General features: G+C 64.9%; 51 protein-coding genes (1 of these 51 cut by a window edge). 27 read left to right on the top strand and 24 right to left on the bottom strand.

Features of this window, described 5'->3' with window-relative positions; genetic code table 11:
• Positions 1-221 carry the 5' portion of a YhcB family protein gene (locus BVH06_RS20465; protein WP_075935312.1) on the bottom strand. Its footprint begins 220 nt before the window's first position, so only the first 221 of its 441 coding nucleotides appear in the window; it begins with the start codon at positions 219-221; its stop codon lies off the left edge, out of view.
• A gap of 173 nt (positions 222-394) precedes the next feature.
• On the opposite strand from BVH06_RS20465, the gene BVH06_RS20460 reads away from it, so the two are divergent.
• The 3 genes from BVH06_RS20460 to zapE all read left to right on the top strand — a co-directional run bounded on the left by BVH06_RS20460 (position 395) and on the right by zapE (position 3,791).
• Positions 395-1,024, top strand: coding sequence for an alpha/beta hydrolase (locus tag BVH06_RS20460; protein ID WP_075931633.1), 630 nt, complete (start codon positions 395-397; stop codon positions 1,022-1,024).
• 47 nt (positions 1,025-1,071) lie between these two features.
• Entirely contained in the window at positions 1,072-2,421 is a 1,350-nt protein-coding gene (locus BVH06_RS20455; protein ID WP_075935311.1) for a tryptophan--tRNA ligase, read from the top strand.
• Between the two features lie 275 nt (positions 2,422-2,696).
• The gene (gene zapE, locus BVH06_RS20450; protein ID WP_075931635.1) at positions 2,697-3,791 is read left to right on the top strand and encodes a cell division protein ZapE; all 1,095 of its coding nucleotides are present in this window, start codon (positions 2,697-2,699) and stop codon (positions 3,789-3,791) included.
• A 72-nt stretch (positions 3,792-3,863) separates the two neighbouring features.
• Here zapE and BVH06_RS20445 read toward each other — a convergent pair whose 3' ends face one another.
• Positions 3,864-4,775, bottom strand: a complete 912-nt coding sequence (locus BVH06_RS20445) for a GlxA family transcriptional regulator (RefSeq protein ID WP_168172939.1) — start codon at positions 4,773-4,775, stop codon at positions 3,864-3,866.
• 221 nt (positions 4,776-4,996) lie between these two features.
• Here BVH06_RS20445 and nfi point away from each other — a divergent pair, with 221 nt between their 5' ends.
• Positions 4,997-5,695: a deoxyribonuclease V gene (gene nfi, locus BVH06_RS20440; protein ID WP_075935309.1), complete on the top strand. Its 699-nt coding sequence runs from the start codon at positions 4,997-4,999 to the stop codon at positions 5,693-5,695.
• A 279-nt stretch (positions 5,696-5,974) separates the two neighbouring features.
• On the opposite strand, the gene BVH06_RS20435 is transcribed toward nfi, so the two are convergent.
• A complete protein-coding gene (locus BVH06_RS20435; protein ID WP_075935308.1) occupies positions 5,975-7,012 on the bottom strand; it encodes an NADP(H)-dependent aldo-keto reductase in 1,038 nt (345 codons plus the stop codon).
• 247 nt (positions 7,013-7,259) lie between these two features.
• Here BVH06_RS20435 and rplM point away from each other — a divergent pair, with 247 nt between their 5' ends.
• The 11 genes from rplM to BVH06_RS20385 all read left to right on the top strand — a co-directional run bounded on the left by rplM (position 7,260) and on the right by BVH06_RS20385 (position 14,438).
• Entirely contained in the window at positions 7,260-7,688 is a 429-nt protein-coding gene (rplM, locus tag BVH06_RS20430) for a 50S ribosomal protein L13 (protein WP_013789889.1), read from the top strand.
• Positions 7,689-7,702: 14 nt separating this feature from the next.
• Positions 7,703-8,095, top strand: coding sequence for a 30S ribosomal protein S9 (rpsI, locus tag BVH06_RS20425; protein ID WP_013789890.1), 393 nt, complete (start codon positions 7,703-7,705; stop codon positions 8,093-8,095).
• A 347-nt stretch (positions 8,096-8,442) separates the two neighbouring features.
• On the top strand, positions 8,443-8,571 hold the full coding sequence (locus tag BVH06_RS26090; RefSeq protein WP_256562800.1) for a hypothetical protein: 129 nt from the start codon (positions 8,443-8,445) through the stop codon (positions 8,569-8,571).
• 34 nt (positions 8,572-8,605) lie between these two features.
• On the top strand, positions 8,606-9,199 hold the full coding sequence (gene petA, locus BVH06_RS20420) for a ubiquinol-cytochrome c reductase iron-sulfur subunit (RefSeq protein ID WP_075931639.1): 594 nt from the start codon (positions 8,606-8,608) through the stop codon (positions 9,197-9,199).
• Positions 9,199-10,425: a cytochrome bc complex cytochrome b subunit gene (locus BVH06_RS20415; RefSeq protein WP_075931640.1), complete on the top strand. Its 1,227-nt coding sequence runs from the start codon at positions 9,199-9,201 to the stop codon at positions 10,423-10,425. The genes petA and BVH06_RS20415 overlap by 1 nt, the downstream gene beginning before the upstream one ends.
• On the top strand, positions 10,425-11,207 hold the full coding sequence (locus tag BVH06_RS20410; protein WP_075935307.1) for a cytochrome c1: 783 nt from the start codon (positions 10,425-10,427) through the stop codon (positions 11,205-11,207). The genes BVH06_RS20415 and BVH06_RS20410 overlap by 1 nt, the downstream gene beginning before the upstream one ends.
• Positions 11,208-11,398: 191 nt before the next feature.
• Positions 11,399-12,016 (top strand): glutathione S-transferase N-terminal domain-containing protein, encoded by a 618-nt coding sequence (locus tag BVH06_RS20405; protein ID WP_075935306.1) that lies wholly within the window; start codon positions 11,399-11,401, stop codon positions 12,014-12,016.
• A 49-nt stretch (positions 12,017-12,065) separates the two neighbouring features.
• Positions 12,066-12,479, top strand: coding sequence for a ClpXP protease specificity-enhancing factor (locus tag BVH06_RS20400; RefSeq protein ID WP_075931643.1), 414 nt, complete (start codon positions 12,066-12,068; stop codon positions 12,477-12,479).
• A 296-nt stretch (positions 12,480-12,775) separates the two neighbouring features.
• A complete protein-coding gene (locus BVH06_RS20395; RefSeq protein ID WP_075931644.1) occupies positions 12,776-13,141 on the top strand; it encodes a BON domain-containing protein in 366 nt (121 codons plus the stop codon).
• Positions 13,142-13,194: 53 nt separating this feature from the next.
• Positions 13,195-13,392, top strand: coding sequence for a CsbD family protein (locus BVH06_RS20390; RefSeq protein WP_075931645.1), 198 nt, complete (start codon positions 13,195-13,197; stop codon positions 13,390-13,392).
• 146 nt (positions 13,393-13,538) lie between these two features.
• On the top strand, positions 13,539-14,438 hold the full coding sequence (locus tag BVH06_RS20385; RefSeq protein WP_075935305.1) for a hypothetical protein: 900 nt from the start codon (positions 13,539-13,541) through the stop codon (positions 14,436-14,438).
• Positions 14,439-14,459: 21 nt separating this feature from the next.
• Here BVH06_RS20385 and BVH06_RS20380 read toward each other — a convergent pair whose 3' ends face one another.
• Positions 14,460-15,410: a threonine dehydratase gene (locus tag BVH06_RS20380; protein ID WP_075935304.1), complete on the bottom strand. Its 951-nt coding sequence runs from the start codon at positions 15,408-15,410 to the stop codon at positions 14,460-14,462.
• 82 nt (positions 15,411-15,492) lie between these two features.
• On the opposite strand from BVH06_RS20380, the gene BVH06_RS20375 reads away from it, so the two are divergent.
• Complete coding sequence (locus BVH06_RS20375; protein WP_075935303.1) at positions 15,493-16,833, top strand: PLP-dependent aminotransferase family protein; 1,341 nt, start codon at positions 15,493-15,495, stop codon at positions 16,831-16,833.
• Between the two features lie 70 nt (positions 16,834-16,903).
• On the top strand, positions 16,904-18,379 hold the full coding sequence (gene amn, locus BVH06_RS20370) for an AMP nucleosidase (protein ID WP_075935302.1): 1,476 nt from the start codon (positions 16,904-16,906) through the stop codon (positions 18,377-18,379).
• Positions 18,380-18,841: 462 nt separating this feature from the next.
• Here the strand turns inward: amn and BVH06_RS20365 are convergent, their stop codons facing one another.
• Positions 18,842-19,066: a hypothetical protein gene (locus BVH06_RS20365; RefSeq protein ID WP_075935301.1), complete on the bottom strand. Its 225-nt coding sequence runs from the start codon at positions 19,064-19,066 to the stop codon at positions 18,842-18,844.
• A gap of 147 nt (positions 19,067-19,213) precedes the next feature.
• Here BVH06_RS20365 and BVH06_RS20360 point away from each other — a divergent pair, with 147 nt between their 5' ends.
• Positions 19,214-20,419: an HD-GYP domain-containing protein gene (locus BVH06_RS20360; RefSeq protein WP_075935300.1), complete on the top strand. Its 1,206-nt coding sequence runs from the start codon at positions 19,214-19,216 to the stop codon at positions 20,417-20,419.
• Here BVH06_RS20360 and BVH06_RS20355 read toward each other — a convergent pair.
• A complete protein-coding gene (locus BVH06_RS20355) occupies positions 20,416-21,477 on the bottom strand; it encodes an ATP-binding protein (RefSeq protein ID WP_075935299.1) in 1,062 nt (353 codons plus the stop codon). The two genes, BVH06_RS20360 and BVH06_RS20355, sit on opposite strands and share 4 nt — an antisense overlap.
• Positions 21,474-22,208 carry a response regulator gene (locus BVH06_RS20350; RefSeq protein ID WP_075935386.1) on the bottom strand — a complete coding sequence of 245 codons (735 nt, stop codon included), beginning with the start codon at positions 22,206-22,208 and terminating at the stop codon, positions 21,474-21,476. Before BVH06_RS20350 ends, BVH06_RS20355 begins: the two co-directional genes overlap by 4 nt.
• A 137-nt stretch (positions 22,209-22,345) precedes the next feature.
• On the opposite strand from BVH06_RS20350, the gene BVH06_RS20345 reads away from it, so the two are divergent.
• The 4 genes from BVH06_RS20345 to BVH06_RS20330 are packed head-to-tail and all read left to right on the top strand — an operon-like array spanning position 22,346 to position 29,603.
• On the top strand, positions 22,346-23,482 hold the full coding sequence (locus tag BVH06_RS20345; RefSeq protein ID WP_075935298.1) for an efflux RND transporter periplasmic adaptor subunit: 1,137 nt from the start codon (positions 22,346-22,348) through the stop codon (positions 23,480-23,482).
• Positions 23,483-23,497: 15 nt separating this feature from the next.
• Positions 23,498-26,638 carry an efflux RND transporter permease subunit gene (locus tag BVH06_RS20340; protein WP_075935297.1) on the top strand — a complete coding sequence of 1,047 codons (3,141 nt, stop codon included), beginning with the start codon at positions 23,498-23,500 and terminating at the stop codon, positions 26,636-26,638.
• Positions 26,635-28,092 (top strand): efflux transporter outer membrane subunit, encoded by a 1,458-nt coding sequence (locus BVH06_RS20335; RefSeq protein WP_218189503.1) that lies wholly within the window; start codon positions 26,635-26,637, stop codon positions 28,090-28,092. Before BVH06_RS20340 ends, BVH06_RS20335 begins: the two co-directional genes overlap by 4 nt.
• Before the next feature lie 2 nt (positions 28,093-28,094).
• Positions 28,095-29,603 (top strand): MFS transporter, encoded by a 1,509-nt coding sequence (locus BVH06_RS20330; RefSeq protein WP_075931656.1) that lies wholly within the window; start codon positions 28,095-28,097, stop codon positions 29,601-29,603.
• Positions 29,604-30,042: 439 nt separating this feature from the next.
• Here BVH06_RS20330 and BVH06_RS20325 read toward each other — a convergent pair whose 3' ends face one another.
• From BVH06_RS20325 to BVH06_RS20285, 9 genes are all read right to left on the bottom strand, one after another.
• Entirely contained in the window at positions 30,043-31,653 is a 1,611-nt protein-coding gene (locus BVH06_RS20325; RefSeq protein ID WP_075935295.1) for a gamma-glutamyltransferase family protein, read from the bottom strand.
• Positions 31,647-32,444 (bottom strand): amino acid ABC transporter ATP-binding protein, encoded by a 798-nt coding sequence (locus BVH06_RS20320; protein ID WP_075935294.1) that lies wholly within the window; start codon positions 32,442-32,444, stop codon positions 31,647-31,649. The genes BVH06_RS20325 and BVH06_RS20320 overlap by 7 nt, the downstream gene beginning before the upstream one ends.
• 1 nt (position 32,445) lies before the next feature.
• Positions 32,446-33,216, bottom strand: coding sequence for an amino acid ABC transporter permease (locus BVH06_RS20315; RefSeq protein WP_075935293.1), 771 nt, complete (start codon positions 33,214-33,216; stop codon positions 32,446-32,448).
• An 11-nt stretch (positions 33,217-33,227) separates the two neighbouring features.
• Positions 33,228-34,034: an ABC transporter substrate-binding protein gene (locus BVH06_RS20310; RefSeq protein WP_075935292.1), complete on the bottom strand. Its 807-nt coding sequence runs from the start codon at positions 34,032-34,034 to the stop codon at positions 33,228-33,230.
• 78 nt (positions 34,035-34,112) lie between these two features.
• A complete protein-coding gene (locus tag BVH06_RS20305; RefSeq protein WP_075935291.1) occupies positions 34,113-34,781 on the bottom strand; it encodes a GntR family transcriptional regulator in 669 nt (222 codons plus the stop codon).
• Positions 34,782-35,060: 279 nt separating this feature from the next.
• Complete coding sequence (locus BVH06_RS20300) at positions 35,061-36,500, bottom strand: amidase (RefSeq protein WP_075935290.1); 1,440 nt, start codon at positions 36,498-36,500, stop codon at positions 35,061-35,063.
• A gap of 56 nt (positions 36,501-36,556) precedes the next feature.
• Positions 36,557-37,798 carry an MFS transporter gene (locus tag BVH06_RS20295; RefSeq protein WP_075935289.1) on the bottom strand — a complete coding sequence of 414 codons (1,242 nt, stop codon included), beginning with the start codon at positions 37,796-37,798 and terminating at the stop codon, positions 36,557-36,559.
• Positions 37,799-37,808: 10 nt separating this feature from the next.
• The gene (locus BVH06_RS20290; protein ID WP_075935288.1) at positions 37,809-38,738 is read right to left on the bottom strand and encodes a transporter; all 930 of its coding nucleotides are present in this window, start codon (positions 38,736-38,738) and stop codon (positions 37,809-37,811) included.
• A gap of 59 nt (positions 38,739-38,797) precedes the next feature.
• Positions 38,798-39,802, bottom strand: a complete 1,005-nt coding sequence (locus BVH06_RS20285) for a helix-turn-helix domain-containing protein (protein ID WP_075935287.1) — start codon at positions 39,800-39,802, stop codon at positions 38,798-38,800.
• Positions 39,803-40,066: 264 nt separating this feature from the next.
• On the opposite strand from BVH06_RS20285, the gene BVH06_RS20280 reads away from it, so the two are divergent.
• Entirely contained in the window at positions 40,067-41,248 is a 1,182-nt protein-coding gene (locus BVH06_RS20280) for an MFS transporter (protein WP_075931666.1), read from the top strand.
• 13 nt (positions 41,249-41,261) lie between these two features.
• Here the strand turns inward: BVH06_RS20280 and BVH06_RS20275 are convergent, their stop codons facing one another.
• Together BVH06_RS20275 and BVH06_RS20270 are read right to left on the bottom strand one after the other, a co-directional pair.
• Positions 41,262-42,602: a sensor histidine kinase KdpD gene (locus BVH06_RS20275; RefSeq protein ID WP_075935286.1), complete on the bottom strand. Its 1,341-nt coding sequence runs from the start codon at positions 42,600-42,602 to the stop codon at positions 41,262-41,264.
• Positions 42,599-43,273: a response regulator transcription factor gene (locus tag BVH06_RS20270; protein WP_075931668.1), complete on the bottom strand. Its 675-nt coding sequence runs from the start codon at positions 43,271-43,273 to the stop codon at positions 42,599-42,601. The genes BVH06_RS20275 and BVH06_RS20270 overlap by 4 nt, the downstream gene beginning before the upstream one ends.
• 191 nt (positions 43,274-43,464) lie before the next feature.
• On the opposite strand from BVH06_RS20270, the gene BVH06_RS20265 reads away from it, so the two are divergent.
• Together BVH06_RS20265 and BVH06_RS20260 are read left to right on the top strand one after the other, a co-directional pair.
• Positions 43,465-43,995: an SDR family NAD(P)-dependent oxidoreductase gene (locus BVH06_RS20265; protein ID WP_075935285.1), complete on the top strand. Its 531-nt coding sequence runs from the start codon at positions 43,465-43,467 to the stop codon at positions 43,993-43,995.
• Between the two features lie 101 nt (positions 43,996-44,096).
• A complete protein-coding gene (locus BVH06_RS20260) occupies positions 44,097-44,804 on the top strand; it encodes a tRNA (adenine(22)-N(1))-methyltransferase TrmK (RefSeq protein ID WP_075935284.1) in 708 nt (235 codons plus the stop codon).
• 24 nt (positions 44,805-44,828) lie between these two features.
• Here the strand turns inward: BVH06_RS20260 and BVH06_RS20255 are convergent, their stop codons facing one another.
• From BVH06_RS20255 to BVH06_RS20240, 4 genes are read right to left on the bottom strand one after another with little or no spacing between them, the layout of a single operon-like run.
• Complete coding sequence (locus BVH06_RS20255) at positions 44,829-46,226, bottom strand: ABC transporter ATP-binding protein (protein ID WP_075935283.1); 1,398 nt, start codon at positions 46,224-46,226, stop codon at positions 44,829-44,831.
• A complete protein-coding gene (locus BVH06_RS20250; protein ID WP_075931672.1) occupies positions 46,223-47,044 on the bottom strand; it encodes an ABC transporter permease in 822 nt (273 codons plus the stop codon). Before BVH06_RS20250 ends, BVH06_RS20255 begins: the two co-directional genes overlap by 4 nt.
• Complete coding sequence (locus BVH06_RS20245; RefSeq protein ID WP_075935282.1) at positions 47,041-47,976, bottom strand: ABC transporter permease; 936 nt, start codon at positions 47,974-47,976, stop codon at positions 47,041-47,043. Before BVH06_RS20245 ends, BVH06_RS20250 begins: the two co-directional genes overlap by 4 nt.
• A complete protein-coding gene (locus tag BVH06_RS20240; protein ID WP_075935281.1) occupies positions 47,973-49,514 on the bottom strand; it encodes an ABC transporter substrate-binding protein in 1,542 nt (513 codons plus the stop codon). Before BVH06_RS20240 ends, BVH06_RS20245 begins: the two co-directional genes overlap by 4 nt.
• Positions 49,515-49,868: 354 nt before the next feature.
• Between BVH06_RS20240 and BVH06_RS20235 the strand changes: the two genes are divergently transcribed.
• A complete protein-coding gene (locus tag BVH06_RS20235; RefSeq protein WP_256575220.1) occupies positions 49,869-51,011 on the top strand; it encodes an acyltransferase family protein in 1,143 nt (380 codons plus the stop codon).
• A gap of 171 nt (positions 51,012-51,182) precedes the next feature.
• Here the strand turns inward: BVH06_RS20235 and BVH06_RS20230 are convergent, their stop codons facing one another.
• The gene (locus BVH06_RS20230) at positions 51,183-52,271 is read right to left on the bottom strand and encodes an anhydro-N-acetylmuramic acid kinase (protein ID WP_075935280.1); all 1,089 of its coding nucleotides are present in this window, start codon (positions 52,269-52,271) and stop codon (positions 51,183-51,185) included.
• Between the two features lie 4 nt (positions 52,272-52,275).
• Positions 52,276-53,691, bottom strand: a complete 1,416-nt coding sequence (locus BVH06_RS20225; protein ID WP_075935279.1) for a peptidoglycan DD-metalloendopeptidase family protein — start codon at positions 53,689-53,691, stop codon at positions 52,276-52,278.
• Positions 53,692-53,903: 212 nt separating this feature from the next.
• On the opposite strand from BVH06_RS20225, the gene tyrS reads away from it, so the two are divergent.
• Positions 53,904-55,103, top strand: coding sequence for a tyrosine--tRNA ligase (tyrS, locus tag BVH06_RS20220; RefSeq protein ID WP_075931677.1), 1,200 nt, complete (start codon positions 53,904-53,906; stop codon positions 55,101-55,103).
• Positions 55,104-55,543 lie beyond the last annotated feature (440 nt).

Raw genomic sequence — 55,543 nt, 5'->3', positions numbered from 1 at the left:
TGATAGCTCTGGGTCAGTTTCTTGACCAGATTGGCGGTGGTATTGAAGTGGGTGACCACTTCGTTCTGGTAGGCCTCGAAACGTTCCTGCATCTCGTCCAGCTGGCGCTGCGTGCGGCTGGGGGCGGCATTGGGCGCAAGACGGGCGATCAGGAAACCGATGGCGATGCCAGCGACCAGGGTAAGTGCCGGTAGCAACCAGGCGGTGAGCGTCTGTTCCACGAGTCCTTCCTCTCTAAACGGCTTTGCTTTACGTTAACGGCTGGAACCTGCGCTGTACACCGCTAAGTGCGTGTAGGCGAAGGTGTTTTAAGGTGTTTACCCGGCAACGCGCAGGCGCGGTGCGGGTACATCGTTCGACGAGTCGACCCGATTGAAGGTCACGGAGTTCACTGTTGCTGATCCGCGAAACCCCCACGATGATCGACGGCCCGAGCGGCCAACTGGAAGCCCTTTGCCTGGAAGTCGCCGACGCGCGCGGCGTTGCGCTGATCTGCCACCCGAACCCGGTACAGGGCGGCACCATGCTCAACAAGGTGGTGTCGACCCTGCAGCGCACCGCCCGCGATGCCGGCTATCACACCCTGCGATTCAACTACCGCGGCGTGGGCGCCAGTGCCGGCAGCCATGACATGGGCAGCGGTGAAGTGGATGACGCCGAAGCCGTCGCCAAATGGCTGCATGAGCGCTACCCGGATCTGCCGATCACCCTGATGGGTTTTTCCTTCGGCGGCTTCGTCGCTGCCGCCCTGGGTGGCCGTCTGGAGGAGCAGGGCGTTGAGCCAGCCAAGCTGTTCATGATCGCCCCGGCCGTTACCCGCCTGACCGCTGAAACGCCCCCCGCCGAGCGCTGCCCGTTGGTGGTGATCCAGCCGGATGCTGACGAGGTGATCGAACCACAGCGCGTCTACGACTGGTCGACCAACCTCGGGCGTGCCCACGAACTGCTGAAAGTGGCAGAATGCGGCCACTTTTTTCACGGCAAGCTGACCGATCTCAAGGATCTGCTGCTGCCTCGCCTCTGATCTGCCGCGTGCCTGCCTGGCACGCGTCCACGTAAGCGAACCTGAACATGACCACGCGTATTCTCACCGGCATCACCACCACCGGCACGCCGCACCTGGGCAACTATGCCGGTGCGATTCGCCCGGCCATCGTCGCCAGCCGCCGCGCCGACATGGATTCCTTCTACTTTCTGGCCGACTACCACGCGCTGATCAAGTGCGATGACCCGGCACGGATCCAGCGCTCGCGCCTGGAGATCGCCGCCACCTGGCTGGCGCTGGGCCTGGACGCCGACAAGGCGACCTTCTATCGCCAGTCCGACATCCCGGAAATTCCCGAACTGTGCTGGCTGCTGACCTGCGTGGCCGGCAAGGGTCTGCTCAACCGCGCCCATGCCTACAAGGCCTCGGTGGACAAGAACGTGGAAGCCGGTGAAGACCCGGACGCCGGCGTGACCATGGGCCTGTTCAGCTATCCGGTGCTGATGGCCGCGGACATCCTGATGTTCAACGCCCAGAAGGTGCCGGTCGGCCGCGACCAGATCCAGCACGTGGAAATGGCCCGCGACATCGGCCAGCGCTTCAACCACCTGTTCGGTCAGGGCAAGGATCTGTTCAAGCTGCCCGAAGTGGTGATCGAGGAAGACGTCGCCACCTTGCCGGGCCTCGACGGCCGCAAGATGTCGAAGAGCTACGACAACACCATCCCGCTGTTCGGCAGCTCCAAGCAGCTCAAGGACGCCGTGGCGCGCATCGTCACCGACTCCCGCCAGCCAGGCGAGGCGAAGGATCCGGACAACTCGCACCTGTTCACCATCTATCAGGCCTTTGCCGCACCGACCCAGCAGGCGGATTTCCGTGCTGCGCTGCTCGGCGGTCTGGCCTGGGGCGAAGCCAAGCAGGCGCTCTATGAGCTGCTGGAAGCCGAGCTGGGCGAGGCCCGCGAGCGTTATCACGCCCTGATTGCCCGCCCGGCGGACCTTGAAGACATCCTGCTGGCCGGCGCCGCCAAGGCGCGCAAGATCGCCACGCCGTTCCTCGGCGAGCTGCGCGAAGCGGTGGGCCTGCGCTCGTTCCGCGAGCAGGTGCAGGTAGCCGCCGATACCAGGAAGAAGGCCGCCAAGCGCGCCCGCTTCGTCAGCTTCCGTGACGAAGACGGCAGCTTCCGCTTCCGCCTGCTCGATGCCGACGGCGAGCAACTGCTGCTGTCGCCATCCTTCGCCGACGGCAAGGCAGCCGGGCAGGCGAGCAAGCGCCTGCAAAGCGGCGAGCCGCTGGACATCCGCGTCCAGGGCGAGGCCTTTGGCGTGTGGCTGGACGACCAATTGGTCGGCGAAAGCCCGGCCTTCGCCGACACCGCGGCTCTCGAGGCTGCCATCGCCCGCCTGCGTGACGCCCTGGCGCCGGAAGAAGCCTGACCACTTGCAGCCTCCGGGCTCTTGTAGCCTGGCTTTGAGCAGAGCGATACCTAGGGTGATCGAATGCCGGGCGCATGTCTCGAGAGCGCTCCCCGGGTTTCGCTCTGCTCTACCACGGGCTACGAACCTGTGGTCGTGTAGGGTGGACAACGCGAAGCTTGTCCACCATTGGCGTGCGATGCGCTTTTAGGCGCGGTAAAACCTGGGCCTATTTGCCAATCCCCGGGGGCGTCGTTAAAGTGTCGCCCCCGCTTCATTTGCCCGGTTTTCGCACTATGACTCCGCTCGAACGCTACCAGGCCGACCTCAAACGTCCGGACTTCTTTCATGATGCCGCCCAGGAAAAGGCCGTGCGCCACCTGCAGCGCCTGTACGACGAGCTGATCGCCGACGAGCGCAACAAGCCCGGCGTGCTCGGCAAGCTGTTCGGCAAGAAATCCGTCACCCCGGTCAAGGGCCTGTATTTCTGGGGCGGCGTCGGCCGTGGCAAGACCTACCTGGTCGACACCTTTTTCGATGCCCTGCCGTTCAAGGAAAAGGAGCGCACCCACTTCCACCGCTTCATGAAGCGCGTGCACGAGGAAATGCGTTCGCTCAAGGACGTCAAGAACCCGCTGACGGTGATCGGCAAGCGCTTCTCCGAGCAGTTCCGGGTGATCTGCTTCGACGAGTTCTTCGTCTCCGACATCACCGACGCGATGATCCTGGCGACCCTGCTCGAAGAGCTGTTCAAGAACGGCGTGACCCTGGTGGCCACCTCCAATATCGTGCCCGACGGTCTCTACAAGGACGGCCTGCAGCGCGCGCGCTTCCTGCCAGCGATCGAGTTGCTCAAGGTGCACACCGAGATCGTCAACGTCGACAGCGGCATCGACTACCGCCTGCGCGCGCTGGAGCAGGCCGAGCTGTTCCACTTCCCGCTTGGCGACGCGGCCGAGCAGAGCCTGGAAAAGAGCTTCAAGAGCCTGTTGCACGAGCAGACCACCGTGCAGGAAAACGAGTCGCTGATGATCGAGAACCGTGCCATCGTCGCGCGCAAGGTCGGCGGTGACGTGGGCTGGTTCGATTTCCGCGAGCTGTGCGACGGCCCGCGCAGCCAGAACGACTACATCGAGCTGGGCAAGATCTTCCACTCGGTGATTCTCGCCAACGTCGAGCAGATGAGCGTGGCCAAGGAAGACATGGCGCGGCGCTTCATCAACCTGGTGGACGAGTTCTACGACCGCAACGTCAAGCTGATCATCTCCGCCGAAGTTGAGCTCAAGGATCTGTACACCGGCGGGCGCCTGAGCTTCGAGTTTCAGCGAACCCTGAGCCGCTTGCTGGAGATGCAGTCCCACGAGTTCCTGTCGCGCCCGCACAAGCCCTGATCGGCACGCCGCGACGGCAAAGGCCGCACGCCCGCTTCCAGACCGGAAGCACGGCGTGCGGCCTTTTTCATTTCAGCCGGCGGGCTGCACCTGCTGCTGGAACTGCTGACGGTAGTGGTTGGGCGACAGCCCCGTGTGCTGGCGGAACAGGCGGGCGAAGAAGCTGGCATCGTCATAGCCGATTTCATAGCTGACCGCCTTGATGCTTTTCGCCGATGACGACAGCAAGCCCTTGGCGGTTTCGATGCGCAGGCGCTGCAGATAGTACAGCGGCTTGTCGCCCGTGGCGGCGTGGAAGCGGCGCATGAAGTTGCGGATGCTCATGCCGTGGTCGCGGGCCACGTCCTCGAAGCGGAAGCGTTCGGCGAAGTGCTCCTCGAGCCACTGCTGGATCTGCAGGATCTTGGTGTCCTGATGCTGCTTCTGGCCGCCGAAGCCAATACGCCCCGGCGTGTAGCTGCGGCGCACTTCGTAGAGGATGTCGCGGGCCACGCTCTGCGCCACGCTGGTGCCGCAGAAGCGCTCGATCAGGTAGATGTACAGATCGCACGCCGAGGTCGGGCCGGCCACGCAGTAGAGGTTGTCGGCGTCGGTCAGGTGCTTGTCCTGATTCAGCGCCACGGCGGGAAAACGCGTGGCGAACTCGCCGAAGAAACGCCAGCAGGTGGTCGCCTCCTTGCCGTCCAGCAAGCCGCTGGCGGCCATCCAGTACACCCCGTTGGCTTCGCCGCACAGGCTGGCGCCGGCGGCGTGCCGCGCCCGCAGCCAGTCGAACACCTGCGGGTAGCGGCTGCACAGGGCGTCGTAGTCGTCCCAGAAGGCCGGCAGAATGATCAGCTGGGCCTCGTTGTCGAGCGGGCCGTCGACCGGTAACTGCACGCCGCTGAAACTGGTGACGGGCAGGCCGTCCGGGCTGACCAGGCGTACCTCGAAGGTTGGTACCAGGCCGAGGCCCTGCTGCTTGCCATGGCGCAAGCCGGCCATATGGAAGAAATCTCTGGCCTGCATGAGGGTCGAAGCGAATACACCGGGCGTGGCGAGGATGCTCACGCGCGTGAGCGGGGACGGGCTGGACATGGCTGTTGTTCTTGTTCGAGTGATTATCGGCCTGATGGTAAAGCCGTCAGGTTCCGGCTGAATCGTCTTCTTTTATCCGGGCTGAGTCCAGCCCGGTCTTGCAACGCCGTGATGGGGGATAGGTTGTCATGCTGAGTTTTGCCGAGTTGGCCGCATCGCCATTCGCCGAGTGGGACGGCACACCCGCCGCCGCGAGAATCCTGCAAAAGGAACTGGCCGAACAGGTGCGGCTGGAGGATGACTTTGCGCCGTTGCGTCTGCTGGCCGGCGTGGATGTGGGCTTCGAGGAGGGCGGCGAAATCACCCGCGCCGCCGCCATTCTGCTGGATGCCGAAACCCTGCAGCCGGTCGCCGAATGCGTGGCGCGCATCCCCACCAGCATGCCGTACGTGCCGGGGTTGTTGTCGTTTCGCGAATTGCCTGCCCTGTTGTCTGCACTGGCGGGATTGCCCCAGGAGCCGGACCTGATCGTCGTCGATGGTCACGGCATTGCCCACCCGCGTGGCCTGGGTATCGCCGCGCACCTGGGCGTGGTCACGGGGCGGCCGACCATCGGCGTGGCGAAGAAAATCCTCACTGGCCATCACTGCGAGCTTGGCGAGGAGCGCGGTGACAAGGTGGAGTTGCTCGACCGTCAGAACCGGCAGATCGGCTGGGTGCTGCGCAGCAAACGCAAGGTACGGCCGCTGATCGTCTCGCCGGGGAACCGCGTGAGCATGCACAAGGCGGCGGAGTTGGTCCTGAATTGGGATCGGGGCTATCGGCTGCCGGAGCCGACTCGGCTGGCGGATCGGCTGGCTTCGCGGCGCGACATGAAGGCCCCCTAGCTCCTCTAGGCCGCTTGGTGCAGGGATGTGATGGGCTTTCGACCATCCTGCGACTACCGCCTGGGCCGCTTGTGTGGTTTGAGGACGGGGCCGGGCTAGCCCCAGCCTACCGGCTGAAAGAACTCACGCAACGTAGCCCGGCGTTGAGCGCAGCGATACCCGGGGCAATGCCGGGATTACCATCGCCGGCAAGACCGACCTGGGTATCGCTTCGCTCAACCGCAGGCTACGAATGCGGGGCGATATTCCTGAAGGCACATCGCCCCGCAAGGGACTGATTTATGGCGCCGGATTTGGCTGCGCCTTGTGGATCGCCTCGATGCCCTTGAGCACCTCATCGCTGAGCTTCAACTCGCTGCTGGTCAGGTTTGCCTCCAACTGCTGCAGTGAAGTGGCGCCGATGATGTTGCTGGTCACGAACGGCCGGCTGGTCACGAAGGCCAGGGCCATTTGCGCCGGGTCGAGGCCATTTTCGCGGGCCAGGGCCACGTAGCGCGAGCAGGCCGCCACGGTTTCCGGGGCGTTGTAGCGCTGGAAGCGCTCGAACAGGCTCAGGCGCGCATTGGCCGGGCGGGCGCCGTTCTCGTACTTGCCCGAGAGCATGCCGAAGGCCATCGGCGAGTAGGCCAGCAGGCCGCACTGCTCACGAATCGACACTTCGGCCATACCCACTTCGTAGCTGCGGTTGAGCAGGTTGTAGGGGTTCTGCACCGACACCACGCGGGACATGCCGCGGGCTTCGGCCAGTTGCAGGAACTTCATGGTGCCCCACGGCGTTTCGTTGGACAGGCCGATGTGGCGGATCTTGCCGGCCTTGACCTGCTCGTCCAGCGCTTCGAGGATTTCCTCGATGGGCGTGGAGTCGCTGTCCTGATGCTGGTAGCCGAGCTGGCCGAAGAAGTTGGTTGGGCGCTCCGGCCAGTGCAGCTGGTAGAGGTCGATCCAGTCGGTCTGCAGGCGCTTGAGGCTGGCATCCAGGGCGGCGACGATGTGCTGGCGGTTGTGTTTGAGCTGGCCGTCGCGGATGTGGGTGATGCCGTTGCCGGGGCCGGCGACCTTGCTGGCCAGGATCCAGTCGGCGCGATCACCGCGCTGCTTGAAGTATTCGCCGATGATCTGTTCGGTCTTGCTGTAGGTCTCGGCGCGTGGCGGCACCGGGTACATCTCGGCGGTGTCGATGAAGTTGATGCCATAGGCCTTGGCGCGCTCGATCTGGGCGAACGCCTCGGTGGCATCGTTCTGTTCGCCCCAGGTCATGGTGCCCAGGCACAGGGCGCTGACATTGAGATCGGTTCGGCCGAGCTGGCGGTATTCCATTGGAGCGTCCTCTGACAAAAGGGCCATACAAGCAGGTTGAAATTTTTTTCGCAATCAGGATAATCCGCCTCCTCTTTCTGCGGTGGAAGTGATGCGCCGCCTGCCGAAGAATCTTGCCGTACGCGGACGCGCTGACCCGAGCCCCCGAATAGCGCCCGCATCCGGCTGCCTTTGACTTGTCAAAGTACGCACTATTCAGTAAGATCCGCCGTCTATTTTTGCTGGGCGGCCCCTGAGGCTATAAAGAATGAAAACTTTTACCGCTAAACCGGAAACAGTAAAACGCGACTGGTTCGTCGTTGACGCTGCTGGTCAGACCCTGGGTCGTCTGGCTACAGAAATCGCGAGCCGTCTGCGTGGCAAGCACAAGCCTGAGTACACCCCTCACGTTGACACCGGCGACTACATCGTCGTCATCAACGCCGAGCAGGTACGTGTAACTGGCGCTAAAACCAGCGACAAAATGTACTACTCCCACTCCGGTTTCCCGGGCGGCATCAAGTCGATCAACTTCGAGAAGCTGATCGCCAAAGCCCCTGAGCGCGTGATCGAGACCGCGGTTAAAGGCATGCTGCCGAAAAACCCGCTGGGCCGCGACATGTACCGTAAGCTGAAAGTGTATGCGGGCGCTGCTCACCCTCACACTGCTCAGCAGCCTCAAGAACTGAAGATTTAACGGAATAGTTCATTATGTCGGCGACTCAAAATTACGGCACTGGCCGTCGCAAGACTGCAACCGCACGCGTTTTCCTGCGTCCGGGCACTGGCAAGATCTCCATCAACAACCGCACTCTGGACACCTTCTTCGGTCGTGAAACTGCCCGCATGGTAGTTCGCCAGCCGCTGGAGCTGACCGAGACTGTCGAGAAGTTCGACATCTACGTTACCGTCATCGGCGGTGGTGTAAGCGGTCAAGCTGGTGCGATCCGTCACGGTATCACCCGCGCTCTGATGGACTACGACGAGACTCTGCGTCCGGCTCTGCGTAAAGCAGGCTACGTGACCCGCGATGCTCGTGAAGTCGAGCGTAAGAAGGTCGGTCTGCGTAAAGCACGTAAGCGTCCTCAGTACTCCAAGCGTTAATTCGCGACGGTACTCGAAAACGCCCAGTTTCCTCACGGAGCTGGGCGTTTTTCATTTGCGCTCGTAAAAGCCTGGCGCATTTTCCAGGTACGGCTCCCTGTCGTCCTGTCGTCTTTTCGGCCACGCCATTTCCTGCCTGCTCTGCCCGAGCGCGGGCGTATACGGCCTACTCACCGCTTCGTTGATGCGCGTCATGAGTCGCCCCATCGGCCTGTGCGAATCTCGCGCCGGATTGCAGCAGAGCTGATCTGGACGCACGACCACTACGACTTTCCACCTTCTTCATGCCCAGGCCGCAGCCAGATCTGCACGAGCCGTCCGGCTGGGGCCGTGGATTAAAGTCCTTGATGAGCGTCGAATGGATGCGCCTGGGCGCGAGGCCTCTGCAAGGGTTGGTCGAGCGCTGTGCGCTCGATGCCAGGATGATCATCCGGCCGCTGCTGCGCGCGACCAACACTTACTTATTAGAGGCCTGAACAACAGGCCGGAAAGCCGATGGGAGACGACTGAATGAGCAATGACGGCGTGAATGCGGGCCGGCGTCGCTTTCTGGTGGCAGCCACTTCGGTGGTTGGGGCCGCTGGGGCGGTGGGGGCTGCAATTCCGTTTGTGGGGTCGTGGTACCCGAGTGCCAAGGCCAAGGCCGCTGGCGCTCCGGTCAAGGTGAACGTCGCCAAGATCGAGCCAGGTCAGCAGATGGTGGCCGAGTGGCGGGGCCAGCCGGTATTCATCATGCGGCGCACCGAGGCGATCCTCAGCAACCTCACCAGAATCGAAGGGCAACTGGCCGACGCCGATTCCCAGCATTCGGTGCAGCCGGGTTACGTCGACCCGAAGACGCGCTCGATCAAGCCGGAAATCCTCCTGCTGGTCGGGCTGTGCACGCACCTGGGCTGCGCGCCGTCGTTCCGCCCCGAAGTGGCCCCGGCGGACCTGGGCGAAAACTGGGTGGGCGGTTACTTCTGCCCCTGCCACGGTTCGCGTTACGACCTGGCTGGTCGCGTCTACAAGTCGCAACCGGCGCCGCTGAACCTGCCGGTGCCGCCGCACCGCTACGAATCGGCTGACGTGATCATCATCGGCGTTGATCAGGAGCAAGCATGATGAGCAAATTCATGGACTGGGTGGATGCGCGCTTCCCCGCCACCAAGATGTGGAACGACCACCTCGCCAAGTACTACGCGCCGAAGAACTTCAACTTCCTGTACTTTTTCGGCTCCCTGGCTCTGCTGGTGCTGGTCAACCAACTGCTCACCGGCGTATGGCTGACCATGAGCTACAACCCGACTGCCGAGGGCGCCTTCGCCTCGGTAGAAGGGCTGATGCGCGACGTGCGCACCGGCGATACGCCCCACGGCGCGATCCTGCGCTACATGCACTCGACCGGCGCTTCGGCGTTCTTCATCGTGGTCTACCTGCACATGTTCCGCGGCCTGCTCTACGGCTCGTACCAGAAGCCCCGCGAGCTGGTGTGGATCTTCGGCATGCTGATCTACCTCATGCTGATGGCCGAAGCCTTCATGGGCTATCTGCTGCCGTGGGGGCAGATGTCCTACTGGGGCGCCCAGGTGATCATCTCGCTGTTCGGCGCCATCCCCTACGTCGGCGATGCGCTGACCGAGTGGATCCGTGGCGACTACCTGATCTCCGGCATCACCCTCAACCGCTTCTTCGCTCTGCACGTGGTGGCCCTGCCGATCGTCATCCTCGGCCTGGTGGTGCTGCACATCCTGGCGCTGCACGAGGTCGGCTCGAACAACCCGGACGGCATCGACATCAAGAAATACAAGGACGAAAACGGCATCCCCCTCGACGGCATTCCCTTCCACCCGTACTACACGGTCAAGGATATCGTCGGCGTGGTGGTGTTCCTGTTCGTGTTCTGCTTCGTGGTGTTCTTCTTCCCGGAGATGGGCGGCTATTTCCTCGAGAAGCCCAACTTCGAGCAGGCCAACCCGTTCAAGACCCCCGAGCACATCGCCCCGGTGTGGTACTTCACGCCGTTCTACGCGATCTTGCGCGCGATCCCCGACAAGCTGATGGGCGTGATCGCCATGGGCGCCGCCATCGCCGTGCTGTTCGTGCTGCCCTGGCTGGACCGCAGCCCGGTGCGCTCGATGCGCTACAAGGGCTGGCTGAGCAAGCTCTGGCTGCTGGTGTTCTGCGTGTCCTTCGTCATCCTCGGCGTGCTCGGCGTACTGCCGCCCACGCCGGGCCGTACGCTGCTGTCGCAACTGTGCACGGCGCTGTATTTCGCGTACTTCATCCTGATGCCCTTCTACACCAGGATGGAAAAGACCAAACCCGTTCCTGAAAGGGTGACAGGCTGATGAGAAAGCTATTTGCTGCATGTGTGGTCGCGCTACTGCCTGCCTTCGCCCTGGCCGCCGGTGGCCACGGCGTGGCCCTGGACAACGCCGATATCGACCTGACCGACAAGGCCGCGCTGCAGGACGGCGCGCGTACCTTCGCCAACTATTGCATGGGCTGCCACAGCGCCAAGTTCCAGCGCTATGAGCGCGTCGCCGCGGACATCGGCGTGTCCGCAGAGCAGATGATGGCGAACCTGGTGTTCACCGACGCCAAGATCGGCGATCACATGAACATCGGCATGAAACCCGAGGATGCCAAGCGCTGGTTCGGCGCGGCGCCACCGGACCTGACCCTGGTCGCCCGGGTGCGCGGCAACGACTGGCTGTACACCTACCTGCGCACCTTCTACGACGACCCGGCGCGGCCCCTGGGGGCCAACAACCTGGTGTTTCCCAACGTCGGCATGCCCAATGTGCTCGGTCGCCTGCAGGGCCGCCAGTACATGGGTTGCAAGCAGGTGCAGGTGGTCGAGGATGGCAAGAAGCGGTACGACCCGCTGACCGGCACGCCGCTGACCCACGAAGCCTGCGACCAACTGGTGCTCGAGCCCAACAGCGGCCAGCTCAGCCCACAGGCGTTCGATGACAAGGTCCGCAACCTGGTGACCTTCCTGGCCTATTCGGCGGACCCGAACAAGCTGCACATGCAGCGCATCGGTACCTACGTGCTGATCTACCTGGCGTTCTTCTTCGTATTCGCCTATCTGCTCAAGCGCGAATACTGGAAGGATGTGCACTAGAACGATCCGAGCCTGCAGCTTCGCCAGCGTTTTTCAACGGCCAGCGAAGGCCGGTTCCGGTATCATGCTCAGCCCGCGTATCCCGCGGGCTTTTTTATGCCCTGAACATTCATCCTCAGGGACTGCCGGGAACCGTCGCTAACAATAGTGCTTCCCGGTGCGTTCACGTTTCACGAATCTGGAGGATCGCCTTGGCTGCGACCAACCGGTTGGCCTGTTATTCCGACGCTGCCGACCACTACTCTCACCGTGTACGCATCGTGCTCGCCGAGAAGAGCGTCGTTGTGGAAATCATCGACGTCGAACAGGGCCGCTTCCCCAACAAGCTGCTGGAAGCCAACCCCTACGGGACTTTGCCGACCCTGGTCGACCGTGACCTGGCGCTCTACGAGCCGACGGTGATCATGGAGTATCTGGAGGAGCGCTACCCCCATCCGCCGCTAATGCCGGTGTACCCGGTGGCGCGCGGCAACACCCGCCTGCTGATGCACCGTATCCAGCGCGACTGGTGCTCGCTGGTCGACCTGATTCTCGACCCGCGCAGCAAGGAGCCAGCCCGCGTGCAGGCGCGCAAGGAGTTGCGCGAAAGCCTCACCGGGGTGTCACCGTTGTTTGCTGAAAAAGCATTTTTTCTCAGCGACGAGCTGAGCTTGGTAGACTGCTGCCTGTTGCCGATCCTGTGGCGCCTGCCGCTACTGGGGATCGAACTGCCAAGGCCGGCTAAACCGCTGCTCGATTACATGGACCGGCAGTTCGCGCGCGAAAATTTTCGCCAGAGCCTGTCGTCCGTCGAACGAGCCATGCGCTGACCCATTTTTCCGGCGCGTCGCATTCGGCGTGCCACGTTCAGGAGGTTTGATGAACTCCAGTCGTCCTTATCTGATCCGCGCGCTGTACCAGTGGATCGTCGACAACGATTGCACACCCCATCTGCTGGTAAACGCCGAATATCCTGGCGTTCAAGTGCCGAGCAAGTTCGTCAGCGATGGGCAGATCGTGCTCAACGTATCGCCCACTGCGGTGCGTGAATTGTCCCTCGATAACGATGCGGTCAGTTTCGAAGGCCGCTTTGGCGGCGTCGCCCACAGCCTGTTCGTACCGTCGCCCGCTGTACTGGCGATCTATGCCCGGGAAAATGGCCAGGGCATGGTGTTCGATCAGGAGCCGCCCCCCGTGCAGAACGACGTCGAAGAGGTCGAGGATGAGCAGACGCCGCCCGACGACGAACCGCCGCGGCCGAGTGGGCGCCCCAGCCTGAAGGTCGTCAAATAGGCGGCCGGTTCGCCTGTGGCCCCGAAATGCCGGTCTCGTGACCGGCATTTTTCGTTTCTAGAGTTTGGATGCGCTGCTTGCATGATGGCATTAAGTCACTTCGTGCAATCTGCCTGAGCCGTTACGCTTGAACTTGCAGTTTGCACGGCAATCATTATCTTTTTATCTGTATAAGTTGTTGTTTTGTAAGGATTATTTATCATTTTAAAACCTGGCACAGCGCTTGCGATATTCAAGGGGAAGCCACAGCCCTGAAGTTGGATGTGGCGAACTTGAATGAAACAGGAGTGTTGCCCATGAAACAGCCAATCAATAAGTTCGCTTTTGCCGCTATCACTGCGACCGCCCTGAGCTTGTCCGTGGCGGGTACCGCTTTCGCCGATACCTACAACAGCACCCAGCCGACCATGCTGGCTGCCAACACCATGGACAAGGCTGAAGAAGCCGTTTCCGACACCTGGATCACCAGCAAGGTCAAATCGTCCTTCCTGGCTGACGACGGCCTCAGCGCTCTGGACATCAAGGTCGAGACCAACAAAGGCGTGGTTTCCCTGTCCGGCGTAGTGAAAACCGAAGCCGAGCGTGACCTGGCTGTTGCCAAAGCCAAGGAAATCAAAGGCGTTCAAGCGGTTTCCGCTGACGGCCTGAAAGCTGCCGACTGATCATGGGCCAGGGCAGGCCACCGCGGCCTGCCTCCTTCCTTGGAGAATGCATCATGAATTCCGACATCATCAAAGGTAAGTGGAAGCAACTCAGTGGCGATATGAAGGCGCGCTGGGGCAAGCTCACCAACGACGACGTGGATGTCGCCGAAGGCCATAGCGAATACCTGGCGGGTAAACTGCAGGAGCGCTACGGTTGGACCAAGGAAAAGGCCGAGGAAGAACTGCGCGATTTCAGCAGCAAGTACTGACTCGTTCTCGGCGTGATTGGAGAGCCCTGGCCTGTGCCGGGGCTTTCTGCTTTTCAGGGATGAAGTCGGAAGTGCTGCCCCGCCGTTTCAAGTTCGCAGGGGCCAGGCCGATACCCTGAGCACACTCGCCAGGCACAGGACGTCGCATGTCGACCATCACTTCCTCGGGCGCCAACTCGGCGCTACCGGCCAAGGCCGCGGCTACACGCACCATGGATGACGCCAGCGCGTCCGCCGCCAAAGCCGGCAGCGAGCCGCAGCAGCAGCCCTCGGTAACCGTCACCCTCAGCGAGTATGCCCAGAAGCGTGCGAAAAGCATGCGCGATGCCTTGGGCAAGCTGCGCGAAATGCAGGCCAGGCAGGACGAATCGCGCAAGGACGCCGCGCGCCAGCGCCTGGAAGACATCAAGAAACGTATCGAGATGCTCAAGCAACTGGTCATGGCACTTGGGCCGGCGGGCGCGAAAGGTGCGCTGCGCCAGCTCAAGCAATTGGCCCAGGAGCTCGGACAGGTCGCCTCCGTGCTCAAGGAGCCGTCCGGTGGTGGCACGTCCTCGGTCGACGTAGCGCAGGTGTCGACTGCCGAAAGCCAGAGTGGAGGCGCGGGCGCTGCCGTTCAGGAGATGGCCGCGGTGGATGCGGTGAGCGAGGCGGCGCCTATTGCCGAGGTCGAAGCCCCCGAGGTGACTGCCGAGGCTGCCGAACTGGCGGCCGGCGAAGAGGCCGAGCAGGGCGATAAGTCCGTGGCCAACGAGGAAGAGGCCGAGCAACAGGCACAAGACGCCCTCGGCCAGGCGCGCAACGAGCGCAACGAGCGACAGCAGCGTGCCGATGCCGAAGAGCTGAAGAAGGTCGCTGCCCAGCTCAAGCAGCTACTGGCCATGGTGCGCTCGCAGATCAGCGGCAAGCCGGATGAAGAGAGCAAGAAACTCGTCGACGGCATCGACAAGCAACTGGCCGAGGTCGAAAAGGCCGCTGGCGAAATGGGCGGCGGCGGGTTGTCCCTGAGCTTTTCGATTGGCGCGACGCTGTCGATCAGCGTCTAGCCGGCTCGGGTCGATGGCGGCTCAGGCGAGGATCGCCGCCAGCGCCGCGCGGTCGACGTTGGCACCGCTGAGTACCACGGCGGTGCGCTCGCCACGATTGATCTCCCGTTCCTGAATCAATGCCGCCAGGGCTGCCGCGCCGGCGCCTTCGGCCAGGTTGTGGGTGTCTTCGTGGTAGATGCGCATGGCCTGGCGGATCTCGTCGTCGTCGACCCGCACGATGCGCGCTGCGCCCGCGCGGATGATCTCCAGCGCTTCGGGCTGCGGCATGCGGCAGGCCATGCCATCGGCGATGGTGTCGGCGCTGTCGGTGCAGATGATCCGGCCGGCGGCGAAACTCTGCGCATAACCGTCGGCGGCAGCGCTGACCACGCCGATCACCTCGGTGTCCAGGCCCAGCAGGTCGCGGGTACGAATTACCCCGCAGATGCCCGAGCCCAGGCCGATCGGCACGTAGATGCGTTTGAGCGGCGGTGCGGCCTCGAACAGCTCCAGGGCGTAGGTGGCCACGCCGCGGATCAGGTCCGGGTGCAGCGACGGCACGAAATGCAGGCCATGCTGCACCGCCAGCTCGGCCGCATGGGCGCGGGCTGCGTCGAAGTCACAACCGTGCTCGACCACCTCGGCACCCAGCGCCGCCATGGCCGCGTTCTTTTCCCGGGCATTGCCCTTGGGCACCACGATGATGATCGGCAGCCCGGCCTTGCGGGCGGCCAGCGCCATGCTTTGCCCATGATTGCCACGGGTCGCCGAGATCAGCCCGCTAATGGCCGGATCGCAACGCAGCAGCTCGTCCACGTAGACCAGCCCGCCGCGCACCTTGAAGGCGCCGGTCGGCGTGTGGTTCTCGTGCTTGACCCACACTTCGCAACCCAGGCGCTCGGCCAGCAGCGGCCAGGCGAACTGCGGCGTTGCCGGAATGCTCGGGCGAATCAGGTTGACGGCTTGGCGCAGGGCGGCGAGGTCGAACATCGGGTGGTGCTCCGGGTGGGCTTTGACCAGATGCTACGGTTCGGGCATTGTATGGGTAAATATTTATATTGCATGGCAAGCAATGTGGTTACCTGACCTTCAGGGCAGTACGCTGCCCACCTATCTGGCATTGGTCGAGGCGATTTCCGTCGCCATCGGCAAGGGCGAACTCAAGCCTGGCGAACGGCTGCCGCCGCAGCGGCGCCTGGCCTGGACGCTGGGCATCAACCCGAGCACGGTGATGCAGGCGTATCGCGAGGCAGCACGCCGGCATCTGGTGTCCGGCGAGGTTGGCCGCGGCACCTACGTGTTGGCCGATAGCCACGAAGCCAGCCTGTTCCACCTCAAGCAACCGCGGCTACCGGCTGACGGCATCGACCTGTCGACCAACGTGCCGGTACACGACGGCGGCAGCGCTGACCTGTCGCATACCCTGCAGCGGCTGATCGCCGAGGGCCGCCTCGATGCCCTGCAGGCTTACGCGCCGGCCGAGCTCGAACAGCGCGGGCGGGTGGCCGTCAGCCAGTGGCTGCAACAGCGTGGCCTGCATACGCCGCCGTCCCAGGTGGCGCTCTGTGCCGGGGCTCAGCAGGGCGTCTCGGCGGCGCTGCTGGCGCTGTGCGAGGCGGGCGACCCGGTGCTCGCCGAAGCCTTCACCGCGCCCGGCATCAAGGCTGCTGCCCGGCAGTTGCGGCTGCCGCTGCACGGCGTGGCCATGGACGAGCGCGGCATTCTCCCCCTGGATCTCGACCGCCAGGTACGCGCCACCGGGGCGCGGGTGCTGGTGCTTACCCCGTGCCTGCAGAACCCCACCGGCAGCAGCATGGATGGCGAACGCCGCCAGCGCATTGCCGAACTGGTGGAGCGCCATGGCCTGTGGCTTATCGAGGATGATGTCTACGGCGCTCTCGGCAGCCAGGCGCCGTTGGCCGCGGCGGTGCCGGCACGCAGCCTGCTGGTCAGCAGCCTGTCGAAAACCGTGGCGCCTGGCCTGCGCCTGGGTTTCATGCACGGGCCCCAGGCGCTGCTCAAGCGCATCGACCCGCAAGGCCACGCCACCAGTTGGGCGGTGTCACCGTTGTGCCTGGCGCTGGCCTGCGAATGGATCGAAGATGGCACCGCTGCTCGCAAACTGGCCTGGCAACGCGACGAACTGCAGCAGCGCTGGCGCCTGGCGAGCCGCGTGCTGGGCCCGCGCATGCCGCCTGGTCGTGAGGTGGCGCCGCACCTGTGGCTGCAGCCGCCGGACAGCGCCGCTCTGGTGGCGGCCTGCCGGGCCGCGGGCGTCGAGGTTGTGCCGGCGGACGTGTTCGCGGTTGGCCCGGCCCAGGCCAGCGCCATTCGCATCAGCCTGGCCGCCGCGCGCAGCCGCTCTGAACTCAAGCAGGCGCTGGAGCACATCGCCGCCGCCTGGCCTGCTTGATCGAGCCACTTGCACCGGCGTTGTAATGCGTGTCAGCTATGAACCATGAACCCACGATAAGGAACCGTGCATGTCCCTTCCTACAGACGGCGCTTTTATCGTCGTCAACACTGCAGAAGAAGCCGTTGACCGCCTGGCCGCGCTGCACCAGCGCGCCACCGAGGGCCTGAGCCAGGCGCTCAAGCGCTACCTCAAGGACCGCGTGCGCCCCAATGCCGACGAGCAGGCGCTGTTCCGCTACCCCGAGCTGCGCCTGACCTACGATTGCCAGGGCGAAGTGCCGACCACCGTGCGCGCCTACGCCAAGGTACAGGTGCCCGGCATCTACAGCGTGACCATCACCCATCCGGCGGCCTTTCGTAAGTACCTGCTCGAGCAGCTGCAGCCGCTGATGGCCGACTTCACCCTGACCGTCGAAGTCGGCGTCAGCCAGCAGTACATTCCCTATCCCTACGTGGTGGAGCAGGGGGACGAGCTGGCCGGCTCCGGGGTGACCGCTGCCGAGCTGGCGCGGGTGTTCCCCAGCACCGACCTGTCGGCCGCCACCGATGGCACCGCCGATGGCCTGTACGACTGGGAAAACACCGACCCGCTGCCCCTGGCACTGTTCGACGCTGCCCGCGTGGACTTCTCCCTGCGTCGCCTGGTGCATTACACCGGCAGCGACTGGCGCCACGTGCAGCCGTGGATTCTGCTGACCAACTACCACCGCTATGTCGACCAGTTCATCCGCCATGGCCTGGACATGCTCAATGGCGACTCGCGCTTCGAGCGTATGGTGCTGCCGGGCAACGTGGTGATCTCGCGCGGCATGCCCGAAGGCGAAATGCAGGCGATCATCGAGACCGTGGTCTGGCATCGCTACCAGATGCCGGCCTATCACCTGCAGGCGCCGGACGGCGATGGCATTACCCTGGTCAACATCGGCGTCGGCCCGTCCAACGCCAAGAACATCACCGACCACCTGGCCGTGCTGCGCCCGCACTGCTGGCTGATGATCGGCCACTGCGGCGGCCTGCGTCAGTCGCAGACCATCGGCGACTACGTGCTGGCCCACGCCTACATGCGTCGCGACGGCATTCTCGACCGCGTGCTGCCGCCGCACATTCCGCTGCCAGCCCTGGCCGAGGTGCAACAGGCGCTGCAGGACGCCGCTGCCCAGGTTACCGGCGAGCGTGGTGACGACCTCAAGCGCCGGCTGCGCACCGGCACGGTGCTGACCTACGACGACCGCAACTGGGAGCTGCGCTGGGCTCAGGAGCGGCCGCTGATCAACCTGTCACGGGCGGTGGCGGTAGACATGGAAAGCGGCACCATCGCCGCACAGGGTTATCGCCTGCGCGTGCCGTACGGCACCCTGCTGTGCGTGTCGGACAAACCGCTACACAGCGAGATCAAGCTGCCGGGCGCGGCAGGGGCGTTCTACGAGCGGGCGGTGACCCAGCACCTGCACATCGGCATCGCCGCACTGGATCTATTGCGTGGCCAGCTCAACTCGCTGCACTCGCGCAAACTGCGCAGCTTCGACGAGCCGCCGTTCCGCTGAGGTCATTGCGCTACGAACCTGGCGATGATTTTTCAGCCCATGTTCGTCGATTAGGCAGCTAAGTGGCCGGAACGGACATCGGCGCAGTTCCTGTGGGAGCGGGCGGGGACGCCCAGTTCATGCCCGCGATTTTTCGCGCGCATGGCGCGCTCCCACAGTGAATCGGCGAACGGCTGCTCTTGCCTTGTAGTTGCCTCTTCATGCGCATACAAGACTTTGAACAGGTTCTAAGAACTTGGTCCGTTTTTGTGGGAGCCGCGACCTCGCGGCGAATTAGTCAGGCACCGCCGATAGGCAGTCAGGCTGCAATCGTTTCGCCCCGAGGTCGGGGCTCCCACAGGTTGGTTTGAGTGGCTGCTCCTGCCTTGTAGCTGCAGCTGCAGCTGCAGCTGCAGCGTCATGCGCATGAAGATCGCGAACGGGTTTTAGGCGCGAGCCACGCCGGGCAATCCGGCGCGGCGTTTACTTGCGGGGTTTGCCGAACATCATCCGCCAGCGGTTGCGGTTGAGCAGGATGTAGCCAGTGAGCTGCATGCCCGCGGCGATCACCAGGCTGCGGGTCAGGTCCGGGTCAGCCGAGCGTGGGCCGCTGTAGATCTGGTAAAGGGCATACACGACACCGATCAGGCCGAGGATGAAGAACACCAGGCCGAGGATGGTCAGGCGGTGAAGCTTGCGTGGCAGCATGGCAGTAAATCGTCATGGATAACGGGGCGGCCAAACTAACCCGGAATCGGTGACGGCGCCAGCCATCTTGTCATTCTGAAATGCGCAGGGATGGGCTAGATTAGTGAGCAGGTATCGACGTGTTAGCTGAGTCCTCTCGAGGCGCCCATGCTGAAGAAAATCCCCACCCACGCCGTTCGCATCGGCATGTTCATCCAGGGCTTCGACGGCAACTGGCTGTCGCACCCGTTCTGGAAAAGCCGCTTCGTCATCGACGACGCCGAGGACCTGGCCCGCGTTCGCCAGAGCGGTGTGGCTGGCGTATGGATCGACACCAGCAAGGGGCTGGACGTCGCCAGCCAATCCGGCCCGGCGCCTGCAGTCGTGGTGGCCGTGCCGGTCGCCGAGCCGCTGGTGCTTGCCACGGCGCCGGTGGCGCGCTGCAGCGTGCGCGATGAACTGCAGCGCGCCACCAAGCTGATCAATCGCTCCAAGAAGGCCGTTACCGAGCTGTTCCAGGAGGCGCGACTGGGCAATGCCATCAACGTCGAGGGCTGCATGCCGCTAGTCGCCGACATCAGCGAGTCGTTGGCGCGCAACAGCTCGGCGTTGCTCGGCCTGGCGCGGCTCAAGCACAAGGACGAATACACCTATATGCACTCGGTGGCCGTGTGCGCACTGATGCTGTCGCTCGCCCGGCAACTGGGGCTGGACGAGGAGCGCGCCCGGGAGGCAGGCCTGGCGGGGCTGCTGCACGACGTCGGCAAGATGGCCATGCCGCTGGAGGTGCTCAACAAGCCCGGCAGCCTCACCGATGCCGAGTTCGCCATCATGCGCAGCCACCCCGAGCGTGGCCACGCCATGCTGCTGGCAGCCGGTTCGCTGCCCGAGTCGGCACTGGACGTTTGCCTGCATCACCACGAGAAATACGATGGCAGCGGTTATCCCGGCCGCCTCGCCGGCGAGGCCATCAGCCTGCTGGCGCGCATGGGTGCGGTGTGCGACGTGTACGATGCCATCACTTCCAACCGGCCGTACAAGCAGGCCTGGAACCCGGCCGAGTCCCTGGCGCGCATGGCGCAATGGACCGGCCACTTCGATACCCACGTGTTCCACGCCCTGGTGCGCTCGGTGGGCATTTACCCGCTGGGCTCGCTGGTGCGGCTGGAGTCCGGCCGGCTTGGCGTGGTGGTCGACCTGTTGCCCGGCAAGCTGACCACGCCCGTGGTGCGGGTGTTCTTCTCGGCGAAGAGCAAGGCGGCGATCGCTCAGCAGGAGGTCGATCTGTCCAGGCCGGGCGTCAGTGATCGCATCGTCAGCCGCGAGGATCCGTCCGAGTGGGGGTTCAGTAACCTCGACGATTTCTGGCGCTAGTGAGCTCGCGGCAACTCCACGACGAACCGCGTACCGCTTCCCGCCCGCTCGCAGCGTACCTGACCGCCATGGGCCAGGGCGATGGCCCTGACCACCGCCAGGCCCAGGCCGCTGCCGCCGCTGTTGCGCGAGCGCGACGGCTCGCCGCGGCGGAAGGCCTCGAACACCTGGGTGGCCTGTTTGGCGTCGATGCCCGGGCCGTTATCCGTGACGCTGAGTCGGTAACTGTCAGCCACCACCCCAGCGTCGATGCGCAGCACACCGGGGTCGGCATGGCCCAGGGCATTTTCCAGCAGGGCGATCAGCGCCTGGCGCAGACGAAATTCGTCGCAGACCACGCAAGTTCGCTCATCGAGCTGCAACTGCACCTCGAAGCCGCGGGCCTGCAAACGGCCAGCGAAAGCCTGCACGGTGGTCGCGATGCCCTCGGCGGGGCAGGTAGTTGCGAGGTCGAGCTGCAGGTGGTCGCTGTCGCCCAGGCTCAGCACGCGCAGGTCCTCGATCAGCCGGCCAAGCCCTTCGACCTGACGCAGCAGCCCCTCGAAGGTTTCCGTACTGGGCGTGAACACGCCTTCGGCCAAGCCTTGCAGGCGCCCGCGCAGGATGGTCACCGGTGTGCGCAGCTCGTGGGCCACCGCGGCGTTCCAGAATTGCTGTTCGCGGGTCACGTTCTGCAGGCGCTCGGCCATGGCGTTGAAGTCGCGCACCAACTGGCCGGTTTCACCGAGCGCCCGGTCGTCCGACGCAGCGCGAGCCTGCAGATTGCCTTGGGCGATTTCCCGCAGGCTGTGGGCCACCGAGTTGAGCGGGGTGAGAATGCGCCGCGACAGGCGGATGCCCACGTAGCCGGCAATGCACACCGCCGCCAGGAGGGTAACCACCATCCACAGCAGCTCGAGGCCCGAAGGCACCCAGGTTTCCGAGATGCTACCGGGCGCGATGGTCGAAGCCACGGCATAGAAGGCGTAGCTGCCGATGATCGACAGCAGAATCACGCCTGCCGCCATGATGCTCAGCGACAGCAGAATCTGCCGACGCAGGCTTACCGCGCCACTCATGAGCCGCTCCCGAAGCGATAGCCAACGCCACGCACGCTGACCGGCGTGCCCTGGATGCGGAGGTGTTCCAGTTTGCGGCGCAGCTTGCTGATGTGGCTGTCCACGGTGCGCTCCTGGGTGTCGCCTTCGGGCAGGCAGCCGACCAGCAGCTCGGCGCGGCTGAACACCCGCTTGGGCGCGCGCATCAGGGTCGCCAGGATCTTGAATTCGGTGAGGGTCAGGTCGAGGGCGTGCTGCCGGTCTTCGCTGATCACCGTGGCTTCGTGGTTATCCAGGTCGACCTGGAACTGGCCGACACGCAACAACTTGTTGCCCGCTGCGCCGGCGGTCTTGGCGCGGCGCAGCACGGCACTGACCCGAGCCACCACCTCGGCGGGGTTGAAGGGCTTGACCACATAGTCGTCTGCGCCGATGCGCAGGCCCATCAGCTTGTCGATGTCCTGATCCAGGGCGGTGAGCATGATCACCGGCGTGTCGCCACGGTGGCGGATCTCGGCCAGCACCTGCCAGCCATCCATGCGCGGCATCTGTACGTCGAGCAATACCAAGTCGGGCTTGAGCGCCTGGTGGAGGGCCAGGGCCTCCTGGCCGTCGCGGGCATGCACGGTGCGCAAGCCGCCGCGCTGCAAGTAAGCGGCGAGGATCTCGGCGATCTCGCTTTCGTCCTCGGCGATCAGGATCAGGGCGTCCTGGCGGGGCGCGGCGGTGGTTTCGGGTGGCGGCAACGTCATGAGCTTCACCTTTTCGGCTGTCTCCACATTATCTCCACAAAAGCTCGAATCAATCCCGATTGTTTGCACCGACACTCGCTTGCTGATGCTGCGCCACGTGCGCAGGACCAAGAATCATCTGGGAGGTCGGCACGGTTATGGGAAGTCAAAAAGGGCGGTACGTCATCGGGCTCAGCCTGTGCGCCCTGCTGGGCGGTTGCGACTCGGTGGAACAGGAGGCGCAACCGGTGCCCGTGCAGGTGTCGGTAATGACGCTGACGGCGCAGCCCCTGGATGTCAGCGAAGATCTGCCGGGGCGTGTCGCCGCCCTCAGAACCGCGGAAATTCGCCCGCAGGTCAGCGGCATCGTGCAGCGCCGACTGTTCGAGCAGGGCGCCGACGTCAAGGCCGGCGCTGCGCTGTTCCAGATCGATGCGGCACCGTTCGGGGCCGAGGTACAAACCGCGGCGGCCGCCCTCAAACGCGCCCAGGCGGTGCTGGCGCGTGCGCGCATCCAGGCCGAGCGCCTGCAGCCGCTGGTCAGTGCCGAAGCGGTCAGTCAGCAGGTCTATGACGACGCCGTCTCCCAGCGCGAGCAGGCCGTTGCCGATGTGGCCCAGGCCGAAGCGGTGCTGGCGCGCAAGCGCCTGGACCTGAAGTTCGCCACCGTCAGCGCACCGATTGCCGGCCGCGTCGACCAGGCGCAGGTCTCCGAAGGCGCGCTGGTGGCGAGCAGCGATGCGACGCCGATGGCCACCGTCCAGCAGATCGACCAGGTGTATGTCGACGTGCGTGAGTCCGCCACCAGCCTGGAACGCTGGCGCAATGCCCTGGGCCCCAGCACCGACGGCGTGCCGGCCGAGGTGCTGGACAGCAGCGGTAAGGCCTATGGGTTGAGCGGCAAGATCCTGTTTTCCGGGATCAGCGTGGATGCCGGTACCGGCAACGTGCTGCTGCGCATTCAGGTCGATAACCCCACCCGCCAGTTGTTGCCTGGCATGTACGTGCTGGCGCGGGTGCTACGGGCGCACTTCGCCGATGCCTTGAGTGTGCCGCAAGAAGCCGTGGTGCGCCGTGGCGGCCAGGCCAGCGTATGGGTGCTTGGCGAAGGCGAGCAGGTGCAGCGTGTGCCGGTCGAGCTGGGCGAACTGGTGGCCCGTCGCTACCGCATCGTCAGCGGCCTCAGCGCAGGCCAACGGGTGGTGATCGAAGGTCTCGATCGCCTCGCCGAGGGCGCGCCCGTCAAGGCGCGGTTGTGGCCAGCAGGCGAGCTGGCCGGCTCGTCTGCGCGCTGATCAGGAGAATTTCCCATGCCGCAATTCTTCATCAATCGCCCGGTGTTCGCCTGGGTGATCGCCCTGTTCATCGTGCTGGCCGGCGTCATCGCCATCCCGCAGTTGCCGATTGCCCGTTATCCGTCGGTGGCGCCGCCCTCGGTAACGTTGTACGCCAGCTACCCGGGCGCCACACCGCAGACCCTCGATGATTCGGTGGTCAGTCTGGTCGAGCGCGAGCTGTCCGGCGTCAAGAACCTGTTGTACTTCGAATCCTCGGTGGATACCTCGGGTACTGCGCAGATCACCGCCACCTTCAAGCCGGGCACTGACCCCGAGCTGGCTCAGGTAGACGTACAGAACCGCATCAAGGCGGTCGAGCCGCGCCTGCCCCAAGTGGTGCGCCAGAGCGGCCTGCAGGTGGAGTCCGCGGCGTCGGGCTTTCTGATGATGATCGGCATGACTTCACCGGATGGCCAGTTCGACGAGGTGGCGCTCAACGACTACCTGGCGCGCAACGTGGTGCCCGAACTGCGCCGCATCGACGGCGTTGGCCGCGTGCAGCTGTTCGGCGCCGAGCAGGCGCTGCGCATCTGGGTCGACCCCAACAAGCTGACCGCTTTCGGCCTGACCATGGGCGATCTGGCCCAGGCCATCGAGGGGCAGAACGCGCAGATCGCCCCGGGTCGGATCGGTGACGAGCCGGCGCTGCCGGGCCAGCGGCTGACCGTGCCGCTGACGGTGCAGGGCCAGTTGGAGACTCCGGAGCAGTTCGCCGCCGTGGTTCTGCGCGCCACCACTGATGGCGCGCGGGTGACCATTGGCGATGTGGCCCGGGTCGAACTCGGCGCGCAGTCCTACGGCTTTTCCAATCGCGAGAATGGTGTGTCGGCGACCAGCGCCGCGATCCAGCTGTCGCCCGGTGCCAACGCGGTGCGCACCGCGCAAGGAGTGCGCGATCGGCTGGCCGAACTGGCGGCAAGTATGCCCAGTGGCATGAGCTATTCGGTGCCGTTCGATACCGCGCCGTTCGTGAAGGTGTCCATCGAGAAAGTCGTCTACACCCTGCTCGAGGCCATGGTGCTGGTGTTTCTGGTTATGTTCCTGTTCCTGCAGAACATGCGCTACACGCTGATCCCGGCTATCGTCGCACCCATCGCGCTGCTCGGCACCTTTGCGGTGATGTTGCTGGCAGGCTTTTCGATCAACTCGCTGACCATGTTCGGCATGGTGCTGGCCATCGGCATCATCGTCGATGACGCCATCGTGGTGGTCGAGAACGTCGAGCGGCTGATGGCCACCCGTGGCCTGTCGCCGCGCGAGGCGACCCTGCAGGCGATGAAGGAAATCACCGGTGCGGTGATCGGCATCACCCTGGTGCTCACCGCGGTATTCATCCCCATGGCGTTCGGCAGCGGCTCGGTGGGGGTGATCTACCAGCAGTTCACCCTGTCGATGGCGGTGTCGATCCTGTTCTCGGCCTTTCTGGCGCTGACCCTGACACCGGCGCTATGCGCCACGCTGCTGCGCCCGGTAGGCGCCGGTCACCATGAGAAACGCGGTTTTTTCGGCGCCTTCAACCGTGGCTTCGAGCGCCTGACCGAGCGTTACACCAGTCGCATCACGCGGCTGGTCGGGCGTAGTGGGCGGATGATGGCGGTATTCGCACTGCTCTGCGGGGTACTGGCCATCGCTGCTCAGCAGTTGCCGTCGTCCTTTCTGCCCGAGGAGGATCAGGGCTATTTCATGACTTCCATCCAACTGCCGACGGGGGCCACCAGCGAGCGAACCCTGGATGTGGTCAAGCGCTTCGAGGCCCATGTGGCCACGCGCCCGGCCCTGGACGCCAATATGGTGGTGCAGGGCTTCAGCTTCTCGGGTTCCGGCCCCAATGCAGCGATGGCCTTCACCATGCTCAAGGACTGGGACCAGCGCAATGGTGCCACCGCCGCCGAGGAGGCCGAGCTGGCCCAGGCGGCCATGGCCGACGGCGTCGAGGGCACGGTGATGAGCCTGATGCCGCCGGCCATCGACGAACTGGGTACCTCCTCGGGCTTCACCCTGTTCCTGCAGGATCGCGGCAACCGCGGTGAAGCCGAGCTGTTGGCGGCCCAGGCGCAGCTGCTGGAGCTGGCCGGGCAGGGCAAGATCGTCAGTGATGTGTATCCCGATGGCCTGCCGCCAGGCGAGAGCATTCGCCTGAACATCGATCGCCAGAAGGCCGAGGCCATGGGCCTTTCGTTCTCGGCGGTGAGCAGCACGCTGTCCGCGGCCATGGGTTCGCTGTACGTCAACGACTTTCCCAATGCCGGGCGCATGCAGCAGGTGATCTTGCAGGCCGACGCCCCAGCACGCATGCAGCTCGACGATGTGCTCAATCTGCGCGTGCGCAACACCAGCGGCGGCATGGTGCCGCTGCGCGAAGTGGTGACGCCGGTGTGGAGCGAGTCACCGCAGCAGATGATGCGCTTCCAGGGCTTCCCGGCGGTACGCATCTCCGGCGGCGCGGCCCCCGGCGTTTCCAGCGGCGCGGCGATGGCTGAGATGGAGCGCCTGGTCGTTCAGTTGCCGCAAGGCTATGCGGTGGCCTGGACCGGCCAGTCGCTGCAGGAGCGCCAGTCGGCGGCTCAGGCACCGATGCTCATGGTGCTCTCGGGGTTGGTGGTGTTTCTGGTGCTGGCGGCGCTGTACGAGAGCTGGTCGATCCCGCTGTCGGTGATGCTGGTGGTGCCTCTCGGTCTGCTCGGCGCGGTGGCTGCGGTGATGCTACGGGGCTTGCCAAACGACGTGTTCTTCAAGGTGGGGATGATCACCATCATCGGCCTGTCGGCGAAGAACGCCATCCTGATCGTCGAGTTCGCCCGCCAACTGCACGCCGAGGGGCGCTCGCTGGTGGATGCCGCGGTGACCGCCGCGCGCCTGCGCCTGCGGCCGATCCTGATGACCTCGCTGGCCTTCACGCTGGGTGTGGTGCCGTTGATGCTCGCCGCCGGCGCCAGCGCCGAAACCCAGCACGCCATCGGCACCGGGGTATTCGGCGGCATGCTCAGCGGCACCTTGCTGGCGGTGTTCTTCGTGCCGTCGTTTTTCGTGTTCGTGATGGGGCTGCAGGAACGCGTCCTGGGTTGGCGCGCACGGCGTGCCGCCGATGTACAGCAGCCTGGTGAGGAAAAATGAGCATGCGTTGGTTGGTGATGATCGTTTTGCTCGGCAGCCTGTCGGCCTGTTCGATGACGCCCAAGCTGGAACGCCCGGCGCCACCGGTGCCGGCCCGCTTTGCGGAGGTCGGTGCCACGCAAGGCAGCATGGTGCCCGCTCATGAGATGGGCTGGCGCATGATGTTCGCCGACCCGCAGTTGCAACGGCTGATCGAGTTGGCCCTGGCGCACAATCGCGATCTGCGCCTGGCGGCGTTGAACGTCGATGCCACGCGGTCGATGTTCAATATCCAGCAGTCCACGCGCTTGCCGTCGGTGTCGCTGGATGCCAGCCACACTCGTGAACGGTCACTGGCGCAGGACAACAGCGGTGAATCGCGCCGAGAGGTGAGCAACCAGGTGGCGGTGAACGTTGGCGTAAGCGCATTCGAGCTGGATCTGTTCGGCCGCGTGCGCTCACTGTCCGATGCGGCGTTGGCCCGTTACCTGGCCAGCGAGCAGGGCCGCGACGCGGCGCACATTGCCCTGATCGGGGCGGTTGCCGACGCCTACTTCGCCCGCCAGCTGGCCGACGAGCAACGCCTGTTGGCCGAGCGCACCCTCAAGGATTGGCAGCAGTCCCTGAAGCTCGCGCGTCTGCTGCAGGACGCCAAGCAGAACGGTGGCCTGGATGTCGCCCAGGCCGAAGGCCAGGTGGCCAGTGCCGAGGCCGATCTGCAGGCGCGTCAGCGGGCGTCCGCCCTGGCGGGTAATGCGCTGCAGTTGCTGGTTGGCGAGGCACTGCCCGCTGACCTGCCGGCCGCTCGTGTGCTCGAACGGCAGCCGCTGGTGGCGCCTTTGCCGGCTGGCCTGCGTGCGGACATGCTGCTGCTGCGCCCGGACATTCGCCAGGCCGAACAGACCCTCAGCGCCGCCAATGCCGATATCGGCGCAGCGCGGGCTGCGTTCTTTCCCCAGGTGTCGCTGACCGCCTCGTTCGGTTATGCCAGCACCTCGCTGGGCAGCCTGTTCGACCCGAGCCGCCAGGTGTGGCGCTTCACCCCGCAGATCTCCCAGCCATTGTTCCAGGCCGGGCGACTGCGCGCCGAGCTGCGCCTGGCAGAGGTGCGTAAATCCGAGGCGGTGGTTCAGTACGAGCGCGCCATCCAGATCGCCTTTCGCGAAGTGGCCGACGCACTGGCCGGCGTGGCCACCCTGGACGGGCAGATCGAGGCGCAGACCCGCGTGGTGGCAAGTGCACAACGCCGCGTGGCACTCTCGGCGCTGCGTTACGGGGCTGGGGTCGACGGCCGGCTGGAACTGCTCGATGCTCAACGCCAGCTCTACGGCGCCCAGCAGACATTGCTGGAACTGCGCCGTGATGCAGTCGTCAACAGCGTGGCCCTTTACAAGGCGCTCGGCGGTGGGTTGCGCGAGCGCACCATCATCACGGCGGCCAGCGGCACCGCCGACCCTGCTCATCGAGAACCCTAGTCATGTGGCGTGCCGTACCTACCCGTTGGTTGATCCTCGTCGCGGTGATGCTGGCCTTCATGCCGATCGTCATCGACATGACCATCCTGCACATCGCGGTGCCGTCGCTGACCCAGGCGCTCGGCGCTTCGAGCACCGAGATCCTGTGGATCATCGATATCTACCCACTGCTGATGGCCGGCTTGCTGGTGCCAATGGGCACCCTGGCCGACCGGATGGGCAACCGTCGCATCCTGCTGTGCGGCCTCTGCGTGTTCGGGCTGGCCTCGCTGCTGGCCGCGTTCGCGCCCACGCCGGCCCTGCTGATCGGCGCTCGGGTGCTGCTGGCGCTCGGCGGTGCGATGATCATGCCCTGCGTGCTGGGGATCATCCGCCGTACCTTCGAGGACGAGCGCGAACGAGCCATGGCCCTTGGCTTGTGGGGCACCGTCGGCGCCGCTGGGGCGGCAGTCGGCCCACTGATCGGTGGCGCGCTGCTCGAACATTTCTGGTGGGGCTCGGTGTTCCTGATCAACGTGCCGGTGATGGCGGTGGTGATTCCGGTGGCCTTCGCGTTGCTACCGCGCGTCGAGCAAACCACGCCGGGCAGGTGGGCCATCGGTCAGGCGCTGATCCTGATCGCCGGCATCATCGCCGTGGTCTACGGGATCAAGGCCGGCGTCGGCGGCACCCAGGCGCTGCCAATCGCGCTGTTGGTACTGATCGTGGGCCTGGCGTTGCTGGCGTTGTTCGCTCGCCAGCAACTGCGCTCGGCCGAGCCGATGCTCGACCTTTCGCTGTTCGCGCGGCCGGTGCTGCTGGCCGGGTTGATCATGGCGGTGGTCGCCATCGGTGCCCTGGCTGGCGTGGAGCTGACCCTGGCGATGGAGCTGCAGTACGTGCTTGACAAGTCGCCGCTGCAGGCGGGCATTTTCATGATTCCGATCATGACCGCGGCGGCGGTCGGTGGTCCGCTGGCCGGCTACCTGTCCAATCGTTTTGGCCTGCGCCTGGTGGCCAGCCTGTCGCTGGCGGCTTCCGCCGGAGCGCTGGGCTACGTGGCCTTCGCCGATTTGCATGAGCCGGGCCTGGGCGTACCGCTCATGCTCGCCGTGCTGGGGCTGGCACTGAGCATCGGCCTGACCGCTTCTTCGATCGCCATCATGGGCGCGGTGGAGGCCAGCAAGGGCGGCGCCGCGGGCGCTCTGGAGGCGACCGCCTACGAGTTGGGCACCGGGCTGGGAATCACTTTCTTTGGGGTGTTCATGGCCAGCGTTTACGGCCACACCATCGCCTTGCCGGCGCAGCTGGCGGCGCCGCTGGCCGAGCGGGCAGCACGCTCGATCGGTGACAGCTACCTGGTGGCAGCCGAGTTGCCGGCCGAGCAGGGCAGTGCGGTGATCGCGGCGGCCAAGGCGGCGTTCTCCAGTACCCATTCGGTGTTGCTGTGCACCGCGGCCGTGGTGGTCGGTGTGTTGGCCATTGTGGTGTTCAGGTTGTTCAGCGCGCAGCGCGGGCAAAGCGTCCACTAGCCTCTTTAGGAAAAGTATCTGCGCTGCGAGTCGTTTTATTCAGACCTGAAGGGCTGTTCGCGATCCTCTTGGGCGACATGAAAGAGGCTGCTGCAAGGCAGAAGCGGCAACTCAAACCAACCTGTGGGAGCCCCGACCTCGGGGCGAGACGATTGCAGCCTGACCGCCTATCGGCGGTGCCTGAGCGATTCGCCGCGAGGTCGCGGCTCCCACAATGGATCGGATAACGGCCGCTCCCGCCACTTTGCAGCCACGTAGGGTGGATGACGCTCTTTTCATCCACCGTTGCGATCACGAAGCGGTGGACGGATGAAGCGTCGTCCACCCTACAAATGTCCGCTCCCGCCACTTTGCAGTCAAAGCGCCAAGTCCGAGCCTCGTGAACAGATTCTAAAAAGCGGGCCGCCATTGCGGCGGCCCGGCTCTTTGGCGAGCGGCGTCACCACACCGCGATATGCGAGTCCGCGCGGGGCTCGGTGCCGCCACACAATACGCCGGTTTGCGGGTCTCGCACGATGATCTGCCCGCGGCCGTAATCGGTGGAGTCGCAGGCCACGCTGACGTCGTGACCCAGGCGCGCCAGGGCGGCGGCCAGGTCGCGCGAGGCGGCCTGTTCGATGCCGACCTTCCTGTCGCCCATCCACTGCCAACGCGGTGCGTCGAGCGCCGCTTGCGGGTTGAGGCCGAAATCGACCAGGTTCATCACCATCTGTACATGGCCCTGGGGCTGCATGTAGCCGCCCATCACGCCGAACGGCGCGACCGCGTGGCCGTCCTTGCTGAGGAACCCGGGGATGATGGTGTGGAAGGTCTTCTTGCCGGCGGCCAGGGCATTGGCATGGTTAGCGTCCAGGCTGAATTCCTGCCCACGGTTCTGCAGGGAAATACCCGTGTCCGGCACCACCACGCCGGAGCCGAAACCGTGGTAGTTGCTCTGGATGAACGACACCATGTTGCCTTCGCCATCGGCAGTGGCCAGGTACACGGTGCCGCTGGCGTGCGGGTCGCCGGCTTGCGGTTGCAAGGCGCGCTCGCCGATCAGCTCGCGGCGGCGCTCGGTGTAGCCGGGGCTGAGCAGATCGGCCACGGCGACGCGCATGTGCTCGGGGTCGGTGATGTGGTGCAGGCCGTCGCTGTAGGCCAGCTTCAGCGCTTCGATCTGACGGTGCCAGGTCTGCAGGCTGTCGCGGTGATCGAATTCGAAGCCTTGAAGAATCTGCAGGGTCATCAGGGCGACCAGACCCTGGCCGCTCGGCGGGATTTCCCACACGTCGTAGCCGCGGTAGTTGATGCCGATGGGCTCGACCCAGCGCGGCTTGTAGGCCTGCAGGTCAGCCAGGCGCAGGTAGCCGCCGGCGGCGCGCGAGGCCTGGTCGATACGCTCGGCGATCGCGCCGCGGTAGAAACTCTCGCACTCGCTGTCGGCCAGTGCCTGCAGGGTGCGCGCCTGGGCCGGGTTGCGGAACAACTCACCGGCTTGCGGCGCGCGGCCATCGATCACAAAGGTGTCGAACCAGCCTTGCAGCGCCGGCTCACGATGGACGGAAAATTCGTCGAGGGCGACCTGCCACTGGTGGGCGACCACCGGCGACAGCGGAAAGCCATCGGCGGCCAGGCTGATCGCCGGCGCCAGCAATTCGGCGAACGGCAGCCGGCCGAAGCGCCGCGACAGTTCGGCCCAGGCCGAGGGGCAGCCGGGCACGGTGACCGGCGTCCAGCCGTAGGTGGGCATCTGTGCGTGGCCGGCGGCCTGCACGGCGTCGATGTTCAGCGCGGCGGGGGCGTGGCCGCTGGCGTCCAGGCCATGCAACTGGCCCTTGACCCAGACCAGGGCGAAGGCGTCGCCGCCGATGCCGCAGCCGGTGGGTTCGACCACCGTCAGGGCGGCGGCGGTGGCAATGGCTGCATCGATGGCGTTGCCGCCACGGCGCATGATGTCGATGCCGGCCTCGGCGGCCAGGGGTTGCGAAGCCGCGACCATGCCGCGCCGGGCGAACACGCTCTGGCGCTGCGAGGCATAGGGATAGCGGTGTGCGGAAAAACTCAGCATGCGGTTACCTCCGGCAATACGCGACTCAGGAATGCCCGCGTACGCGGGTGGCTGGGTGCGCTGAAAATCTGTTCGGGCGGGCCCTGTTCGATCAGTTCACCCTGGTCGAGTACTACCACGCGATCGGCCACTTCCCGGGCGAAGCCCATCTCGTGGGTGACCACCACCATGGTCATGCCCTGTTCGGCCAATTGTTTCATCACCTGCAGCACTTCGCCGACGGTTTCCGGGTCCAGGGCGCTGGTCGGCTCGTCGAACAGCATGGCCTGGGGCTTCATAGCCAGGGCGCGAGCGATGGCCACGCGCTGTTGCTGGCCACCGGAAAGCATCGACGGATAGTGGTCTGCCTTGTCGGCCAGACCGACCTGCTTGAGCAACTGGCGGGCGTGCTCGAGGGCCTGCGCCTTGCTGATGCCGAGCACCTGGATCGGCGCTTCGATGATGTTCTGCAGGGCGGTCATGTGCGGGAACAGGTTGAAGCGCTGGAACACCATGCCGATGCTGCGGCGCTGGCGGGCGATGTTGCGCTCGCTATCGCGCACCAGCGAGCCGTCAGGGCGCTCGCGGTAGCCCATGGGCTGACCGTTGACGCGGATGCGCCCGCTCTCGATCTCCTCGAGCAGGTTGATGCAGCGGATGAAGGTGGTTTTACCCGAGCCCGAGGCGCCGATCAGCACCACCACTTCGCCACGCTTGACCTGCAGCGACACGCCCTTGAGGATCTGCAGGTCGCCGTAGGCCTTGTGAATGTCCAGCGCTTCGATGACCAGGTCCTGATTGCTGCTGTGCATCTCAACGCCCCCTCAACAGTTTTGCCGTGTAGCTGCCGAACAGCCGCCTGGACGCCGTGGCCGGGCGCCGGTCGGCCTGCCCGAAGCGCCGTTCCAGCCAGCTCTGGAAGAAACCCCAGAGGGTGGTCAGCAACAGGAAGTAGATCGCCACCACCAGATACAACTCGAATACCCGGAAGGTCGCCGAGGTGATCATCTGAGTGCTGAGCAGCAGCTCCTGCACGCCGATCACGCTGACCAGGGTGGTGTTCTTGAGCATCACGTTGAACTCGTTGCCCAGCGGCGGCACGATGATGCGAAAGGCCTGGGGCAGCACGATGCGGCGCATCAGCTTGCCGAAGGTCATGCCCAGCGAGCGGCCGGCCTCGTATTGACCCTTGTCCACCGCGGCGATGCCGGCGCGCATGATCTCGGCCATGTAGGCGCCTTCGTTGAGGCCAAGGGCGATGATCGCAGCCTGCAGGTTGCCCGGAATCACCACCCAGCCCAGATCCAGGTCCTCGAAGCGGAAGATGCCGCCCGCCGCCAGCGCCGTGTACAGAAAAACGATCTGCACCAACAGCGGCGTGCCGCGCATCAGCCACACGTAGAAGCGCACCGGCGCCTGCAGCAGCGGGTTGCTGGAAAGGCGCATCAGCGCCGCGATCAGGCCCAGCACGCAGCCCAGCGCCATGGACAGCACGGCGATCACGCAGGTCAGCCACAGCGCGCGCAGATACACGTCGCTGGGCTGCAGCAGGTACTGCCAGAAGATGTCCCAGTTGAAGTTCATCGCCCCGGCCCTCAGTCCAGCTTGTCGCTGGCGACGTGCCATTTGGCGAGCAGCGCGGTGTAGCTGCCGTCGGCGCGCATGTCGTCGATGATATGCTGCACGGCGGCGGATAGCTGCTGGTCATCCTTGCGCACGCCGATGCCGGTGAGGATGCGACCGAACGCCGGCACGCCTTCCTGGAACAGGTCCGGCGCCATGGCTGCGTAGTAGCCGGCGGTTTCCACCGTGGTGCCGTAGGCATCGACCTGATTGATGCGCAGCGCCTGGAAGGCGTCGGTGTCGGCGTTGTAGACCACCAGCTTCATCGGCGCTTTGCCGGCGTCTGCCAGCTTGGCGTTCTCGGCGTCGAGCAGGGTCTTGATGGTCGAGCCGTTGAGCACGGCGATCTTTTTGCCGGACAGGTCATCGAGGGCCTGGATGCTCTTGGGGTTGCCCTTGGGCACGACGACCGACTGACTGGAGTACATGTAGTTGACGATGTCGATCACCTCGCGGCGTTCGGGCTTGTCGAACAACTGGTCGACGATCAGGTCGCACTGGCTGGCGAGCAGCGCCGGCACCAGCCCGGAGAACGGGGTGACGCGCCAGGACACCTGCTTGTCGCCCAGGCGCTTGGCGATTTCCATGCCCAGGTCGATGGCCAGGCCGGTCGGCTTCTGCGCGGCATCGAAGGACACCAGTGGCGGCGAGTCCATACCCGAGCAGTAGGTCAGCTTGCTGACATCCTTGAGGCGGTCCGGAACGGCGGGGGCGGCCGAGGCCAGCGAAGCGGCCAGACCCAGGGAAACGACGGCGACGAGAGAGCATGGAAGGCGCATGGTGGTACTCCGTTTGCTGTGATCGAAAGGGCAGCAGTGAAGTGGAATCAGAGGCGACCGTCGGCGGTCGTCCGGTTGTTATTGTTCGGTTTGCAGGAACAGCGTCAGGGCCGGCAAGGTGCCCTCGATGTGCTCGCGAATCACCCGTTCGGCCAGGTCGGCGTCACGGGTGCGCAGGGCGGCCAGGATTTGTGCGTGCTCTTCGCGGCCGCTGAGCGGTTTCTCGCCGTGTTCGAGCCACAGGCGCATCGGCGCCTCGATCAGCGAGTAGAGCGCGACGATCTGCTTCATCAGCCGCGGGCGCTCGCTGATGCTGCACAGGTATTCGTGGAAGATGCGGTGGCGCACCACCCACTGGGCGGTGTCGTCGCGGCACTCGTCCATGTCGTCGAGCAGCCGCTCCAACAAGGTCAGATGGCGCTCGGTCACCTTGCTCGCCGCGACGCGAATCGCCAGGCCCTCGAGGGCGCTGCGCATTTCGAAGACTTCGCGCATCTCCTCGATGTCCAGGCCGCTGACCACCGCCCCGCGATTGGGGCGCAAGGTCACCAGGCCCTGGGCATCGAGGCGGCGGAAAGCTTCGCGCACGGGCATGCGGCTGGTGCCGATTTCGGCGGCGATGTCCTCGGCCACCAGGCGGTCGCCCTTGCGGTAACGCCCGGCACAAATCTCCGCGAGCAGAAAGTTGTAGGCCTCTTCCTCGGCGGTCACGGGTTGGCGCTGGGCGTAGAGTGGGGCGGTGAGCATGTTGGCCATCCTGAATAAATGTATCCAATTATCCGTTTAGCCAATTTTGCAAAGAGCGGGCCAGTATTCGGTACTGGGATTTTTGGGAGGTTTAACAGGATGTTAGCGACGCGGCGCCGCAGCGCCTTGCTCATGGCCAAGCGGCGAATGTCACCGAATGAAGCAGAGGCGCCGCGTGCTGCGCCCTTGTTGGGCGTTTTGGTGGCAGAGGTGCAGCGCCCGTGAACCAGACGCTGGGTGAGATGACGCGGGCAGCGGCGTGGCCGAGCCCGCGTTCGGTCAGCGCCGCCTGGCGTTCACCGGCGGCACGCGCCCGGCCCAGGGTTGCGCCTGTTCCAGTTGGGCCGCCAAAGCCAGCAGGGTGCCTTCCTCGGCGAAGCGTGCGGCGAAGTGCGAGCCCAGCGGCAGGCCGTCGGCGGTCCAGTACAGCGGCACCGACATCGCCGGCTGGCCGCTGGCGTTGAACAGCGCGGTAAAAGGCGAGTAGCTGTGGAAGCGCTCGATAAGTGCCGCCAGGTCGAGGCTGTCGTCGAACGGATCCAGGGTGCCGATCAACGGCGGTTCGCGGGTCAGCGTCGGGGTGAGGATCAGGTCGTAGTCGGTGAGGAAGGCGGCCAGGCGCCGGCCCAGCATATGGATGCTGGCCACTGCATCGGCATAACGCGCACCGCTGGTATCGCCCTTTTCGCGCAGGATGACCCGCGTACGTGGCTCCAGCTCCGCATCGCTCACCGCTGCGCCGCGCATTTCGCCGAGCAGCGTTACGTAGCTGCTGGTGCTGGCGCCGATGATGTCGAACACCTGATCGAGAAAGGCCAGGGCATCGACCGGCAGCGTCGCGTGCTCGACGCGGTGACCGAGGGATTCGCACAGCCGGGCAGTGTGGCGCACCGCCGCCAGGGCTTCGGGGCCGCTGCTCCAGGGCGCCAGATGCTCGACCAGGGCGATGCGCAGCGGACGTGGCGGGCGACGCAGGCTGTCGACGAAAGGCTCGTGCTGCCAGGGCGCGGCGTAGGGCGCGCCGAGGTCGGCGCCGGCGGTGATGTCCAGCAGCGCGGCACTGTCACGTACCGATAGGGTGATCGCATGGGCGGTGCCCATGCCAGCCCAGCCTTCGCCGGTCAGCGGCCCACTGGGCATGCGCCCGCGGCTTGGTTTGAGGCCGAACACCCCGCAACAGGAGGCCGGCACGCGTAGCGAGCCGCCGCCATCGTTACCGTGGGCGAAGGGCACCACGCGGGCAGCGACCAACGCCGCGGCTCCGCCGCTTGAGCCGCCAGCGCTGCGCGCGGTATCCCAGGGGTTGCGGGTGGCGCCGAAACGGGTCGATTCGGTGGTGTAGGAGGTGCCGAATTCCGGCGCGGTGGTGGTGCCGATGAACTGGCAGCCGGCCTCACGAAGCCGGCTGACCACGGCGTCGTCCAGCGCCATGCGGGCTTCGCCGAGGGCCAGCGAACCATTGCTCATGCGTGCGCCGTCGAGCGGCGCGAACAGGTCCTTGATCAGCGTTGGTACACCGCGAAACGGGCCATGGCCGAGCTTCGCCTGGCGGGCGCTGTCGTAGAGTTTTTCGGCCACCGCGTTGAGCTGCGGCTCGACCTGTTCCAGGCGCGTGATGCTCGCTTCCAGCAACTCGCCGGGGCTGACCTCGCCTTTGTCGACCAGGCCGGCCAGGCCGGTGGCGTCGTAGTGATCCATCAGGGTGTGAATGTCGCTCATGGCAAACCTCGGCTAGTGGGTAACGCCCGCTGGCAGGCCAGCGGGGCAAAGGGAATTCAGAGATGGGCGGCGAGGGGCGCCGCGCGTGGGCCGACCAGTGCGGCGACCAGCCAGATGGCCGCGCAGGCCAGGCTCGCGGCGGCCAGCCAGCCGATGGCGCCGCGCAGGTCGTAACCCAGTGACATCAGGGTGGCGACCGCCAACGGGCTGGCGAACTGGCCGATGTACAGGCAGCCGGTGAAGCCGCCCAGGCCGCGGCCGCGGGTGGTGGCGCTCAGGGCGTTCATCACCGGGGCCATGGCGTTGGGCACCAGGAGGCCGACGCCGAGGCCGTGGACGACCACCGCGATCAGCATGTCCTGGTAGCTGCCGGCGTGGATCAGCAGCCACAGACCGGTGGCCATCAGACCCAGCAGCAGGGCATTGCAACCGGGGATGCCGAGGGCGCGGCGCAGCAGCGGCCAGGCTATCGAGCCGCCGAGGCTGGACAGCAGGCCCAGGCCGGCGCAGGCGCCGATCATCGTGCTGGAGGTGATGCCCATGCTGGCCAGCAGCAGGGGCGACTGCACCGGCACCACCACGGCCAGCACCATGCCGCCGAGAATCAGCAGGTAGCCGACCACCAGCCGCGGGATGGACACCGGTGTGTCGTTCGTCTCGAGGCTGCTCGCCACCCGCACTGGCGGCTCCCAGAGCACGCGCAGCATCGCCGGGATCAGCAGCAGCGGCAGCAGGTACAGGTAGAACGGCAGCCGCCAGGACTGCTCGCCCAGGGCGCCGCCGATCACGAAGCACAGCGAGCCGACCAGGCCGATGGCAACCACCTGCAGGTTGACCAGGCGCATGCGGTCCTCGCCCTGCCAGTAGTCGGCGATCAGCGCGGCGCAGCAGGTCATGATCGCCGCCTCGGCGCAGCCGAACAACAGTCGCGCGCCGACGATATGGCTGAGGTCATCGAGCAGCGCCGGCAGCACGCCGAGTAGCGCGTACATCAGCGTGGCGATGACCAGCAGCGCCTTGCGGCCCACGCGGTCGGCGATCCAGCCGGCCAGGGGGGCGAACAGCGCAATTGCCAGGGCCGGCCCGGTGATGGCCAACGGCACCAGCACATCGGCGCGCGGCTCCAGCGGGCCGAATTCGGCGCCGAGCTTGGGCAGGATGGGCGCGACCATCACCGAGCCCATGATGGTCAGGCTGCTGCCCAGTACCAGCACCAGCCCTTCGCGGCGGGTCACGGCCTGGCGCGTGCCGCCTTGGGATGAGACGGCCTGGGATGACACGGAAGATTCGATCGTCATGGCGGCCACCTCAGAAGCTGTACGCGACGCGCAGCGCGACGTTGTAGCCTTCGCTGCGGTTCTCGGCGCCGAACTCCTTGTAGGCGTGCAGCCACACCGGCGGCAGACCGGGTTTGAAGAAGCTCACGGCCGGGCCGACGGCGATGACACGGGCGCGGTTGCCGCTCTGCAGGTTGGGCGCGTCGTCATCGCTGATCTGCTGGTAGTAGTAACCGCCCAGGCCGACGGTCCAGGGGCCGACGTGCTGGCCCACGGCGAGCTCGTGACGGTACTCGGTGCCGCTGCGGTAGTCGGTGGCGTGGTTGCGGCTGTTGATGTCCAACTGCTGGCTGGACGACACCTCGAAGCCGCCGTCGCTGATCCAGGTGGCGTTGAGCGCCGGCGAGACGGTCCAGTGATTGAGGCCGGGGGAGATCAGCCGGTTCTTGTCGTAATCGCCGGTCGGCGCCTGGATCTGCAGGCTGGTGTTGACGAACAGGTTGCGCGAGATATCCCACTGCAGGATCAGTGGGGTGATCTGCGTGTCGGCCTGGCGGAACACTTCCTTCTCGAAGCGCAGTGGGCCGAACGGGGTATCGACCTTGAGGCGAGCGTCCATCTGGAAGAACGGCTGGACGATGGCGAAACCGTAGCGGGCGCCGAACAGCTGCAGGTCGGTCATGCGGATGTAGGCCACGCCAAGCGACAGCACGTCCAGCGAGAAGGCGTTGTTGACCTTCCTGCCGTCGCCATCCTTCAACTGGTTGGTGGAGTAGTAGGCCGCGCGCATGCCCAGGGTGCCGAACGGCGTGGGCGGCGGCGTCATGCCGGCACCGAAGTCGTTGAGCCCGGCGGGCGTGGTAGGTGCCCCGTTTTCCGTCGCCTGGGCCTGGCTGCCGAGCAGCAGGGTGGCGCCGAGAAGGGCGGATAGATGAACGAGTGACGCACGGCGAACCGTCATGGCTGACCCCTTTTTTTATTGTGTGGGAGGTCAGCCTAGGGCGGCTTCAGCGCCTGCCGTTATCCGTTTTCAGCACAGTATTGGCGAGCCTGACGCAAGGTATCCGACGGCTTGCAGCCGAACAGCTGGCGGTAGTCGCTGGCGAAGCGGCTCAGGTGCCAGAAGCCCCAGTTGGCGGCGATGCTCTGTACCGAATCGGTCTCGCTGGCGTGGCGTAACTGGCGGTGCACCGCGTTGAGGCGGATGGTTCGCAGGTAGGCGATCGGGTTGATGCCCAGCGCTTCCTGAAAGCAGTACTGCAGCTTACGGCGGCTGGCGCCTATCTGGTTGCACAGCTCGAGAATGTTGATCGGCCGGTCCGGGTGAGCCAGGGCGTAATCCCGGGCGCGGTCGACCATGCGCCGGCGCGCGCTGATCGACAGCGAGTGGTCGTCTTCGCTGTCGATCAGCTCCAGCAGATGCATGATCACCGCATCGCGGATGGCGCCGCGGATCGTAGCGTGGTCGAGCAGTGTGGCGCCGGGCGCCTGCTGGTCGAGCACGCTGCCGAACAGGCTGATCAATTGCTGCTGGTCTGCTTGGCCGAGCAACTGGTAACAGCGTGACAGGCGCGTCAGGTCGAGTTCGCGCTGCTGCTGGTGCAGCGTGCGTTGCAGCGACTGCTCGTCGATGGCGATGCACACCGCATCCAGATCGCCATGCACGCGCAGTTCCGGCAGATGGGCGCCATGGCCGATCAGCAGGCTTGGTGCGTGAATCGAATGGCCCCCGCAATGCACGTGCGGGTCGGCGCAGCGCATCGGCATGGCGAAGACAATCGCGCCGGACCAGGTGGCCGCCTGCTTGAGCATCGCCTGGTTGGCGCGGTCGCGGATCAGCTGCATGCCGTCGAGCTGCACCTCGAGTATCTCGCCGCTGAAGCGCCCGGCGCTCAGCTGGTCGTAACGCAGCTGCCAGCCGGACAGCTGCGCGTGTTCCTCGACGTCGTGGGAGCGCCGGTAGCGGATCGCCGAAGGCGAGGGGCAAAGGGGCGAATTGGGCGTGGGAGCGAGAGAACTGTGCATTTTCGAAACCTCTACTGCGCTTCGATGCGGTGCTCTCACAATAAGGCAATTTCCGTTCCGTAAAACTACTTAATGATTAATAAGATTAACTTGTGCCGAAATGGGATAGCCGATTGCGTTGGGCCTGAAGGCTGAGCAGGCGTTAAGCAGGTGTCTAGATCGCACCATTGCCGCTGGGCATGACCGTTATGCACCGCGTTCATTTGACCCTGGCGGCTTGAGTGCATAGGGTGGCGACCCGTTTTCCCAGACTCAAGGTCGCCCATGTCCGCTCGTCCCAAACTGCCGTTCACCATCTACCTGCTGGGTGCGACGATCTTCTCGCTGGTCACGGCCGAATTCATGGTCGCCGGCATGATGCCGGCCCTGGCCGAGGCGTTTTCGGTGAGCCTGGGTGAGGTCGGCAACCTGATTGCCTTCTACGCGCTGGGCATGGCCCTGGGTGGCCCACCGGTGACCATGCTGTTGTTGTCGCGCGGCATCGGCAGCAAGCAGGCGCTGGTCGGCTTGCTGGCGGTGTACGTGCTGGCCGGTGCGCTCGCCGCGGCGGCGACCAGCTATCCGGTACTGGCGGTTGCACGGATCATCATGGGCGTGTCCAGTGCGGCCTGCATCGGTCTGTGCATGACCCTGTGTGCGGCGATGGTCTCCAATCAGGAACGCGGTCGCGCGGTATCGGTGGTGCTCGCCGGCCTGATGCTCTCGCCGGTGGCCGGCGTGCCGCTGACCGCCTGGATCGAGCAGCATCACGGCTGGCGCGCCAGCTCCTGGGCGGTGGTCGGCCTGGCGCTGGTCTGTACGCTGCTCGCCGCCATGCGCCTGCCCAAGGGCGAGGCTGGTGGCGAAGCTCGCCTTGGCGAACAGATCAGGACTCTGCGCACCCGCCGCCTGTGGGGCGCGTACCTGACCAGCGGGCTGATCATTGGCGCGACTTTCGCGGCCTTCAGCTACTGCACGCCGATCCTTATTCAGGAAGTTGGCCTGGCGCCCGGCCAGGTCGCGCCGATGCTGGCGCTCTACGGCGTGGCCAACCTGATTGGCAACATGGTGGTCGGCCGTTTCGCCGACAGCCATACTTTCACCGCGCTAGGCCTGGGGCTGGTAGTGCTGGTGCTGGCCATGAGCGGCTTCGCCGTGGCCGGAGACAACCTTTGGCTCAACCTGACCTGCTTCATCGCCATCGGCCTGACCGGCGTGGCGCTCAACCCGGCAATGGTCGCGCGGGTGATGAAGGCCGCCGAGCCCGGCGCCCTGGTCAACACCCTGCACACGTCGGTGATCACCGCCGGGCTGGCGTTCGGCAGTTGGGCCGGTGGCGCGGCCATCGAGGCCGGCTACGGACTGCGCGCGCCGCTGTGGGTCGGCGCCGGCATCGCGCTGCTGGGGCTGCTCAGCGTGATTCGTCCGCTGGCCAGCCGCCGTGTAGCCGCCAGCCCTTGCGCCTGATTGCCGCGCTCGCTTAAGCGGGAGCCAGCGGCAGCTGCACCCTGAATATGGCGCCGCCGCCGGTGGCGTCCTCGACCGTGATACGCCCACCGTGGGCCCGCACGATTTCCTGCACCAGATGCAGGCCGAGGCCGTGGCCTGGCTGTTCGGTCTTGCCGCGATAGAACGGCTGGAAGATCTGCTCTCGATCCTCCCGCGGTACACCCGGGCCCTGATCCGCCACCGCCATGCTGCCGTTCGTGCCGACCTGCAGGCTGATGCTGCCTACGCCGGCGCCGTGCACCAGAGCGTTCTGCAGAAGGTTGGTGATCACCCGGCTCAGGGCGCTGGGTTGGCCCATCACCCATACCGGATGTTCGGGTGCCTCCAGCACCAGGTCGTCACAGCGGGTCAGGGCCACGGGGGCGATATCGGAAATCACTTCGCGGCTCAGCGCGACCAGATCCACTAACTCGAACTCCACCTTTGGCGACTGCAGCCGTTGCAGGTCGAGCAACTGCTCGGCCACGGTGGCCAGGCGTGCCAGGTCGATCTGCAACATGGGTTTGATGGGGTGTGCCGGCATGCCGTCCAGGCGTGCCATCAACACGGCGATCGGCATGCGAAGCTCATGGGCGGCGTCACGCAGGAAACGGTCACGGGCGTGATAGGCCTTGCTGGATCGCTCCATGGCCGCGTTGAAGGCACTGACCAGCGGGCGAATCTCTCGCGGCACCGAGTCCTCGGGCAGGTGCGCATCGTGCTGCGAGATATCCAGCGCCGCAGCGCGGCTGGCCAACCGGCGCACGCCGCGCATGGCGCGCAGCACCACGATGGGCGTGGCCAGCAGGGTGAAGAGCAGCAGCGGCGTCAGGAAGTAGGGGCTGAGCAGCCCGGTGGCCTGGACGATCAGGCTGGTGAAGCTCAGGTCCGCCACGCCGCCGACCATGATGTGCACCCGTTGCCCCTGGATTTCCTTGACCTCGATGCGCATGGTCAGATGACGGTGTTCCGGCAGCGCGCGTATCTGTGAGATGCCCAGTACCGAAACGTAATTCGCCAGTTCGCGGTATTCGCCCGGCACACTGCCAAGTTCTTCACGGCGCCCGTTACCGTCGCCGATTACCACCCATAGGCCAGGGTTAGTGGCTTGCAACTCGCGCAACGGCTCGTTGGGCTCGAATACCAGGCCTTGGGGCGTGATGGCGATGGAGTCTTCCAGTACGTCGATCACCGCGTCATCCATGAAGGTGAATTGGTCGTCGATGATGTGATACAGGGTGCCGGCGATCGCCGTCACCAGCACGACCACCTGCATGATGCACAGCGACCACAGCAGGCGCCCGATCAGCGATGGATTGTGGGCGGCTTTCATCGGCTTTCCTTGAGCAGGTAGCCGACGCCGCGGATCACCGCGATCTCCACGCCGGCCTCGGCGTCCTTGAGCGCCCGGCGCAGCCGCGACACGTGGGCGTCCAGGGCGTTGGACTGGATCTCGTCCGCCAGGCCATACACCGCCTCGTGGAGGTTCTCGCGCAGTACGGTGCGACCCTGGCGGTAGATCAGCGCCTCGAGAATCAACAGCTGGCGCCGTGGCAACGGCAGCGCCTGGCCATCGACGATGGCCTCGCGGGCGCTGAAATCGAACGACAGCGCGCCAAGGGTCGCGGTGGGCAGAACCATGGTGGCCGGGCGCCGGGCAATCGCCCGCACCCGGGCCAGCAACTCGTCGACCGCCACCGGCTTGACCAGGTAATCGTCGGCGCCACCATCTAAGCCGTCGACCCGCTCGGCGATCTCGCCGCGGGCGGTGAGCAGCACGATGGGCAGCGCCGGGCAGAGCCGCCTGGCGGTAGCGATGAAACCCACGCCATCGCCATCGGGCAGGCCGCGGTCGAGAATCAACAGGTCATGCACGTTAAGCCGCAGGGTCGCGCCTGCCGCTGCCAGCGAGTGCACGCAATCCACCAGCAAACCGTGCCGGCCCAGCGCCTCTTGCAGGGCTTGGGCCATGGGCAGGTCATCTTCGACGAGAAGGATTCGCAAGGTGCATTACCGCGCGGTTTATCGGAGCTGCACATAGTAGCGGAGCCGGCAAAAACGCGACGCAATGTTCAGGCAATGTTACCGGGTGACCATCGCCTGCAACGGCCGACGGGGCCGTCAAGGCAAGGTGGCCGCCGCCCACGAGGCGATGCCGGAGCACCTGTGCACGCAACTTTCGGGCGGGTTGAGGCATGAATCGAACTTTCGTGGTCTTCGGGGCGCAGAACAGCGTGGGCGCGCTGGCCGCCCGTCAATACGGTAACCAGGGCTATGACGTGGTGCTGGTGACCAATCATGCGCACTGCGTGCAGGCGCTGACCTGCGTGCTGGAGAGCGAAGGCATCGCCACCCGCACTTTTACCGGCGACCTGTCCCACCCTGAGCAAGTTCGGGCGGTCATTCGCTCCATTCGCAGCAGCGTCGGGCCCATCGACGCCATGTACTACGGCCTGGACTCCAGCAATGGCCCCGATCACGCCGCCGAGGCTGCCGAACTGGGTTGTCTGAGCCTGGCCGCGGTGGTCAGCGAACTGCTGCCCGACATGCGCTCGCGCAAGGCCGGCGCCATCCTGCTTGACCAAGGCACCGCAGACCTGACATGCGCCCACGGCGCCAATGCCCGGCTGTGCCTGCAATGCCTGCAGGAAGCGCGGGCCTGCGAGGGCGTGCAGGTGGGCACGCTCAGCGTCGGTGGCCTGATCGGCGGGCGGCGCGCCAGCTGAGCCGCGGCGCTCCTGCACTGCCTCTGCCCGGTTGCTTCGCCAGCCATTGCTCGACAGAATCGCTCGCCGGCCCGGAAAGGTGCTGATTGACGAGGCAGCCGTTGACCCCACGAAAATTGTCCGCACGCCTGGAGCGCGTCGCCGCCCAGGTGCCCGCCGGAGCACGGCTTGCCGATATCGGCACCGACCACGGCTACCTGCTCGTCGCCCTGATGAATCGCGGTGCGATCAGCACGGCGGTCGCCGGCGAGGTGGCGCTCATACCGTTGCGCGCTGTCGAGCGCAGCGTGCGCGAACACGAGCTGGGGGATCGCATCGCCGTGCGCCTGGCCGACGGGTTGGCGGCCATCGAGCCAACTGACTGCATCACTGCCATCAGCTTCTGTGGCATGGGCGGCGAGACCATCCGCGACATTCTCGCGCGGGACAAGGCGCGGCTCGGCGGCAACGAGCTATTGATCCTGCAACCCAACGGCGGTGAGCAGCCGCTGCGCCAGTGGCTGATGGACAACGACTACCGCATCGCCCATGAAGAGCTGCTGCAGGAGAATCGTTTCTTCTACGAAATCATCGTCGCCGAGCCCGGTAAGCCGACGCGCTATACCGAACAGGAACTGTATTTCGGCCCGCTGCTCTTGCAGGCACGCGATTTGGTGTTCGAGGCCAAGTGGCAGCGTCTGCTGCGCCTCAAGCTGCAGACCCTGGCCGGCCTGGCCCGCGCCAGCCAGGACGTACCCGATGAAAAGCTGGAGCAGCAGATACGCTGGATCACCGAGCTGCTTGCCTCGAAAACTCCTGCACAGACCTGAAGTGCTCGTGCAGAACCAGGCCGGTCAGTGTCCCAGGCGAATGCGTTGATCCGCTACCGCCTCGATCAGCGCTTCGTCGTGGCTGACCAGCAGCACCGCGGTGCGGCGTTCCCTGGCGGTTTCCACCAGCAGTTCGATCATCTCCTGCTGGGTAATCAGGTCGAGGCGCGAGCTGGGTTCGTCGGCGAAGATGAACACCGGGTCGAGCAGCAGCACGCGCAGCAGGGAAAAACGCTGCAGCTCGCCGCCGGAAACGTTGCCGGGCAAGCGGTCGAGCAGGCCTCGGTCGAGGCGCAGGCGTTGCAGCAGCCCGTCGATACGGCTGGCATCGAGGCGATGCAGCTTGATCAGATCGGCCAGGCAGCGGCCCAGGGTGATCGTTGGCGCGAAGGCCGCCACCGGGTCCTGGTAAAGCTTCTGGAAGGCCACGCGCGGCGCCTCGCGGCACTTGGTCACGGTGCCGCTGCGCGCCTGCATCAGGCCGAGAATGACGTCGCCCAGGGTCGACTTGCCACAGCCCGAGGGGCCGGTCACGCCGACCACTTCGCCCGGGCGCGCTTCGAACGACAAGCCCTCGAACAGCACGCGTTCGCCACGCTCCACGGCCAGGTCACGTACCTGCACCACCGGCTCGCCGCCCGGCCTTGACGGGGCATGGCGCGGCCAGCGCGCCGGATCGGCATTCAGCAGGCGGCGGGTGTATTCGTGGCGCGGTGCGTCGAGTACCTGCTCGGCGCTGCCGCTTTCGATGACGCGGCCCTTGAGCATGATCATCACCTCGCCACCGAGCCGGCGCGCCACCTCGATGTCGTGGGTGATGATCAGCAGCGCGCCGCCCTCGGCGATGCCGGCCTGCAGCAGGCCGATCACTTCGCCGATACGCGCGCTGTCGAGACCCTTGGTGGGCTCGTCGGCGATCATCACCTTGGCGCCCCCAGCGTGGGTGGCGGCGAAGGCCAGGCGCTGTGCCATGCCGCCGGAGAGCTGAAAGGGAAACTTCGCCTCGGCCTGTTCGATGCCCAGCTGCGTCAGGTCCTGACGGCTTTGTTGACGGGATTCTTGAGCGCTTTTGCCGACCACGTAGCGGTAGGTTTCCGCGACCTGGTCGAGGGCGCGCATGGTGGGGTCCAAGCTCAGCCAGGGTTCCTGGGGAAGTACGGCCAGTTCGCGGCCCCAGGCGGCGTGGCGACCGCTGGCCTGGCCGGGTTCGCGCAGGTCGCCAGCCAGTTCGATCTCGCCGTGGGCGGCGAGGCCCGGTGGCAGGTTGCCGACGATGCCCTGGGCGAACAGGCTCTTGCCTGAGCCGGTTTCGCCGATGATGGTCAGTACTTTGCCGGGCCACAGGTCGACGGACAGCGGCTCGACCAGTTGTGCGGTGGCGGTGCGGATTTCCAGGGCGCGGGTGCTCAGCAGTGGTTTCATGGCTTGCGCCCCCCGGCAATCAGCAGCAGTGACAGAACGATGAGAAAGATCACGGTGATCGGCAGGGCGATCACCGCTGGTGCTTCGGCGAAGTACGGCAGTAGCTCGGTGATCATCAGGCCCAGCTCGGCGGTCGGCGGCTTGACGCCGACGCTGACGAAGCCCAGGGCGGCGATGGCCATGATCGCCGCGGCCGCGCCAAAGGCGGCGATGGTCATCAGCAGCGGAGCCAGTTCCGGCAGCAGGTGACGACGGATGATGTACAGCGGGCCGAAGCCGAGCAGCTGTGAGGCGGCCACGGCCGGCGAGGCCAGCACCGTACGCGCCAGGGCACGGGTCATGCGGAAATATTCGATCCACAGCACCAGCGCCACCGCGCCGTACAGGGCGAGGAACGAGCCGGGATAGATGGCCACGATCAGCAGAACCAACAGCAGGCCGGGCAGGGCCAGGAACATCTCGGCCAGCAGCCCAAGACCCTTGTCGACCCATCCGCCCTTCCATGCCGCCAGGATGCCCAGCAGCACGCCGGGAATGGCCGCAGTAGCGACGCTGACCAGCGCCAGGCCCAGCGACAGGCGCACGGCAGCGGCCAGGCGCGCGAGCATGTCGCGGCCCAGGTGATCGGTGCCCAGCGGGTGGGCGCTGCTGACGCCGGCGAGAATCGCGCTGTAGTCCTGCTTGGCGATGTCCACGCCCCAGAACAGTGGTATGCAGACGGCGAAGGCGACCAGTGCCGCAAGCAGGGCGAGGCCGATGTAACGGACGGTCGCGCGTGGTGCGGGCGCCGCCTCGGCGATGGCGATTTCCAGGCTCATGCGGTTCTCCGGCGCGGGTCGATCAGGTGGTTGAGCAGGTCCACGGCGGTATTGAGCAGCACGAACATCAGCCCCATGGCCAACGCGGTACCCTGCACCATGGGCACGTCGCGCTGGACGATGGCGTGAACCAGGCCATGGCCGATGCCCGGCCAGGCGAACAGGGTCTCGACCACCACCACGCCTTCAATCAGGTACACCAGCTGTACGCCGAGATAGGTCACCACCGGCACGCCGATATTGCGCAGGCCGTGGCGCAGGAATACCTGGGTGCCGCTGAGGCCCTTGAGGCGCCCGAAGGCGAAGTAGGCGGACGATGCCACCGCCACGGTGGCGTCCCTTGCGACCCGGGAGGAGACGGCCGCGAGCCCCAGCGCCAGGGTCAGCGTCGGCAGGATGGTGTGGGTGAAGCTGCCATGGCCGGCGGACGGCAGCACCATCAGCCACACCGAGAAGATCAGCACCAGAATCACTCCGAGCACGAAGTGAGGGATGGCGCGAGTGACCGTGCTGAGCAGCAGCAGGCCGCGATCCAGCATGCCACCCGGACGCAAGCCGGCGATCACCCCGATCGGCGGGCCAATCAGAAAGGACAGCAGGACGGCGCCGACCGCCAAGCGCACGGAGCTGCCCAGTTCGTGGGCGACCATGTCCAGCACCGGCCGGCCGGTAACCAGCGAGTTGCCCAGATCGAGGGTCAGCAAGTCGCCGATCCACGCGGTGAAGCGCCACAGTACTGGTTGGTCCAGGCCCAGTTCGGCGCGCACCGCTTCAGCGGCGGCGCTGTTGACCATGTCGTACCCGTAGCGCCCGGCGGCGATGCGGTAGGCGGCATCACCGGGCAGCAGGCTCATCAGCAGAAAGGTCAGCGAGCCGATCAGCACGGCGACCATCACCGCCTGCAGCAGGCGAAAGCCCAGCAGGCGGATCATGGGCGCCACCGCATGCTGCTCAGGCCGAAGGTGCGCTCGAACGGATCGATAGCGGCGCCTTCGATCTGCTTGGACACGGCGATGGACTGGCGATACCAGGCGATCGGAATCAACGGCAGATCGGTCTGCACACGCTTCATCAGCTCGTTGCGCAACTGCTGTTGCTCGACCGGATCATTGCTGGCCAGCAGTTTGCTCAGGGTCTGGTCGAACTGCGGGTTGTTCCAGCCCAGCGGGCCCCACTCGGCACCACCGTTGCCGAAGTCGGCCATCAGGGTCAGCAGTGGGTCGGGCACCAGGGCGTAGTTGCGGCCGTACAGGGCCAGTTGCAGGGTGCCGTCGTTATGGGCGGCGGGAACCGCGCTGGCGTTGCCCACAGCAACCTCCACATCCACGCCCACCTCGCGCAGTTGCGCCTGCAGGGCGGTGGCGATCAGCGGCAGTTCCGGGCGGTCGGAGTAGGTGAGCAGCTTGAGTTGCAGGCGCTGGCCGTCCTTTTCCAGGATGCCGTCGGCGCCGGGTGCCCAACCCTGTGCCTTGAGCAACTCGCGGGCCGCCTGCGGGTCGTACTTGAGCGGTGGCAGGCTGGCGTCGTGCCAGGCCGGCACGCTGTCGGCGAACATTTGCGTAGCGCCGGTGCCCGGTGCGCGCAGCACGGCGGCGGTGATGCCTTCGCGGTTGATCGCCAGGCTCAGGGCCCGGCGCACCTCGACCGGCGCGGTGGCACCGCTGCCGGCATTCGCCGCCAGCACCAGCACGCGCGGCACCGGGCCCATCAGCACCTGCACGTTGGGGTTGCGCTGCAGGCGCGCGATGCTCGGCGGGTCGAGCTGGAATACCAGTTCGGCGCCGCCGCTCTCGGCCATCAGCGAACGGGTTTCGCCGCGACCGGCGCCGAGGTAAGTGGTCTTCTCGATGCTCGGTTTGGTTCCCCAGTAACCGTCGAAGCGTTCTGCGGCGAGGCGCTGCGGCGGCTGCAGCAGGGTCAGCTGATACGGGCCGGTGGCGATGATCTGCTTGACGTTGTCGTCTGCGTCATAGGCCGCGCTGGCCAGAATGTTGGTGGACGAATGAGCCAGCAGCGCCGCCAGCGGTTTGAAGGGCTTGTTCAGGGCGATCACCACGTCATTGCCATTGGCGCTGATCGCGGTGATCGGCGCGTCGCGCAACATGCCGGGCTTCTTGCGCGCCGCCTCCAGGGCATGGGCGGCAACGGCGGCGGTGAGGTCGCTGCCGTCGTGGAACTTCACGCCCTGGCGGATCGACAGCGTCCACTGCTTGCCATCGTCCGACACGCTCCAGCGTTCGGCCAGTGCCGGCAGCGGCTGGCCCTTGGCGTCGGCTTCGAGCAGGGTTTCGGTAATCTGCATGCGCTGGAAGATGAACCCGGAAATCGCCGGATCCAGCCCGCCGATCTCGAACGGTGCGACCACGTCGAACACGCGATCATCGGCGGTGACATGGCCGGCTGTCAGTGTCAGCCAGGTGGCGAGGGCACCTGCGAGCAGGGAGAGGCGAGGGCGTTTGCTGAGCAGCATGGGCAGATCCTTGGCAAGTCGGTCGACAGGCAGGGGCCAGCGCCGCACCGCCCAGTGGCAAAAAAGGGCGGACAATATAGTAATGTTATGTTGTATCGTCCAGCGCCAGGTTATTCGTAACCGCCGCTGCTGGTGTGTACAGGCGGGAATCTCGGGCGCTCCTTGTGCTGGGGAAATGATGTAGCTGCTAAGCCAGGTGAAGGAGGGCGCGCTTATCGAAATCGAATCCGTCCCTACCGCAAGGCCGCCAATGAACTAGTCGAAGCTCCACGGGCTCAGATGATCGATTCGTCGGCATTCGTTCCCCATCTGTGTGGAAACGCTGTCTCGCTTAGCTAGTACAGAGGACTCAGCATGACCAAGACCACGCCCGAAAAGGATCTGCGCATAGAGACCATTCGCGGACTGGCGCTGTTTCTGATGGTAGCGGGCCATGTCATCGGCAGTTCATCCGACCTGGGCATGAAGGTGCCGGACGACTCCGTGCTGCGCTATCTTTACGATTCACTCGTCTACATCCGCATGCCGCTATTCACCGCCATCTCGGGCTACGTCTATGCGCTGCGTCCGGTGAACACCGGCAGTGACCTCTCGCGCTTCTACCAAGGCAAGTTCAAACGCGTCGGCATACCGCTGCTGACGGTCTCGACGCTGTTCTTCGCTTTGCAGATGATCGTGCCCAACACCAACGACAAACCGCAACTGAGCGAGATCTTCAGCATCTACTTCTTCAGTTACGCGCACTTCTGGTTTCTGCAGGCGATCTTCTGCATCTTCATAGTGATCGCGTTGCTGGAAAAAGCAGGTCTGCTGCTGAGCCTGCGTAATTACGGCCTGGTTTTCGTGGTGGTGCTGGCTGCGTCCTTTGCATCGGAAGGTTGCCCGAATCTGTTCAGTCTCGACAGGGCAGTAGAGCTGTTTCCGTTCTTCCTGCTGGGCCTGGGGCTCTATCGTTTCAGCGAGCAGCTGATCACCCGCAGCAGCGTCATCACCATGGCCGCGGCGCTGGTGATCCTGGTGGGTATCGACCAGGCCTATCTGTTCGCGCTGATCGACCTCGACGACATTGATCTAGCCGTGGTGGGTACCGCCCTGGGCCTGGCTGCCATCAGCCTGCTGATCGCCCGGCGTTTCTATTTCCTGCCATTGGCCTGGCTGGGCTATTTCTCGTTCGAGATCTACCTGTTCCACGTCTTCGGCACCGCAGGGGCGCGCATCGTGCTGAACAAGCTGCAGGTGGAGGAGCAGTGGCTGGTCTTTACCGTCAGTATGCTGCTGGGCCTTCTCCTGCCGGTGGCGTTCAAGTTGGTACTGGAACGGATCGGCCCGCTGCATATTCTCAGCGTGGCGTTTTTTGGCACCAGGACGCGGGTCAACCGCGCGACCGCGCCGCTACAGAAGAAATTCGACGCACAGGATGGCGGTAGCCGGCACCACGGCCTTGAAGGTGCTCGCAAACACGAAGATCACGCCTCGAGGGTAAATGCCCGAGGCTGACACCGAGCGCAGCCTTCAGGCATTGAGGTATTTGGGGTGCCGCCGCAGCAATTTGAAGCGTTGCATCCTGCGTTTGCCGCTGAGCACCCGCCCGCCCATGTTTCAGGGTTCAAAGGCCTGCGCAAACAAAACGCCGCGCAAGTGCACGGCGTTTCATTTGAGCGCATAGGCTCAGGCCGGGTAGATGGCGCCGAGTACTCGCAGGCCTTTGGCGCCGGTGACTTCCGGCCTGTTGGCGGGGATGCCGTTCAGGCAGCAGTGGGCCAACCAGGCGAACGCCATGGCCTCGACCCAGTCGGCGGGCACGCTATGGTCGTCGGTGCTGCTCACCTCGGCAGCAGGCAACAGTGCCTGCAAGCGTGCCAGCAGCTCCTTGTTATGAGCACCGCCGCCGCACACCAGTAGCTGGCTGCACGTTGGCTGCGCGTTACGCAACGAGCTGGCGATGCTGGTGGCCGTCAGTTCCAGCAGGGTGGCCTGCACGTCTACTGGTTGATAGGCAGGCTGCTGTTCCAGGTGGCGCGTCAGCCAGGGCAGGTTGAACAGCTCGCGCCCGGTGCTTTTCGGCCCGGTCGCCTGGAAGAACGGATCCGCCAGCAACGCGGTCAGCAGCTCGGGCTGCACCGTACCGCTGGCAGCCCATGCGCCGTCCTTGTCGTAGGCCTGGCCGCGATGATGGTGAATCCAGGCGTCCATCAGCACGTTGCCCGGCCCACAGTCGAAGCCCTTGGCGGGCTTTCCCTCTTCCAGCAGGCTGAGGTTGCTGAAGCCACCCACGTTGAGAATTGCCCGAGCGGAGCCGGGGCTGGCGAAAAGCGCCTCGTGAAAAGCCGGCACCAGGGGGGCGCCCTGGCCGCCAGCGGCTACGTCGCGGCGCCGGAAGTCGGCCACTACGGTTATGCCGGTCAGTTCTGCCAGCAGGGCAGGGTTGCCGATCTGGATGGTGAAGCCCCGGGCCGGTTCGTGGCGCACGGTCTGGCCGTGGCTGCCAATGGCGCGAATGGCGGTGGGTTGCAGGTTCTGCTGGCGCAGCAGGCCGTCGATGCCATCGGCAACCAGCCGCGCCCACGCTTGCTCGGCAAGAGCGGCCCTGGCGAGTTCATCCGCACCCGGGCTGCACAAATCGAGCAGTTGCTGGCGAAGCGAGTCGGGGAGGGCTTGATAATGGTGGGCGAGCAACCGAGTGCGCTCGCCTTGCTCGACAAGGGCGATGTCCAGCCCGTCGAGACTGGTACCGGACATCACCCCGAGATAGAGCATGGGATCAGCGCTTGTTGAGGGCGAGCATGGTGGCTTTTTCCTGATCCATACGGGCCATGAGCGGCTTGCTCATCTGCAGGAAGCGTTGCTTCTCCTGGCGGGCGATCGGATCGGACATCGGCAGCTTCTGGCTCAGCGGATCGACGTGAGTGCCGTTGACCTGGAACTCGTAGTGCAAGTGCGGCCCTGTCGACAGACCGGTGGTGCCGATATAGCCGATGATCTGGCCCTGCTTCACGCTGCCGCCCGTGCGAACGCCTTTGGCGAAACCCTGCATGTGCGCATAGAGCGTGCGGTAGCGGCTGCCATGCTGCAGGACCACGGTGTTGCCATAGCCACCTTTGCGGCCGGCCAGGATGACCTTGCCATCACCGGCAGCCTTGATCGGCGTACCGCGTGGTGCGGCATAGTCGACGCCCTTGTGAGCGCGGATCTTGTTGAGGATCGGGTGCTTGCGGCCGTTCGAGAAGCGCGAGCTGATGCGCGCGAAATCTACCGGCGTACGAATGAACGCCTTGCGCATGCTGTTGCCATCGGCGTCGTAGTAGCTGACGTTGCCCTGCTTGTCGGTATAGCGAACAGCGGTAAAGGTCTTGCCACGGTTGGTGAAACGTGCGGACAGAATGTTGCCGGTGCCGACCGATTTATCGCCAACCTTCTTGTTCTGATAGATGACCTCGAACTCGTCGCCTTCACGTATATCCATGGCGAAGTCGATGTCGTAACCGAAGATGTTGGCCAAGTCCATGGTCAGGTTGTGGGACAGGCCGGCGCGCTTGGCCGCCACGAACAGCGAGCTGTTGATCACCCCATGGGCGTAGGATTCATGTACGTCCGGCTTGACCAGCTCACGCTTGAAGTCATAGCCGCTGTCGGTCTTGCTCAAGCTGACGCTTTCCAGGTCGCTGAGCTGGCTGTGCAGGCTTTCCAGCTGGCCGTCTTCGCTCAGCTGGAACTGCAGTTCCTGGCCGACCTTGAGGCGTGTCAGCTGCTTGGCCTCTTTGCTGCTGTTGATCACTTCATGCAGGGTGTTGGGGCTCAGGCCCACTTTGCTGAACACCGTGGAAAGCGTGTCGCCATTTTCTACAGCGACCGTCTTGCTACGCGGATCTTCAGGCGGCTGCTCGGCGATCTCCGGCTCTGCGTCGAGCTCGGCATTCTGCGAATCATCGCTACCTTCTATCTGCGCGAACGGCGAGTCGACGTCTTCCTGGGCTTCGGCGCCTGCCTGATTACTGGGCAGGTTCTGCTGGATCTGCTCGGAGCCGTTGTCCATGTCCAGATTGAGAAACGTCTTCTTTGCTTCTACTTCGCGGGAGGGAAACACCAACAGCGCAAGGCTTAGGAGGGCGGCGACGCCGCTGGCTGCGATGATGTGTGTCTTGGGGTAGAGCGGCGGCGCTTTAGTTGTAGAGGTCATAAGGGCTGCTTTTTGATGAAGTGAAAAGATGAAGAGGAAAAAGAAGAAACTGATGAATATGCAGTAACTGTATAAAATATAACCAAATCTACCTCGAGGCAACCCCGCAGGTGATGGCCGGCACCTGCAGCGGGCATTGCAGGGCAAAACTTGTCATTTGTTGGCGATCTTGTATGGTTGGAGCCCTTTTGAATCTGGTGGCTGTGAGTCCTATGAAGTCGGTTGAAGAGCAGCTCGCGCTGATCAAGCGCGGTGCGGAAGAAGTTCTTGTTGAAGCTGAGCTGATCGAGAAGCTCAAGCGCGGTGAGCCGCTGCGTATCAAGGCCGGCTTCGACCCGACTGCACCGGACCTGCACCTGGGCCACACCGTGCTTATTAATAAGCTGCGCCAGTTCCAGGAGTTGGGGCATCAGGTGATCTTCCTGATCGGCGACTTCACCGGCATGATCGGCGATCCCAGCGGCAAGAGCGCAACGCGCCCGCCGCTGACCCGTGAGCAGGTATTGGAGAACGCCGAGACCTACAAGGCTCAGGTATTCAAGATCCTCGACCCGGCCAAGACCGAGGTTGCCTTCAACTCCACCTGGATCAACGAGCTGACGCCGGCCGACTTCATTCGCCTGGCCTCTCAGTACACCGTGGCGCGCATGCTCGAGCGCGATGACTTCGACAAGCGCTACACCGGCAACCAGCCGATCGCCATTCACGAGTTCCTTTACCCGCTCGTGCAGGGCTATGACTCGGTGGCGCTGCGCGCCGATGTCGAGCTCGGCGGTACCGATCAGAAATTCAACCTGCTGATGGGACGCGAACTGCAGCGCGCCTATGGGCAGTCGTCCCAGTGTGTCGTCACCATGCCGCTGCTCGAAGGGCTGGATGGCGTGAAGAAGATGTCCAAGTCCCTGGGTAACTACATCGGCATCCAGGAAGCACCGGGCGTCATGTACAACAAGCTGGTGTCCATGCCGGATGCGCTGATGTGGCGTTACTTCGAATTGCTCAGCTTCCGCACCATGGATGAGATCGAGCAGTTCAAGAAGGACGTGGAAGCCGGCGCGAACCCGCGTGATATCAAGATCAAGCTGGCCGAAGAAATCGTCGCGCGTTTCCATGGCGAAGAGGCGGCGGCTACAGCCCACCGTTCTGCCGGTAACCGGATGAAGGATGGCGAGCTGCCTGAAGATCTGCCAGAGGTCGAGCTGGCAGCTGGCGATGATATGCCGATTGCCGCGCTACTTAATAAAGCAGGCCTGGTGAAGAACGCAGCGGTCGCGCGTGATCTTCTTGGCTCAGGCGGTGTGCGTGTGGATGGTCAGGTGGTCGATCGCAGCTTCGTGTTCAAGCTGGGCGCTACCCACGTCTGCCAGGCCGGCAAGAAGGCTTTCGCGCGGGTTACGCTGAAAACTGAATAAAAGCGTAAATTAAGGGTTGACCTGATTTCGTGGGGGCCTATAATGCGCACCACTTCCGGCGCAGCCTGATCTGAAAACTCCTTGTAGATCAACGAGTTAGACGAAAATAAAGGTTGCACGGACGGCGAATTCGAGTAGAATGCGCCGGCATCGACAGGGTGGTTTGAGTGGTTCTGTTGATGGTTCGGTCAGGTTGATCGAAGGCGGTAAAAGAGGGTGTTGACAGCGGTTTGTAACGCTGTAGAATGCGCCTCCCGCTGGAGAGAAGATGGTCTGGTCGGGCGCTGCAAGGTGTTGAGAAGAAAGAAAAAATTCTTCAAAAACAGCTTGACAGCAAATGAGGGTGCTGTAAGATGCGCGCCTCGGTTGAGACGAAAGCCTCAGCCAAACGTTCTTTAACAACTGAATCAAGCAATTCGTGTGGGTGCTTGTGAGTTAAG

The sequence above is a fragment of the Pseudomonas sp. PA27(2017) genome, assembly GCF_001945445.1.
Lineage (GTDB): Bacteria > Pseudomonadota > Gammaproteobacteria > Pseudomonadales > Pseudomonadaceae > Aquipseudomonas.
Note: the sequence above shows the minus strand (reverse complement) of the source record. Positions and strands in the feature narration are given on the sequence as shown.

What these genes read in the sequence shown, in the direction of transcription:
- BVH06_RS20455 (WP_075935311.1), top strand. Translation starts at nt 1,072, where the DNA reads ATGACCACGCGTATTCTCACCGGCATCACCACCACCGGCACGCCGCAC.
- zapE (WP_075931635.1), top strand. Translation starts at nt 2,697, where the DNA reads ATGACTCCGCTCGAACGCTACCAGGCCGACCTCAAACGTCCGGACTTC.
- BVH06_RS20445 (WP_168172939.1), bottom strand. Translation starts at nt 4,775, where the DNA reads ATGGCCGGCTTGCGCCATGGCAAGCAGCAGGGCCTCGGCCTGGTACCA.
- nfi (WP_075935309.1), top strand. Translation starts at nt 4,997, where the DNA reads ATGCTGAGTTTTGCCGAGTTGGCCGCATCGCCATTCGCCGAGTGGGAC.
- BVH06_RS20435 (WP_075935308.1), bottom strand. Translation starts at nt 7,012, where the DNA reads ATGGAATACCGCCAGCTCGGCCGAACCGATCTCAATGTCAGCGCCCTG.
- rplM (WP_013789889.1), top strand. Translation starts at nt 7,260, where the DNA reads ATGAAAACTTTTACCGCTAAACCGGAAACAGTAAAACGCGACTGGTTC.
- rpsI (WP_013789890.1), top strand. Translation starts at nt 7,703, where the DNA reads ATGTCGGCGACTCAAAATTACGGCACTGGCCGTCGCAAGACTGCAACC.
- BVH06_RS26090 (WP_256562800.1), top strand. Translation starts at nt 8,443, where the DNA reads ATGAGCGTCGAATGGATGCGCCTGGGCGCGAGGCCTCTGCAAGGGTTG.
- petA (WP_075931639.1), top strand. Translation starts at nt 8,606, where the DNA reads ATGAGCAATGACGGCGTGAATGCGGGCCGGCGTCGCTTTCTGGTGGCA.
- BVH06_RS20415 (WP_075931640.1), top strand. Translation starts at nt 9,199, where the DNA reads ATGAGCAAATTCATGGACTGGGTGGATGCGCGCTTCCCCGCCACCAAG.
- BVH06_RS20410 (WP_075935307.1), top strand. Translation starts at nt 10,425, where the DNA reads ATGAGAAAGCTATTTGCTGCATGTGTGGTCGCGCTACTGCCTGCCTTC.
- BVH06_RS20400 (WP_075931643.1), top strand. Translation starts at nt 12,066, where the DNA reads ATGAACTCCAGTCGTCCTTATCTGATCCGCGCGCTGTACCAGTGGATC.
- BVH06_RS20395 (WP_075931644.1), top strand. Translation starts at nt 12,776, where the DNA reads ATGAAACAGCCAATCAATAAGTTCGCTTTTGCCGCTATCACTGCGACC.
- BVH06_RS20390 (WP_075931645.1), top strand. Translation starts at nt 13,195, where the DNA reads ATGAATTCCGACATCATCAAAGGTAAGTGGAAGCAACTCAGTGGCGAT.
- BVH06_RS20385 (WP_075935305.1), top strand. Translation starts at nt 13,539, where the DNA reads ATGTCGACCATCACTTCCTCGGGCGCCAACTCGGCGCTACCGGCCAAG.
- BVH06_RS20380 (WP_075935304.1), bottom strand. Translation starts at nt 15,410, where the DNA reads ATGTTCGACCTCGCCGCCCTGCGCCAAGCCGTCAACCTGATTCGCCCG.
- BVH06_RS20375 (WP_075935303.1), top strand. Translation starts at nt 15,493, where the DNA reads ATGTGGTTACCTGACCTTCAGGGCAGTACGCTGCCCACCTATCTGGCA.
- amn (WP_075935302.1), top strand. Translation starts at nt 16,904, where the DNA reads ATGTCCCTTCCTACAGACGGCGCTTTTATCGTCGTCAACACTGCAGAA.
- BVH06_RS20365 (WP_075935301.1), bottom strand. Translation starts at nt 19,066, where the DNA reads ATGCTGCCACGCAAGCTTCACCGCCTGACCATCCTCGGCCTGGTGTTC.
- BVH06_RS20360 (WP_075935300.1), top strand. Translation starts at nt 19,214, where the DNA reads ATGCTGAAGAAAATCCCCACCCACGCCGTTCGCATCGGCATGTTCATC.
- BVH06_RS20355 (WP_075935299.1), bottom strand. Translation starts at nt 21,477, where the DNA reads ATGAGTGGCGCGGTAAGCCTGCGTCGGCAGATTCTGCTGTCGCTGAGC.
- BVH06_RS20350 (WP_075935386.1), bottom strand. Translation starts at nt 22,208, where the DNA reads ATGACGTTGCCGCCACCCGAAACCACCGCCGCGCCCCGCCAGGACGCC.
- BVH06_RS20345 (WP_075935298.1), top strand. Translation starts at nt 22,346, where the DNA reads ATGGGAAGTCAAAAAGGGCGGTACGTCATCGGGCTCAGCCTGTGCGCC.
- BVH06_RS20340 (WP_075935297.1), top strand. Translation starts at nt 23,498, where the DNA reads ATGCCGCAATTCTTCATCAATCGCCCGGTGTTCGCCTGGGTGATCGCC.
- BVH06_RS20335 (WP_218189503.1), top strand. Translation starts at nt 26,635, where the DNA reads ATGAGCATGCGTTGGTTGGTGATGATCGTTTTGCTCGGCAGCCTGTCG.
- BVH06_RS20330 (WP_075931656.1), top strand. Translation starts at nt 28,095, where the DNA reads ATGTGGCGTGCCGTACCTACCCGTTGGTTGATCCTCGTCGCGGTGATG.
- BVH06_RS20325 (WP_075935295.1), bottom strand. Translation starts at nt 31,653, where the DNA reads ATGCTGAGTTTTTCCGCACACCGCTATCCCTATGCCTCGCAGCGCCAG.
- BVH06_RS20320 (WP_075935294.1), bottom strand. Translation starts at nt 32,444, where the DNA reads ATGCACAGCAGCAATCAGGACCTGGTCATCGAAGCGCTGGACATTCAC.
- BVH06_RS20315 (WP_075935293.1), bottom strand. Translation starts at nt 33,216, where the DNA reads ATGAACTTCAACTGGGACATCTTCTGGCAGTACCTGCTGCAGCCCAGC.
- BVH06_RS20310 (WP_075935292.1), bottom strand. Translation starts at nt 34,034, where the DNA reads ATGCGCCTTCCATGCTCTCTCGTCGCCGTCGTTTCCCTGGGTCTGGCC.
- BVH06_RS20305 (WP_075935291.1), bottom strand. Translation starts at nt 34,781, where the DNA reads ATGCTCACCGCCCCACTCTACGCCCAGCGCCAACCCGTGACCGCCGAG.
- BVH06_RS20300 (WP_075935290.1), bottom strand. Translation starts at nt 36,500, where the DNA reads ATGAGCGACATTCACACCCTGATGGATCACTACGACGCCACCGGCCTG.
- BVH06_RS20295 (WP_075935289.1), bottom strand. Translation starts at nt 37,798, where the DNA reads ATGACGATCGAATCTTCCGTGTCATCCCAGGCCGTCTCATCCCAAGGC.
- BVH06_RS20290 (WP_075935288.1), bottom strand. Translation starts at nt 38,738, where the DNA reads ATGACGGTTCGCCGTGCGTCACTCGTTCATCTATCCGCCCTTCTCGGC.
- BVH06_RS20285 (WP_075935287.1), bottom strand. Translation starts at nt 39,802, where the DNA reads ATGCACAGTTCTCTCGCTCCCACGCCCAATTCGCCCCTTTGCCCCTCG.
- BVH06_RS20280 (WP_075931666.1), top strand. Translation starts at nt 40,067, where the DNA reads ATGTCCGCTCGTCCCAAACTGCCGTTCACCATCTACCTGCTGGGTGCG.
- BVH06_RS20275 (WP_075935286.1), bottom strand. Translation starts at nt 42,602, where the DNA reads ATGAAAGCCGCCCACAATCCATCGCTGATCGGGCGCCTGCTGTGGTCG.
- BVH06_RS20265 (WP_075935285.1), top strand. Translation starts at nt 43,465, where the DNA reads ATGAATCGAACTTTCGTGGTCTTCGGGGCGCAGAACAGCGTGGGCGCG.
- BVH06_RS20255 (WP_075935283.1), bottom strand. Translation starts at nt 46,226, where the DNA reads ATGAAACCACTGCTGAGCACCCGCGCCCTGGAAATCCGCACCGCCACC.
- BVH06_RS20250 (WP_075931672.1), bottom strand. Translation starts at nt 47,044, where the DNA reads ATGAGCCTGGAAATCGCCATCGCCGAGGCGGCGCCCGCACCACGCGCG.
- BVH06_RS20245 (WP_075935282.1), bottom strand. Translation starts at nt 47,976, where the DNA reads ATGATCCGCCTGCTGGGCTTTCGCCTGCTGCAGGCGGTGATGGTCGCC.
- BVH06_RS20240 (WP_075935281.1), bottom strand. Translation starts at nt 49,514, where the DNA reads ATGCTGCTCAGCAAACGCCCTCGCCTCTCCCTGCTCGCAGGTGCCCTC.
- BVH06_RS20235 (WP_256575220.1), top strand. Translation starts at nt 49,869, where the DNA reads ATGACCAAGACCACGCCCGAAAAGGATCTGCGCATAGAGACCATTCGC.
- BVH06_RS20230 (WP_075935280.1), bottom strand. Translation starts at nt 52,271, where the DNA reads ATGCTCTATCTCGGGGTGATGTCCGGTACCAGTCTCGACGGGCTGGAC.
- BVH06_RS20225 (WP_075935279.1), bottom strand. Translation starts at nt 53,691, where the DNA reads ATGACCTCTACAACTAAAGCGCCGCCGCTCTACCCCAAGACACACATC.
- tyrS (WP_075931677.1), top strand. Translation starts at nt 53,904, where the DNA reads ATGAAGTCGGTTGAAGAGCAGCTCGCGCTGATCAAGCGCGGTGCGGAA.